The sequence below is a fragment of the Bacteroides timonensis genome, assembly GCF_000513195.1.
GTDB lineage: Bacteria > Bacteroidota > Bacteroidia > Bacteroidales > Bacteroidaceae > Bacteroides > Bacteroides timonensis.
This window is the reverse complement of the sequence record NZ_CBVI010000007.1, coordinates 1-57,671: the sequence shown is the minus strand read 5'-3', so window position 1 is coordinate 57,671 and position 57,671 is coordinate 1. Positions and strand designations below refer to the sequence as shown.

The following is a 57,671-nucleotide window of genomic DNA, read 5'->3' as shown; positions in this document are numbered from 1 at the left end:
GCCTGACCGGAATGGGCGGTTTGTATTCGACAGGCTGGAATATCCCAGCGGTACTCAGTATATAGTTCAGGCTCTTAGCAAGAAAGGTTCTTCAAAGGTCTTTATTGAACTGGACCCCTATAAATCATTTCCTGCCCCTAAAATCGGATTTATTCCCCGCATTGAAAAACCACATATAGAAGAAAACTATATGGCAAAGATGGACCAAAAATATACTATAGAAAATGGAATGAGAGTCTATAATCTGGCGGAAGTGATAGTGACAGCCAGAAGAGAGAGAGCTGTAAAAACGGAATCTCCCTTTTATTCGGTGGGGACTTCGAAGGTGCTGACGGAAGAAGATGTGAAAAAGGGACATTTTATTTCTACATACGACCTTTTGCGACGTTTGCCGGGCATTACTGTCACAAATAATGAGGTGCGTTATCGATTTGCTCCGGTCATGGTGTTACTGGACAATGTTCCCGAAGAAAATTTCGATTTTGACCTGTTGGACGTGGATGATATCAAAGATGTTTTTTACTCTCCTGCCACTTCTGTCGGTCCTCTTTACGGGTCGGCTGCGGGAAATGGTGCCATAGTAGTCACTACGAAGAACGGGTTTGTGCAGAAAAATAAGATGAACAGCAACATACAGACTATTGCGGGTATTGGCTACCAGCAGACTGTAGAGTTTTACTCACCGGCGTATGACACCAAAGCAAAGAAAGAATCCACCACCCCTGACTTGCGTTCAACGATATACTGGAATCCGAGCGTTCAGGTTGATGAATCGGGAACTGCTCACGTCAGTTTCTATACGGCTGATTCTGCAGCCGATTATGGGATAGTGATAGAAGGTGTCTGCGCTTCAGGCAATCTCATTTATTCAGGTGAGAAAATTGTATCGCGGCATAATGCTTCTTATTAGTTTTCTCAGAATAATTTAAAAATATTGCTTATGAAAAACATTACAAACGTATTTTACGAATTTCTTATAGCTTTATGCTGTTTGATGTCTTCCTCCACGCTTTGGGCATGGGAAGATATGCCAATGCCCAGATTGCATGTCGAAGGCCGTTATTTGGTAGACCCGCATGGGAATAAGGTTAATTTACATGGATTTGCACAAACCTATAGTCCGTGGTTCAATGAGATGGGACAGAAGTGGGACAATTATGACGTGGCAAAATGCTTGAAATACAATCAAGGACTGATTGACGACATTATGGATGCCGGTTGGAAAATGAATTTTCTTCGATTACACATGGACCCGTATTGGTCAAATTCTCCGGGAATTCATGTAGAAGGAGAGAATGATATTTCAGCATTCGATTTCAACCGGTTTAAAACTTATCTTGATAGAGTCTTTATTCCGATGACGGAATATGCCGTCTCAAAAGGGCTTTATGTAGTGATGCGTCCTCCCGGAGTCTGTCCGGAAAAGATAGCCGTAGGAGATGAGTATAATCAGTATCTTATTAAAGTATGGACACATGTAGCCCAGCATCCGAAATTAAAGAATCATCCCAATATTATGTTTGAACTGGCCAACGAGCCGATTAATATACTTGGGCCTGATGGTACTTATGGAGCCGGTTCGCAGGGACACTTCGATAAACTGAAAGAGTATTTCCAGTCGGTGGTAGATGCGATGCGTGCACAGGGCTGTGATAATATTCTCTGGATACCCGGTTTGGGTTATCAGGGATTGTATAAAGGATTTGCTGTGAATCCGATTGAGGGAGAAAATATTGGCTATGCTGTTCACCTTTACCCGGGCTGGATGGGAAGTGACGGGGAAAATGGAGACGGTGGTTCCAGTACAGGAGGATATGAACCTTTCCAGCAGGGATGGGATGATTCCGTAGCTCCGGTAGCGGCATTCGCACCTATCATGATAACAGAAATGGATTGGGCGCCGTCAAAATATAATGCTTCATGGGGGAAAGCCCATACCGGTACATTTGGCGGTCCGGGTTTTGGAGCGAATATGAAACATATTGTAGATAATTCGGGCAATGTGAGCTGGCTTATTTTTACGGGTGCCGATTTGCTGGCGAAGTTTAAAGATACTCCACCTGCCGAAGGAGAGGCATACACCTTCCTGACTGATCCGGAAGCTTGTCCGTGGCCTACCTATCACTGGTATCAGGAATATGCAAAGGAGAATTATCCACGTCCTGATTTTACTTATCAGTCACATAGTGATAATGGGGATGGCACATACACTAATCCTGTTATATTCGGTGACTTCCCTGATCCGGATGTAATCCGTGTGGATGATGTGTACTACATGGTATCCACTACTATGTTCATTTTTCCCGGAGCTACCATTCTGAAATCTTATGATTTGGTGAACTGGGAGTATTGCTGTAATCCGTTGGAGCGGATAGAGGCATCCGATGGTTATAATCTTGAAAATGGTCAGAATCGTTACAGTCGCGGCCAGTGGGCAACAGCGCTTCAATATCATGACGGCAAGTTCTATCTTCTGTTTACTACACTGGATGAAGGTGGATACCTATTGACCACTACCGACATTGAAGGTGAATGGGAAAAGAAGAAGCTGAATGACGGTTTTTATGATTGTGGATTGCTTTTTGATAATGATAAAATATACGTAGTTTACGGTATCAACCAGCTTCGCATAGCCGAATTGGATGCAGATTTCAATAAAATTCCCGGCAGAGATAAGGATGTGGTTAAATGGTCTTTCCGCGAAGGACTTGAAGGGAGCCGTTTGTATAAGATAGGTGAGTATTATTACATCTACTCTACGTATGGAGGATGGCCTGCTTTTCAAACTGTTTTCCGCTCCAAGGATATCTATGGACCTTATGAGGAAAAGAAGCTGATAGACGATGACAACATTCATCAGGGAGCTTTGGTAGAAACGCAGACCGGAGAGTGGTGGACTATGCTTTTCTACGATAAAGGTGCTTATGGACGGTTCCCTAACCTGCAACCCGTAAAATGGGTGGATGGTTGGCCTGAAATTGGTGAGAACGGAAAAGGAGTCACTACCTATCGTAAGCCCGATGTTGGTAGGGAATACCCCATAAAGTCATTACCTACCAATGATAATTTCAGGCATTATAAATTAGGACTGCAATGGGGATGGAATCATAATGCGGACAGATCAAAATGGTCGTTGACTGAACATGCCGGTTATTTGCGGTTGTATACGGCAAATGTTACCGACAGCCTACATAAAGCCAAGAACACATTGACTCAGAGAATTCTGGGGTATCCTCAGGACTTGGAACATTCTTATGGCACGGTCAGGATGGAGATAGGCGAGATGCAGGAAGGCGATGTGGCAGGATTGGCAGTATTTCAGGACCCTTATGCGTTTATTGGTATTAAAGTCATAGACGGACAGAAGCGGTTGGTTTATACCACTGCCCCTGTAGTATCGTCGGCTGCAAAATCGGAGCAGATAGGAGAGGTAGTCACTGAATCGGTAATTTATCTGCGGGTTATTGCCAATTACAGCACGAGTAAGGCAAGCTTCTATTACAGCTTGGACAACAAAACCTATACAAAATTTGGAGATGACTTGAACATGAAGTACGATCTGACGGTATTCACAGGCAATAAGTTCGCTATCTTTAATTATGCAACTGTCCAGACAGGTGGCTATGTAGATGTAGACTGGTTCTCTACCGAACCGGAGTTTGATGAAGAGTTCTATTTTGACGATTCTTTTGAGGGTTATAGTGAAGAATCACTGACCTTAACCGAATTGACCATCAATGGAGATGAAGAGCTAACTTTGCTTACCGGAAGTTCTTCTACAATTACAGTGAAGGGAATATATGCCGATGGCCATACGGAAGATATCACTATGGCGGCTGATTATGAAAATCAAAATCCGGATGTAGTACGTGTAACTAATGGGCATATAATGGCTTTGCAGGATGGAGAAAGTGATATAGTTATCAGCTACAAAGGTCCATTGGGTGACCGCCAGTCTTTGACGATTCATGTCACTTCTTCTACCTTTCCACTAACCGCAGAATTATTTAACCCCAATATTTGGGAGACCGGTTCTTTTGATGAGAATACACATACATTGGTGACCGGACAGTATGGTTTCGGTGGCTGGTGGTACGATAACGGTATCGATTTATCAGAATATAAATACGTTGTGGCAAAAATGGGCAATGATAACTCGGACAACGGTGCTTCATTCCGTTTGTTTGATGAGAATAACTATTGGTCGGGAGCTGTCGAATATGAAATCAAGAGTAGTAAGCAAGTGGTTGTTGATTTGAATAATATGTATAAGGGTAATCCCAAAGTGAAACTTGATCCGAGCCATATTTATATTGTAGGTTTTTGGTCGTTAGGAGGAAAGCCCATTGTCATAGAGAAAGTCTATCTGACTAATTCCGATGATTACGAAGATCCTACTGGTATCGAGGATGTGACCATGGAGAAAGATCCTCTGGTAGATGTCTATACCATTACGGGAATCAAGCTCCGCACTCAGGTGCGTAGAAGTGAGGTGATCCGGGATTTGCCTGCAGGAATTTATATTGTGGGAAGAGAGAAGATTGCCATATTGAAGTAATCAGATGATAGAATCTGATTAGTTTACATAAGTGGGCAATCTATTTCTTTGAAAACGTATTTATAAGGATACTGTAATCCGGCTTACAGGTACTTGTATCCATGCTTTGAAAGAGCTACACCTTTTTGTCCGGATGGCTACACCCTTTTAGTCTCATGGCTACACCTTTTCATATAAAGGGTGTAGCCCTTCCGAAAGGATGCTTTACTCTTAGAGTATCAGTTTTCGAAAAATATTTATTCAAAATAAAAGTTCTTCTTTTTTTATACTATCTTTATCCTCAAAACTAAAAAATAATGGAAAGGTATCTATCTCTTGGAAAATCATTCTTAATGGCATGGGCTTTTGTTGGTACAACAACTCTGAATGCGCAAGTATCCATAAAGGGCGGTTGGATAGATTTTGGCATTCAAAATTCCGACACAATTATTAGTATGGATTGTAAGGAGCTTGTTACCAGCAATCGTACGAGACTTTTCTATGTGGATTATCGTGAAAGTTTTGATATATCTATGTCAATGCGTTTCAATACTTTGCTAACAGAACAGGCTTTTCTTTGCAAAGAAGGTGTGAATGGAGAGATGTTTGCCGACCTTAACATTGGCTTCGATCCGGGAACGGAACAAGTCTTTGCTGAAATAAAAGGCGAAAAAGGTAAGCTTCATCGTATAGTAGCTGGTGACAGGGTGAAAAAAGGTGTGTGGAATGAGGTGAAAGTTGGTGCCGTTCACCATAAAAAGCGACACGAATCTACGCTGACTCTTACAGTGAAGAATGAATTGACAGGCAAAACGGAATCTGCATCGGTTACATATCCCGGCTATGCTTTACGTTATAACGTCTCTCGATGGATTGTGGGGCGTGGGTTCCCTGGTGGATTTCCTAATTCTTTGCAGGTTCGCCGTGGCGACATCAAAGGAATCGCCTTCAGTGGTGTGGGAAAAGAAAGGGTGGTAGGTCAGTATCCGATATTCACGGAACCTTCCATCGTTACCGACGATATGACCCCAGATTCCCATCGTTCGAATGCTGATATAGACCCAACAGTCTTTATTGACGATGATGGACAAGCATACATTGCATGGGGAAATGGCGACTGCTATATGGGGTGACTGTAGGCGTCAGGTATGTGTGGAAGAATTACGATTCAACCCGGATGGCACCATCAAACCCATCACCCTGACGGAGAAGGGAATGAGCCGATAAATGCAAAAAATGAGTACCAATACGATAGACCAAACTATATAATGAAAAGATTAGCAGTTATAACAATGATGCTGTGTGTTGCGATGATGACAACAGCGCAAGTTGAGACATCTGCCTCCTACGGACCGGTTCCCAGTGAGAACCAATTGAGGTGGCAGGATATGGAGATGTATGTGTTTATCCATTACTCGCTGAATACTTACACTGACCAAGAGTGGGGTTTTGGCAATGAAGCCTTAGAGCTATTCAACCCCTCTGCCCTCGATTGTCGGCAGTGGGTACGTGTGTGCAAACAAGCAGGTATGCGGGGTATCATCTTCACTGCCAAACATCACTGCGGCTTTTGCATGTGGCCCTCGGCTTACACGGAGTACTCGGTGAAGAACACACCGTGGAAGAACGGAAAAGGGGATGTTGTACGCGAGCTGGCCGACGCTTGTCGCGAGGAGGGACTGAAGTTTGCCGTTTATCTTTCACCTTGGGACCGTAACCATTCCGAGTACGGTCGTCCAGCGTATGTCGAATACTTCCGCAACCAGTTGCGCGAGTTGTTGACTAACTATGGCGACATCTTTGAAGTGTGGTTCGACGGGGCCAATGGAGGCGACGGTTGGTATGGTGGTGCGAACGAGGCACGACGCATCGACGCGAAGACTTACTACCAGTGGGAAGAGACGTTCCGTATGATTCGCGAACTCCAGCCCAAAGCGGTGATATGGAATGACGGCGGCAATCGTGGAGACTTGCGCTGGGTAGGTACCGAAGCGGGCTATGTGGGCGAAACAAACTGGAGCCTGATGCCGAGCAAGGGAGATACTCCTTTTCATATGCTGCACTTCGGGGTGGAGAACGGCGACGTATGGTGTCCTGGCGAAACGAACACGAGTATCCGTCCAGGCTGGTTCTACCACGATACGGAAAACGAGCACGTAAAAAGTCTGTCGAAGCTGATGGATACTTATTACAAATCGGTGGGTCGCAACTCTACGTTGCTACTTAACTTTCCCATTGCCCCCAACGGTCGTATTCATCCTAACGACAGCTTGCGTGGTATCGCATTTGCAAAGATGATTGACCAAGTGTTCAAGGACAATCTGGTCGAAAAGGCCACTATCACTCGTAATAGTACGGGTGATGGCAAAACCATTACCACTATCCTTGATTTCACCCAGCCCACCATCTTTAACCGTTTTCTCGCAGAGGAAGACATCACCCTGGGGCAACGCGTAAAAAAGTTCACACTCGAAGCCCATGTCGATGGTCAGTGGTTGCCTCTCAAAGATGAGCTTGTAGAACATGGCGACGGTCTAACCACCATTGGTTACCGCCGTATCATCTGCTTCCCGACCATCACTACTACGAAGCTCCGCTTTACCATCATCGACGCGAAGGCACAACCCGTCATCAAGAAACTCGGTGTTTATCTTGCCCCTGAGTTGACCGCCGGCATTCCTGACAGCGGCGAGAAGAAGTCTTCTGCTCTCCACATATTTTTTAGCAATCCCCGTCAGCTACTTATCGACTGGGACTCTGAGCAGACTTTTACCGGTTTCCGCTATTTGCCTCCGCAGGATGGCAGCGATGGCACTGTTACCCACTACACCCTATGGACTTCATCCGATTGGGTTCATTGGACAAAGCTTGCTTCGGGCGAATTCTCGAACATCGTCAATAACCCCACTTGGCAAACCATCCGTTTCCCTGCTACCAAGGGGCGCATTATCAAGTTCGATGCCGACCGACTGCATAGTGGCGAACGTATGGGGTATGGTGACATGGAATTTTTTTAAATGAGTAATCCGAATAACATAAATATGAAAGAGCTGATGATTATTACAAGATTGTAGTATCATTTAATCGTTTCTGATTGATTTTTCCGAAGATGTTACTTATATTTGTCAGAGTAATCAATCTTTGAACCTTAGTAGGAATTAATTATATACAACTATACCATGAGAAAACTTATTTTCCTTCTCCTGCTTTGCATTACTGGTATGCTTCAGGCACAAAATGTGATCGACAATCCTAAGTTTAAATTCCGTTCGGGCAGTATCTATAATATTACTCGTATTGAACGTACTCCGGATGCAACGAGGTTGCATATCCATGTTATTTTCCGTCCACATTGGTGGGTAAAAACAGGCAAAGATACTCATTTGGAAGATGCGATTACTGGTAAGAAGTATTATATAACCGGTAGTGAAAACTTTGAATTAGAAAAAGAGGTGTATACACCAGATTCCGGTACGTTGGATTTTGTGCTTATCTTTCCTCCACTTCCTAAGGAGACAAAAGAAATCCACTTGCTTGAGTCTGATCATGACGAACTCAATACGTACTATATATCTTTGGAAAAGAAAGATGCCAAAGCCTCACTTTTCGATAAAGTTTCCGGCAACTGGATGGGAATGGATGACTGTTATGAATGGGCTTTCGGCATATACGATTCTCTTGCTGTCATGGACAACCGTTTCTATCAGTACGAAGCAATCCGCCAGAAAGGCAAAAGCATGCTGTTGACTTTGAAAGATGACCGGGGCGATAAAGTGGAACTGGAACTTACCCCGCAAAAGAATGGCCTGTGCCGGATAAAGAAAGATAAAGAACCCGCCCGGCTTTATTCGCGGGACGCGGGAAGCATGAAGGCGATGCAGGTTGAAGAGAATGAGAGTCCGGTATTCCGTCGTGATAGTGTTTGCCTGCAAGGATACATTGCCGGTTATGATCAGAAATTAGGCTTTACCAACGGTCTGATTTATGTTTCCAATGATCTGACAAGAGAAGACTATCCGATGGTAGTGACTCTGCAACCCAATGGAAGGTTTGAGTGTAAGTTCGAGGTCAACTACCCTATGGTAAGTTCGGTTTTGTTCAATAATAACTGGTTGCCCTTTTATATAGAGCCGGGGCAAACTGTAACAATGTATGTAGATTGGGAAGCTGTAATGGCACGTAGTCGTGCCCGTGATTATTATTATCCTCTTCATAATGTCCAATACATGGGACCTACTGCATATATAGGAAGGGCATTGAAATATGTGGATGATTTATTCGTATTCCGTTATGAAGATTTCTCGAAGATGCAGAAAGAGCTGACTCCTGCGCTATTTGCAGAGCGTTGCGAACCCATGTTTCGTCGTTGGTTAGAGCAGACTGACTCACTTATAGCTGTCAATCGGTATGTGGGAAAGGCGGCACGCCTGGTGAGAAATATGGCAAAGATTTCCCAAGGTTGTAAGATGCTGGACTTTGTAATGGACAGAGCTTATCTGGCACGAGAGAATAAAGATAACGAGGTTCTGAAGGTTAAGGAAGATTCAACTTATTACCACTTCTTACGACAGATGCCGCTTAACGACAGTCTTATCGTAGCGGACAGGAATTTTAGTACGTTTATCAACCGCCTTGAGTATATGGATTTTGGCAGGGCTATGGGTGACACTACGACTGTTGAAATGGGAAAGATTACCTATAAATATCCTGAAAAATCTGTTCTTACTTATTTGAAGAAGAATGGTGTAGTATTGACTCCCGAGCAGGAAAAAATGCGAAAAGATAGCGAAGAAAGAGCAGGTAAGACTGTGACAAGAGAGATGAGCGAACTCGTTGAGGAGGCGAAGATATGGAAAGAACTTACGGAGAAATACAAAGATTTATTCGAAGCTTATCGGAAAGAAAACGAGTCAAAGAATTGTATTTCTGTATCTATTGATGAAAATCAGAGAGCAGAAGATGAAAAAAGAATGAGAATAAATCAATTCTTTGAAAATCAAAGAGAAAAATCTGGACGATTGGATACCATAGTCGGATATATTCCGTTGGTTTCGCAGATCATTACTTTGCGTAGTCTTCCTTTTGATTTAAAACAATTGGATAGGGAAGGTGCCCGTAGCCTGTTGGAGAAAGAAAAACAGTTAATCAGCCATCCGTTCATGTTTGCTGAGGCGGAACGTTTGTATGCCAAAGCGTTTCCGCAACAAAACGATAGTACTTACACTCTGCCTGAAGGGCCCGCTACGGACATCTTCCGTAATATTATTAAAGCCCATGCGGGCAAAGCTCTATTTGTAGATTTCTGGGCAACGTTCTGTGGTCCCTGTCGTGGAGGTATTGAACATACTGCCGGTTTGCGCCAACAGTATAAAGATCATCCGGAATTCCAGTTCATATACATCACCAGTGATCGTGAAAGTCCCGAAAAGACTTATAATGAGTATGTGGAAAAGAATTTGAAAGGTGAGGCTTGTTATCGTATCCCCCAGGCAGATTACAACTATCTCCGCCAATTATTTCACTTTAATGGTATCCCTCATTATGAGTGGATAGAAAAAGATGGTACTGTATTGCGAAATTCTCCGGGAACTTATAATCTGGAGAAATATCTGGAGCAACGTTTTGGAAGTAAAAAATGACTCATATTATGAAGCAAATAAATAGCTGTCTGTTGTTTGTGCTGTTCTCATTTTTCAGCTTGTTGGCGAAAGCGCAGTTTGATGTGGAAAAGTATGATAAGGAGTGCTTTTTGGTGGGAACTCTGGATGAATATATGGGGTATGATCGCACTTTCGAAGTTAAAGGTGAGGATGCCTTTTATCAAAGAGTTGAAAAATATCGGCTGAATAAGTTGCCTACAGTATTATTTCTGTCTTCTCTTTTTGATTCTGATTATCAGGATATATCTATTGTAAAAACCGAGAATATTGTTCCGGAGATAGCGATATATTCACCGGGATTGTCTGCCGAGGTGGATAAGTATTATAATTATGAGCCGAAAGTGGCTTGTACGGCGCAGGGCAACAGGGTTTATTCTAGAAAAGTAAGCGGAGAGAAAATAGAAACGGAGAAACAGAAATTGTCCTTTTTGCTTGGGGCTTATTTATGCTATGGGAAGGCTTGTGATAATGAAATCGGGAAGTACCGTTTTTTTATGACCAATGCCCAAAACAAGTCGAAGTTGATAGCAGACTTACTATTAAAATTAGGGTGTAGACATATAGAATATCTGGTGAGATCCGATTATATTCCTAATGGGCATTATGTGACGTTCACCCCTTCTGCCAAAATGCAGACTGTGATTGACGAAGCGGAGTGTTTGAGGGAATATATATCAAAGATTGATACGGGAAATGTGGAGTTTACTGCCGATGGCAAGAAGTTTATTCTGAAAGAGTTTCCCAAATTGGATGATGAAGAGTTAAACAAAAGGATGTGGAAAATGCTTGGCAAATAGTCAGCTTACGTATCATATTAATGTCGGGAATGCTATTCATCACTTGATAGTAGCATTTCCCGTTCTTTCTTTGTCAGGCTTTTGACAACAATGTCATAAGACTTCCTTACGAGTTCTTTAATTTTCTCGTCAGGCACATCCTGATTGAAGTAAACACTGATCCAGTACTTCTTATTCATGTGCCATCCGGGTTTTATTCCTATATATGTGGTTTGTAATTCTCCTGATTCTTCCGGCTTGCATTTGATGCAGCAAAAGTCAAAGACTTCGATATTTACAAAGCAGAACCATTTATCTGCTACATAAAAACATAGAACATCACGACTGTATTTATCAGGAATATTCGAGAACGGCATTTTCTCATGAACTCCTTTTAATGACAGACAGTATTCTCTAAATTCTTCAATGTTCATTTCTGATAGATTTTTAAACAGTATACGAAGGCAAATATAACACTTTTGGAGGTAATTTCTGATTAAATACCTAATATCTAAAATCAAATATCTGTAATCTAATAAGGCTACTTTATTAGTAGCCTAACTTTGTGTTCATATAGAAAGTTAATCTAATATGTATGAATGCTATGTATAACCGACAAACTATATGGGTATTAGTCATGATAATTGTTGTGGTAGCCGGATGCCGGATACCCGATGCGAAGAATCCTGTATTCCGCACTATAAGCAATCCCCTTAATTTGAATTACCGTTTCTGTCTCGATGATGTTTCCCGCAGAGATGCTGCAAATCCCTGTATTGTTCAGTTTGAGGGCGGTTACTATCTTTTTTTGTTTGGTTCGGGGGGCTATTATTATTCTTCTGACTTGATAGAGTGGAAATTAATTGATGACACAAATCTTCCTACAGAAAGCTTTGCTCCTACAGTTGTGGAAATGCAGGGTGAATTGTATTACACTGCTTCTTATGCCACGGATACCATTTATAAAACTGATAACCCGAAATCCGGAGTCTGGGAAGCGGTAGCTTGCAATTTTCCTCCGGGAATGTTGGAGCCAATGCTTTTTTATGATGAAGGAAGATTATACTTGTACGCGGGAGCGGGTAATTCTGTTTCTTTAACCGGAGTAGAAGTCGATCCGCGTACATTTCAATTGTTGGGTGAGCCTTCTCCATTAATTAGAGGTTGCCAACGGGACAATGGATAGGAGACACCCGGTGATCGTCACGACTGGATGGATGCGACTCCTTGGTTAGAAGGCATGTGGATGAATAAGCGTGGTGGAAAATACTATTAACAGTATGCTTCTCCCGGTATACAGTTTAAAACTTCCAATGATGGGGTATATGTCTCCGACACTCCGTTAGGACCTTTTACTTTGGCGAAGCACAATCCGCTTGTTTACAATCCGGAAGGATTTACTACCGGTGCCGGAAATGGTGGAACTTTCCAGGATAAATATGGCAATTACTGGCATGTGGGTACTGTTGCTGTCACCGCCCGGCATTATTTTGAAAGAAGGTTGTCTCTATATCCGGTTTTCTTTGATGAAGATAGTGTAATGTACGCTTATACAGAACCGGGAGATTACCCGATGATTGTCCCTGACCATAAAATAACTTCTCCTGAGGAGCTGTTTCCCGGTTGGATGCTATTGTCCCATAATAAAAGTGTCAGATCTTCTTCTGAACTCAGAAAATATCCGGCATGTTGTGCTGTTGATGAAGATATACGAACCTGGTGGAGTGCCGAAACGGCCGATAAAGGAGAATACCTGTCGGTGGATTTGGGTGAAGAGTGCGAAGTAAACGCCGTGCAGATAAACTTTGCCGACCATGATGCCCATTTGTTCGGGCGGTCAGATAGTACTTTTATCAATACTATCTGGAGGAGTCTACAGACGGGAAAAAGTGGAATATTTTGGTAGACAAGTCGGTGAATACAGAGGATGCTCCTCATGATTATATCCAACTTAAAGAAACCGTGAAGACACGGTATGTACGGCTTACAAATATTTATTGTCCTTCCGGTAAATTCTCTGTTTCCGGTTTACGTGTATTTGGACGGTCGGATAAACCTTCTCCGGCCCAAACGAAATTTTATCGCATTAGTCGGAATAAAGAGGACAGAAGAAGCATCATTTTGAAATGGAGGGAAGTAGAAGGTGCAACCGGGTATAGCATTCGTTTTGGAATCCATCCGGAGAAGTTGTACAATAGCTATATGGTGTATAATGATACTGAGATTGAATTGAGGTGTTTGCAGGTTGGACAAACCTACTATTTTGCAGTTGACAGTTTCAATGAAGGAGGCATTACCCGTGGTGATGTAATGAAAGAAGATGAATAATCCTTATGCATGTATGAAGATGAAAAAGTATATCTTGTATTTTCTTTTAGGAGCTTTGGTAAGCGGGTGTGTGGAGAATGATCCTTCGCATGTTTTAGAAGATGTCATCAAGGAAAATCCTCAGTTGAGAGAGGTGCTGAAAAGGTATGAGGCTGATACGCTGAAATTGCGGGCGGCCGAGTTTCTGATAGAGAATCTTCCGTATTATTGTTCGTACGAAGGCGAGCAGGTGGAGCATTATCAGAAACAGTTCGAACTTTACGGTACCGGACTGTATACTCCCGGTGAAGTGCAGGATTCCATCCGGAAAATGTATGGACGCATTAATCTTAGAAAATCAACGGTTAAGCCTGATTTAGAGCTTCCAGCTGATTTCCTGATAGACAATATTGAATGGGCGTTTAAAGTCTGGAACGAACAGCCGTGGGGTAAGAATGTATCTTTCGCTGATTTTTGTGAATACATTTTGCCTTACAGGATAGAAGACGAGCCTTTAAAACCTTGGCGTGAAAAGGTATACAATGCTTTCAATCCTATATTGGACTCCGTCAGGGCACTTCCTGAGGCGCAAGACCCTTTGTTTGTTTCGCGGGTATTGATAGACTCCATTTCCCGGATAAAGTTTCATTTTACAGGGCAGTTCGGAGAGGGTCCGCATATCGGTCCCGACCTTGTGGATTGGCATTCCGGCAATTGCCGTGAGACGGCGGATATGCTGATTTATATTTTCAGGGCTTTGGGCATTCCTTGTGGTTGCGACTATATGCCTTTGCGCGGTGATGGAAATGTGGCTCACTTCTGGAATTTTATATTGGATAAGAACGGTGAGTCATATTATATGTATGAAACCGGTACGTTGGAACCTGTCCGTAAATATTGGGGAATAAAATCCAAGATTTATCGGCAAACATTCAGCCGGAATGAAGCTGTAGTAAAGGATATGCGGAAAGATGCGGAAGCAGTTTATCCTTCATTTCGGTTTCCCCACTTTATAGATGTGACGCGGCTGTATAGCGGTAAGCATGTCCGGAAGCTGAATATACCTCGTGAGAAACTTTTTCATAAAGTTCCGGAGGATGAAGTAGTGTATTTGTGCAGCCCTGCATGGATGGATTGGGAGCCTATAGCATGGGCGCATCCCGGAGAAAACGATGTTTCCTTTGATGATGTGGAAGGAGGGGTTGTACTCCAACTGTCTGTTTATAAGCATGGGCGGCTCATTCCGGTATCAGATCCGTTTGTCCTTGATGGAAGCACCGGAGGCATCCATTATTTTGAGGGTTCGGATGAGGTGGAAGAAATAAAACTTCTGAATAAGTATCATCAGTTTATTGAGCCTTTTGCACAACGTATGGTTGGCGGGGTGTTTGAGGGTAGCAACCGTGCAGATTTTCTTCAGAAAGATACTTTGTACGTAGTGAAGGAGGCTCCGGTGCGTTTGTATAGTGTTGTGAGGTTAAGTAATACAAAACCCTATCGATACGTACGATACGTGGGGCCCGAAAATGGTTACTGCAATGTTTCGGAAGTTGCTTTTTATGAGGATCCAGCGGACACTTGTACTTTGCAGGGTAAGGTTATCGGTACTCCTAATGAACAAAACGGAGATGGAAAACATGATTACCGGAATGTTTACGATGGCGACCCTTATACCTCTTTCGATTATTATCAGCCGACCGGTGGATGGGCAGGGCTCGATTTAGGGCGTCCTTGTTTAATCCGGAAAATAATATTTACTCCCCGAAACCGGGATAATTATGTGCGCGAGGGGGATACGTATGAACCGTTCTATTCTTCAAAAGGAGAGTGGATCTCTATCGGTGAACAGGTACCTTCCTCTGATTCTTTGCTTTATATGGTTCCTAAAGGGGCTTTGCTCTATTTGAAGAATCATACTCGTGGGAGTGATGAGCGGATTTTTGAATATGAGGAGGGGAAACAGAGGTACTGGTGAGAGGGCTTATTTGATGATATAAAATTTAGAAAGTTAAAGTAGATCGACAAAGTTAAATAAATAGCGAATAATTATTATGGAAAAAAGTATACTTATATTAGAAAAAGAGCTCTTGGATAAGTTATCATCCATGAATTATCTAAATGAAACGGATTGGGAAGAATTGGAGGGTTTGGTAAACCTATTACAAAGTAATTTCATTTGTGAAGTTCGTCAAAACTTTCCGATGCTCTCCAGAGATGATATTCATATTCTACTTTTGATACGCGTTGGTATGAAAAATATCGAGATCGCAAGATTATTGCATATCCTACCAAGATCTTTCCGCGTGAGACGTTGCCGCTTAAAAAAGAAATTGGGAATAGATTGTGAATCGTTACCAGAGTTTATTAAAGGGTTGTTTTGCTCAGAAAAATGATTCAAAGCGTATACAAATTTTATATTGGCAGTTTTGTATACGCTTTGAATTAGGATTTCTGACATAAAAGGGGGATCTTTACATTACTTTTTAGATATATGATTTTTTCAATCAATTAAAAAATCGCTCACAGGGTTGAATCTCTTGAAAGCTATTGTAAAGTGATATTGGCATATTTATTTTAATAATTTAATTAAAAATATTATGAAAAAATGGTTCTGTTTAATTATTGTAGTATATGGTTTGATATTTGTGTTTTTGAAGTCAGATCATGTAAAAAAAGACTTCAATATGCTTTTACTGGTAGATGTGGAATCTTTAGCACGAATTGAAAGTGATGGTTATGAGAATTGCATAACAAAATCGTCGCCAGGAAAACAAGAGTTTCAGACTTGCAATAATCACGGTATTACATATCATGTACTTGTGCGTGAAACTCTTACATATTCATGCGATAGTAAAGGTATGGGTACATGCTTAAAAGGAGATATATATACTTATTATAATTGTGAATCTGTTATGATAGGTCAGAGCAATCTTACTCAACCTGTCTTCTGTACTCCTTGATAATAAGTATGAATGGTAATCATCAGTAGAAAATATTTGTGAATATTTAATTGAAAAAGTTATGAATAAAAAAGTATATATAGTAATGGTGATAGTTTTGGCGGGAGGTCTCTTTGTCTTCACGAAAGAAAGAGAAAAACGAATAAAAATAGACTCTCTTTTGTTCGTAAATATAGAGTCATTAGCAGGTGGAGAGTCTGGAGGTACTGAAACAAAAGCGTGTGGAGCAGATTATTTTGGTAAAATGGAATACCAAAATTGTAATAGGAATGGTTCGTTAGTTTCATCTCCAATGCGTCAAGTAAACACGTACAAATGCGATGGACAAGGGAGAGGTTCTTGCAGGGAGGGGGTAGAGTACTTATACTATAGTTGTGATGGATATATTGGGTCATCAGACTATACTACTGAAAAGTATTGTTTTTGATTGTATTTATTATTTAGAGATTTCTATTATGAAAGAAAATTTATGTGTTAATAATATTCTTTTATGCATATGTGCAATGATATTGTTTTCATGTGCTGCGGAGAAGGCTAGTTATTCTTGTAATACAAAGGTTTATGCTGTTAATTTTGACACGATAAAAATGAAACATGATTTTTGTTATTCTAACCTGTTCGATTCTGTTACAATAATAAGATTGGATAATGCTCAAGTAATGATTGGCAGTATTGATAAAATGGATTTATATAAGGATAAGTTGATTATTTTAGATGAAAGGATGGCAAAGGGCGTTTTTGTTTTTGACAAAAGAGGAAACTTTATAAGAAAAATTGGTAGTGTCGGGTTTGGTCCGGAAGAATATGCTGCATGTACTGACTTTGCGGTTGATAGTCAAAATAGCATTATATATATTTATGATTGGGTAGGTAAGAAGATTTACTTATATAATATTGATACTGGCAATTATTTGAGAACTATAAGATTAGAAAATGGTACTGAGATTCATAGGATATGGTGTAATAGTGGTATGCTATATGCTGTAAATACATTTTTTAATTCTTGGAATGCTGATGATAAAAATTATATATTAAGGCAGTTGGATGTAGATAGTGGTCGCGAAATAGCTCAGTGGATGGATGTAGAACAATATAATAAGGGATGGAGAGATATGTTTTCATACTCATCTTTGTTTTATCACATCAAGGAGGGAAAAGATTTGTTTGCATTTGGGCTTTCTGATACTGTGATGTGCATAAATAATGGGGAAATAACTCCATATATGGCATTCGGCGGTGATAAGGTAATCAAACCAGAAGACATATCGGAGGAAGAAAAAAGAGGAATGTTGGACTCAAAGATAAGAGCAGAAATGCGTCTTCGTTTAGGCCATAAAATGGATAAGATAACAGGGGTTTTGAGCATGTTTGAATGTGATAATTATATGTATTTTAGTTATACAACTTGGCCTTTGTATTTAGGAGTATGTAATATGGGTACAGGCGAGGTGTCTACATATTCTAGTTTTAAAGATGATATATTGTATACACCACAATTTGTACATTATACATTACCTTCTTTTCTAACATCTGATGCTGGTGGAGTGTATTATTGTGTAGGAACTGACTGTTTACCAGAGCTGAAACATCATCAGAAAGAAGGGTTTATATCTAATGAGGTTATAAATAAAGAGATATTGGAAGATTTAAATGAAGATTCAAATCCTATATTATTATATTATGAATATAGTAAAAAACAATAATTGTTTTCTTGGAGTAATAATATTTCTTATTCTATTATCAGGTATAATTGTACAAAATGATAAAATTGTAGAATTAGAAAATCGAATGATAGTTTTGAACGCTGCAATCAATAATAGTTTTAATGAGTTCGTTGGTTATTTGGAAAGATCTGCAAGGGTTTCTTTTAATGGAATTGTTGATTATCGTTTTCCTGTGAAAAATGTTTTAATATATCGTTATTCTGATGATATGTGTGATGAGTGTATTAGGCAGGATTTGCAAGAATTATATAAATTTCAAATGTTTGCTGGTAAACAGAATCTCATGATTCTTCCTTCCTATGAGGATAGGGAGTTGCGTAGTTTTGCACAATCTGGATTTCTGAAAGATTTTAATTATAAGAATATTTCTGATTCAATTTTGCTTTTTCCAAATAATGTAGAAAGTGGTACTTTTAAGCGATATATTGCATATGTTGATTCATGTGGAAAAATAGAATCTATATTTTTTCCAGAGAAGTTTAAACAAAGCATGACTCAATATTATCTACAAGGTATTTTAGATAAATTTCAAAAGAGCAAATGAAGATTCTGGCATTATTTGCAATAACAATTTTGCATGAAAGTATAAGGATTACTTGAGAGTCAAGAAGAGAAAGATTTGCTATGGAAATGCATGTGGGCGGTTCACTATTATATAAACAATAAAAGCACTGACAGGTCAATCACCTATTTACTTTATTAAATCCATTCGTTTAAAGTTCGTCAAATTTTTCCGATGCTTTCGAGGGATGACATGCATATTATACTTTTGATGTGGTGCACATTGGTATGGAGAATGTTGAGATAGCACGATTATTACATATTTTGCCAAGGTCTTTCCGTATGAGACGGTGTCGTTTAAAAAGGAAGATAGGGGTAGATTGTGATTCATTGCCAAAGTTTATCAAAAAGCTGTTTAGATAAGAAAGATAGCTCAAAGCGTATACAAATTTCGTATTAGAAGTTTTGTATACGCTTTGAATTTGGTTTAGTTATATGAAATGGCTATCTATGCTATTAATTTTAAATCAACCATAAATTTTATCGTTATGAAGTACTTATTGGGTTTATTAATAGTAGTCTGTGTGGGTTGGCAAAGCTGTGCCAATGATGACATAGATGTGGTTGCTGTAGAAGCTGTTTTACCGAAATGTGAAATGTCTCTGCAGGAGAAAAAAGATAGGATTCGGGAGCTTGAGGAAAAATATTGTCGTGGAGGATTTTATCTAGAAGTTGTTAGCTATGATTCAGTAACTGAAGAGTCTTTGAAAAAAGTGGAAGATTTTTTTATTAGAACCTATGGTGGACCGATTGATTAATGATGAATGGGTGTAGTAATAGATGGGGAATTTAGTGTAATATGACTGTAGATATGTAACGTAAAACGAATTTTATGAAACATTTAATTTGTCTTTTATTATTTGTATTCTGTTTGTTTGGACAAGGATGCACCAATGATGATAATATCATTGAGGACTGTTCTTCTCAGAAGTGTGGAATGACTCCTGAGGAGGTGGAAGTGAGGGTTGAAGAGATTCGAAAAAAATACCCTGATATTAAGAATTGGTATTATGAAGTCAAAGACTATGATTCGATATCAAACAAAGATCTTGATTTATTAGAAGAAAAAATCAAGAAATTGTCTGAATGGGTAGACGAAAATGAAGTTAAGGATCAGTAAATGATAAAAGAGTGATTCTACTAAAATAATAACTAATGATCAATAATATGAAGTATTCATTTGTTTTGAAATACATTATAGGAGGTGCAGTAGTTGCTTTTCTATTGCAGTATCTTTTCAATGAAAAAGATATAACATTTTGGATGATCGTATGTCTTACGATAGCTGTTATGGTTGCTATTCATATGTTAGTTCGTTTTTTTTTCTATTATCAAAGAAAAATAGGTAAAACAAACATTAGCTGTGAGTTTCCATTTCATAGAAGGAAATATATAGCACTTTGAACAGATAGAATTAAAAAAAGGAGCGAAAGGCTTGAAGTTTTAAATGTGTCTGCAATATGTAATAAATCAATGATAAGAGAAATTATTAAATATGCGTTAGGTCTTTTAATGGCACTAATATCGGGGTATATAATACGGATATATATGTGTCAATGGTTTGGGATTGAAGAACCTACAGTTATTCATTCACTTTTTACCGGTGCATTGGGATTTTGTGTGGGTATATGGGTGGTTATGATTAAAAATTATTAAATTAAAAAAAGTGATAGAATTTTGTATAATAAGTGATTATGATAGGCTTTGAAATAAGTATAAATGGTCGAGAACCTATAGTTGCCGCTTCAGATTATTTTGTATTTGCGGATTTGGCATTCGGATGTTCTTCCGGCAGAATCAAAATAAAAGGAAGTGATATTCTGCATTATCTCACTTGGCTCACAGAGAAGTTGGAAGAAGGTGACAGAGTCTTGATAAAAATGGTCGATACGGATAAGGTATCGCCTGTCTTGATAATTGAAGATTGTGATCGCAATGAGATGAAAAGGAGATACGAACAATTAAAAATGGAATTACAAGGGAAGGGACTTATATAGCATGAAAGGAATTATTGTAAAATGGAGGGATACTGTTTGGAAAGCGGGTATTCCAAATGGTGGAGTCAGTCTTATGATAATGCAACATGGATATGATGGAGGTTATTGGAATATCGGAGGTTTGAAAATGCCCGAAGAAATACATGTTACATGGAATGGAGGAGAGTTTAAAATAGGGGATGAAATAGAAGTGGAATTTGCGGAATTGGATGAAGTTACCTCTCCTGTTGCAGAAGAAAGTCATGAAAGCATCTTGAAGAAAGCATGTTTATTGAGTGATGATAACGATGACGTTTGGAATCGTAAACTTGATACTTATTATCGGTTGAAGAAGAAATTGGAGGAAGAAGGGGTTATTGAAAGAGAGTAGTTTTTTACTGAACCGTTGATAATAATATTAAAATGGATAAGAAAATAGTACTATTAATAATCTTGCTTCTCGTAGGAGGAAGAACCTTCTCTCAAGTACATTACAGTATTGAGGGAAGTGCAGATCACGAATATGAAGGCCGAAAAGTTGCTCTGGTTATGTTGGAAGAGGATAATCGACAGGCTGATAGTACGAATGTCGTGAATGGAAAATTCATTTTTAAAGGAGAGCTGTTGCAGTCTTGCTGGGCGGCTGTATGCATTGATGGTATGGATGGGATTTTCACCGTACTTGAGAATGGGAATATTCGTATTTGTACAGATGCTAAGGAGGGTTGGTGCGAAGGCACTCCGGTTAATGATGTATTTCAAAAGAGTTGGAGAGAGTATCAAGTGCTGAATCGAGCTGCCATAGATGCTTATAAGAAATTGGACAGTCTGAATGTTGTAGCTGAAAGGAAAAAGGAACTATATGCAATTACCCGTGAAAAGGTGATAAAACAAACAAAGGAATTTATAAAAAGAACTGTTTATGAGAATCTTGATAATATAATTCCTGCATTTTGGATTCGCATTTTTCAGGAACAGATTACCGTTGACGAATTAAACGCTATACTTGCCGGTGCCTCTTCTGTGTTGAAAAACAATCGGTTTATAACAAAGCTGCTTAGTGTGCGAGAAGGCAGTAATTTTGTTGATTCTAAAGTGGAATTACCGGACGGCATAAAAGTATATTTGTCGGATTATATAGGGAACGGGCACTATGTGTTAGTGAATATCTGGGCTTCGTGGTGTGGGGTTTGCATTGCAGAGTTACCGGAAATCAGAAATGCGGGCGAAAAATATGCTTCCAAAAATCTGAAGTTATTATCTATCTCAATAGATCGTGATAGGAAAAACTGGGAAAAAGCACTTAAGCGGTTAGGGCTTCCTTGGACACAAGTACTGGCGGATTATTCGTTTGTGAATTCGTATGGAATAAATAAAATACCGGTATTGATGCTGATATCACCCGACGGAATAATTCTTAAAAGAAATTTCAATATAGAAGATTTGAATCGTCTCTTCCAAAACTGAAAAGCGTAAGGTGGATATGTATTCTATAAATGAAATAGCAATAACGGAGATTACTTGTTCGCTAATGGTCATATAATGTAAATATAGATAATATGAGACATTTGATTATTGTATTCAGTGAAATCTTATTAGTATCTTTAAACTTTTATATTATTCTAATGAACCCTTTAGAAAAAGAGTATAAGACGCCTGTAACATTACTTATTTGGGTGTTTGTTATGATAACAGTAGACTGTTTTTTGAGGAAGAAAAAATATTATAAAGAAATGCGATATATTATAAGTCAATTATTATATGCTATAATTTATTCGATACAACCATAATCAGATGATAAAGTTGCAAGTGAATGTGTTAATACTTGCTTTATAAACTATCTATGCAATAAATATCACAGATTATTTAAAAACTATATTATGAGAAACAAAATTATTTTTCAAGTCGCAATGTGTGTAGTCGCATTGTTGAGCTTTATCTTACCGGTTTCCGCACAGCAATCAGATGAAACGAGTGAATACGAAGTAGCTTTGAAGAAGCTAATGAAAGTTACCGGTGCTTTGAATTCTATTGATGAGATTCTGCCGCACACTTTGGCCGTGGCAAGGATGAATAAACCGGAAAAAGATGCTGATTATTGGGATACATTTGCCAAGTCGTGGAGAGAGAAGATGGAACGGATGGTTATGGAAATATACCTGCCTGTTTACAAGAAAAATTTAGCTTTGGAGGATCTGCAAGAAACCATTGCGTTTTATGAATCCCCTTTGGGAAAGCGATATAGAGAGTCGGCAATAAGTATTATGCGTGAAGCTATGCCGTTATTGGTCAGTCGGTTACAAGTGGATATGAGGAAAGAACTGTATCCGGAATCTGACAGGAGCATGGATGCAATGGAGCAAACGAGAAATCGGGACCAGGAACTATATGATGCAGCTTATGCGCTTCCGAAAGATAGTATTGAGGTGGCTAAGAGACCTTATAACAGAGCAGAGGGAACAAAACCTTCATTATACTCCATTGAGAGAAGAGCCAAAGATACGAAAGTAACTTTCCTGCAACCTATCTATTTTAATTGGCAATGGCTGTACTATAGTCCGGGGTTTGTGATAATTGACAAAAAAACGGGTGATGAATACCACGTGAGAGGATATGACGGAGGAGCTCCCCAAGACAGATTATTGACTGTAGAGGGTTTTAACTCCAAGTATATCTATGTCAGCCTCCTTTTCCCTAAACTGAAAAAAAGTGTAGAAGTGATTGATATTCTTGAGTTGCCTCATGAAAAAGGCAGGTTACCTTCCAATGATGATGGGATTTTCAAGACATATTGTGATGTGAAAGTAAAGGATTACTTACGGTCTTCTAAGAAGAGAGCCAAGGAAATATATTAGTCCCATCAAGAGGAATAGCGGTTCCCATGAAGAGAAACGACAATTCCCATTAAAGGAAACTCGCGTTTCTATTAGAGGAAACTGTCGTTCCTATTAGGGGAAACTGTCGTTTCCTGCACTCGGAAACTTGTGTTTTGACTTATATTAAATCCGGTTGTGACTTTTAGCGACTAGTTGCTAAATAAGTTGTTAGATTTCTTATCAGGATATTGGAATTCCCACAGATGTTACCGAAAAAAACATCACCCGATCAAAACTGAGATTATACAACATCAACCCGATCCGACTTATCGATAAAAAAGAACTATTTGAGCATAAATGCGGGAAAACTGCACAAAATTACGAATAGATATTGGAAAATCAGAAAGCTATATGGTGAAATCGGCAAAGAAAGAGTGGAAAAGTGCTGAGATGGATTTATGCGAATATGATGGATAACAAAAAGATAATCAGAAATATATGTCTTGTCAAGGGCGGTGTAGGTAAATTTGCCTACACTCGGTTTTTATTTGCTTACACCACCCTGTATTGCCGATAAATAAGGCGATACAGAGCGTGAGTGCAAGCGTGTAGGTAAAAGTGTACATAAACTCTGTGTATAGCGAGTGAATACGGATTTAGTAGCAGAAAAGGCTGGATTTATCTATTTTCAATAATAAAATGTCTGAAATTGAAAGCCATGGAGGGCAGAGCGCTCTTATATTTGTGAGCAATATAAGTGTGGAACTATGATAAGTATGGCAGGACAATCTGATTAAAAAAATATTTTAAATAATAATGATATGAAGAAAAAGCTATTCAGTTTATTTGCTTTGGCTATTGGATTTCAGACAATTGCCTTATCACAAAATAATGAGTGGAGAGATCCGGAGGTAAATGCTGTAAATCGTGCTCCGATGCATGCCAACTATTTTGCTTATGAATCGCCTGATGCTGCCCGTGCAGGTGTGAAGGAAGAATCTGATAATTTTCTGTCACTGAATGGGATGTGGAAATTTAATTGGGTAAGGAATGCCGACCAGCGCCCGGACGACTTTTATCGGTTGGGTTATAACGATAGTGCGTGGGATGAGCTGAAAGTACCTGCTGTATGGGAGTTAAATGGCTATGGAGATCCTATTTATGTCAATGTTGGGTATCCGTGGAAGAACCAGTTCAGAACAGATCCTCCGAAAATACCTGTAAAGAACAATCATGTGGGATCCTATCGTAAGGAGATTGTTATACCGGCGGAGTGGAAGGATAAGCAAATCTTTGCGCATTTTGGTTCAGTCACTTCTAATATCTATTTGTGGGTGAATGGTAAATACGTTGGGTATAGTGAAGACAGTAAACTGGAAGCGGAGTTTGATTTGTCGGGTTATCTCAAACCGGGTAAAAATCTGATTGCATTTCAGGTGTTCCGCTGGTGCGACGGGTCATATCTTGAAGACCAGGATTTCTTCCGTTTTTCGGGTGTGGGGCGTGATTGCTACTTGTATACCCGCAACAAGAACCATATTCAGGACATCAGAGTTACTCCCGACTTGGACCAACAGTATGCCAACGGATCGTTGGATATTGCCCTCCAAATGAAAGGACGGGGTACTGTAGAATTGGAACTATCGGATTCGAAAGGCAATATCGTTGCAAACACCCGGGTGAATGGCTCGGGCAATCTTTCGGCTGCTATGGAGGTTAAGAATCCCCTTAAATGGAGTGCGGAAATGCCCAATCTTTATTGTCTGACGGCTACTTTGAAGAATGGCAATGATATTTTAGAAGTTATTCCGGTAAAAGTAGGTTTCCGTAAAGTCGAGATTAAAGATGCGCAACTACTTGTGAACGGGCAGCCTGTACTGATTAAGGGAGCCAACCGCCATGAGATGGACCCGGATTATGGATATGTTGTTTCGCGGGAGCGTATGTTGCAGGACATTCGGATTATGAAGCAGTTCAATATCAATGCCGTGCGTACATGCCATTATCCTGATGATAATCTTTGGTATGAACTGTGCGATGAGTATGGTTTGTATGTCGTGGCTGAGGCTAATGTAGAGGCACATGGAATGTTATATACTAATAATCAGCTTTCTAAACACCCGTCTTTTGCCAAAGCACATCTGGAGCGCAACCAGCGTAATGTGCAGCGTAGTTACAATCATCCTTCGGTCATTATCTGGTCGTTGGGTAACGAAACCGGTCCCGGTCCTAATTTTGAAGCTTGCTATCGTTGGATAAAAGCGGAAGATGCAACGCGTCCCGTGCAATATGAACAGGCCGGTCATGATTATTATACCGATATTTTCTGCCCGATGTATCTGTGGTACAGCGCTTGCGAGGACTATGCCAAGAGTAATGCCACTAAACCGCTTATACAGTGTGAATATGCGCATGCTATGGGTAATTCTATGGGTGGATTCAAAGAATATTGGGACCTGGTACGCAAGTATCCGAAATTTCAAGGTGGGTTCATCTGGGACTTTGTTGACCAGTCTGTACGTTGGAAAAATAAAGACGGAATAGAGATATATGCGTATGGCGGAGATTTTAATAAGTATGATGGTTCTGACAATAATTTCTGTGATAATGGTCTGATAAGCCCTGACAGGGTACCGAATCCGCATATGTACGAAGTGGGTTACTTTTATCAGTCCATTTGGACACGTCCCGTCAACCTGCAAAATGGAGAAATAGAAATCTTCAATGAGAATTTCTTCCGTGATCTTTCCGCTTATTATCTGGATTGGCAGTTATTGGCAGATGGTGAATTGGTAGAAGCCGGCACTGTTGGCAATCTTGATGTAGCTCCTCAACAATCGGCAAGACTGAAACTGGACATCTCCGATATAAACTCGTATAAAGACAAGGAACTATTGCTGAATGTATCTTATAAACTTAAAAAGGCTGAAACCTTATTATCTCCCGGATTTACTGTTGCAAAAGCTCAAATGTCCGTCACTCCCTATAAGGCACCCGATATGGCATTAGTGAATGTAAAGAAAGCGAATATAGAATCCGTTGCTCCCTCCGTGAATAATAATGATGGTAATTATCTGATCATTGAAGGTGAGGATTTCATTATCGAGTTTGCGAAGAACAATGGTTTCCTGAGCAGATATAAGGTTGCAGGCAAGGAATTGATGAATGATGGTGGACAACTCGTGCCTAATTTCTGGCGTGCGCCTACTGACAATGATTATGGTGCCAGATTGCAGCACAAATACAGGGTATGGCTGAATCCCAAACTTAAAAGGACTTCATTTACCAACAAGCAGGAGAATGGGACGGTTGTAGTTGAAGCCGGATATGAAATGCCGGATGTCTCTGCTAAACTATATCTGACTTATGTGATAAATAATGCAGGTGAGATAAAAGTTACTCAGAAAATGGCTGCCGGTGAAGCAGAGAAAGTGCCCGATATGTTCCGCTTCGGCATGCAGATGCAGATGCCTGATGAATTCTATAGAATCAATTATTATGGCAGAGGTCCTGTGGAAAACTATTCGGACCGCAATCATGCAACGGATTTAGGAATTTACCGTCAGACGGTGGCTGAACAATTCTACCCATATATCCGTCCGCAGGAAACGGGTACTAAGACTGATATACGTTGGTGGAGACAACTGAACGAAGCGGGTTCCGGGTTGCAATTTGTTGCGGAAGCCCCGTTCTCGGCATCAGCTCTGAACTATACGATTGAATCTTTGGACGACGGATTGAATAAAGATCAGCGTCATTCACCGGAAGTAATTCCGGTGGATTATACGAATATTTGCATAGACAAGGCTCAATTGGGTCTGGCTTGTGAAAATAGTTGGGGAGCTATCGCTTATCCGCAATACCGCTTGCCGTATGGTAATTATGAATTCAGCTTTATAATGAAGCCGGTATTTAATAAAGTTTATTGATGTGATAAAATCGGATTATGATAAAATTGTGTTTGTTGTTCTTATTGATAGGAACATATTGTTATGCCGGTGAAAAAAGATGTACGGTTGATTCGCCTGACGGAAAGATACAGTTAGCGATTATTCAAACGGATGCCGGTGAGCTGACTTATCAACTATCTGTGAAGCGTAAACAAGTGATTGAGGCTTCTGCATTGGGATTTAAAACAGAGGATGGGGTGTCTTTTCCTTCCCAAGGATGGAAAATGGGAAAGGTTATCCGTAACAAAGTGAATTCTGTTTGGAAGCCTCTGTGGGGAAAGCGTGCCGTAGTGCCCGATAAATACAATGAGATGAAGTTGTCTTTTGTGAATGAAGCGGAATCATCGGATGCTTTGGAGATAGTGGCGCGGGCTTATAATGAAGGTGTGGCTTTTCGCTATGTGTTGCCTCAAGGGGCGGGTTCTGCACTGGAACTTACCACTTTTAATTTTGCAGGCGACTATACCGCGTGGTATTATAATGGAGAAAGGCATAATATCGGTCCGGAACGATTGACCGAAACAGATGGCGAGCGCTTGCCCGTGATGACGGTGAAGGCTGCGGAAGATTTATACCTGGCTGTACATGAGGCTTGTCTGGATGAGGGTGAACCCTTGAAACTGAAATCGGAAAAGGGGCGATGCTTGTTTTCTGTTTCTGCGAAACCGCATTTGCTTCGTGCGGGATATCAATCGGCATGGCGTGTGGTGCTTTGTGGTAACAGACCGGGCGATCTGGTGGATTCTCATCTCGTGGAATTATTGAATCCGGAACCTTCCGGAGAATATGATTTTTCGTGGGTGAAGCCGGGAGTTGCGTTATGGGACTGGCGTATGAATGGTGCTCAGTGGGAAGAGTTTAATTATACGATGTCCTATCCTTCCTGGGAAAGAGCGGTTGATTTTGCCGCAGAGCAGGGTTTTGCCTATCTGGTTCTTGATGCCAATTGGTATGGACCTGAGTTTGAGCAGGGTTCGGACCCCGTTAAGGGAGATAAGGCCAGGGATGTGCGAAAGTTGATTCAATATGGAAAGCAGAAAGGAGTGGGTATCTGGCTGTATCTGAATGATGTGGGAGGACGTAATTATCCGTTGGAAGAAACTTTGAAACAATATGGGGAGTGGGGAGCTGCCGGAGTGAAGTATGGTTTTATGGCCGGAAACCCTGAAGAGAAGAATACCAGAACAAAGAGTATAACGGAAATGTGTGCACGGTATAAATTATTGGTAGATTTTCATGATTATCCGGTGCATCCCTATGGGCAGATGCGGACATGGCCCAATGCTGTGACACGTGAATACTGCAAAGCTCAATTGGACGGACACGAGATCTTCTATCCCAAGACCTTTGTTACTTCAGTGTTTGTAAATATGGTAGCCGGCCCGATTGATATGAATAACGGTATGTTTGACCTTCGGCAAGGAAGAACGACACGTTCGGATAATAATCAGGAAGTGCCTTCGACAGTGGTATCGGAAGCTGCACGGACATTGATTACTTTCTCCGGCGCGACGATTATTCCGGATATTCCCGAATATTATCGTAAATATCCAGCTTTACTCCGCTTTTTGTCTGCACAGAAAATGCCTTGGCTGGAAAGTAAAACTTTAGATGGCGAAATAGGAGAATATATCGTAATGATGCGTCAAGCGGAAGATGGAGTATTCTTGGTAGGAGCTGCAACTAACGAAGAAAGTAGAACTTTACGTGTGCCGCTGTCTTTCTTAGGTAAAGGAGACTATGAAGCGGAAATTGTAGAAGATGGAGAGAATGCCCATTATTTGAGTAACAGAGAAACGATTAAGGTTTCGAAAAAGAAAGTAACGCGGAATGAAGTTTTGAATATAAAGTTAGCGCCGGGTGGCGGAGCTTGTATCCGTATTGGAAAAGAAATAAAACAGTAGCTATCCAGCTACTGTTTTATTAATCTTACCTCATATATTTCACCTATTTGCTTGTTTGGTTTTGCCACAAACTTGACGCGTACTTGTCTCTTATCCTGCAAAAGAGTAGCCGGAATGTCATAGGTTTCTGCCTTGAACTCTGATATGCGATATTTGCCGGTGTTGTTGATGGAACGGAGAAGCACATCATCAATATAGATATCGAATTCATGGCTTTTCCATTCGCCCACTCCCCAATACTTGAGTCGTAGCTTGAGGTTAGTCAGACCATCGGTTTGCATGAGGTAGCTAAAATAATGTCCGTTGCGGGCATCGCGATAGAAGACATTATTTGTGTTACCGGTGTATGATTCGTCGGTCTCCATCTGGTGGTCGGTCTCCGGTTGCTGTTCGCCTGGCTGCACTTTGTCGACAGTGCTTGCTTCGAGTGCCTGACGCTCCTGTTCCTGTTTGGCAATGTTATCGATATATTGCTTGTAGCTACCTTCGGTGAGAGCAAGCCAATATATCATGTAACGAGAGTCATGAATTTCAAAGAATGGCTGCAATTCTCCTTCAATCTTGTTCTCCATGCGGGTGCTGAGTGTGAAGTGCAGCGGTTTACCAGGCACAGGAGTGAGCTGTGACGGGATACTGGCAATGTCATTGTTGATGAGGATTGGAGCTTTATCAATAGGCTGCTTTGGACCACCTGCATACTGCCCGAAGCGGCTATCATCCGCTATAAGTGAAGCCATCGACTCTGTACCGGTTTTCATTCCGAGAAGGATAGGCCCATGCATGAGAGCAACGTACTGCGGTTCGTTGGGTAGATAGCGCAGGGATGAGTGCATTGGGAAATTGATATTCACCACATCGCCTTTTTTCCATTTGCGATTGATGCTGACGTAGGAGGACGGGCCTGTAATGATGTCGACGGGCTTTCCGTTTACACTGACCTGGAATTTGCCCGGATGTACCCATCCCGGATAGCGCACCATGAGGTTGAATGTGCCTTTGCCTTCCGCAATAGTAATAGTACTGTTTTCAGAATAAGGGAAAGCCGTCTCCTGACGCAGCGTAATGCCGCGTTCTTTCCAGTCGAGCTGTGAAGCCGTATATAGATTCACAAAAAGGGCATCGCCTGCATGGGTGTAGATGAACTGTCCGTACTTGCCATGGTTTTCCATGCCGGTGCCGACACAACACCACATTGCTTCATTAGGGGCAGAGTAGTTGCGATAGTGGCGGGGACGGGCAGGCGTGAAATAAACGTAGCCTCCATGTTCCGGATGCTGGGTGGAGAGTATGTGGTTGAATGTGGCAAGCTCGTAGTAGTCGGCATACCGTGCTTCAGGGTTACGACGGTGGAGGTCTTCTGTAAGTTTCAACATATTGTTGGTGTTGCAGCTCTCAGGACCGTCAATGTCATTGATGAAATCCATACAAGCATCCTTGGCAGGGAAATGCTCACGACGGCTGTTTCCGCCAAATGCAAGGCTGCGCTCGCCGGTTACGATATCCCAGAAGAATGAACTTGCCACATGATAATCCTCATTTCCCGACAGCTCTGATATACGCTCAAAGCCGATAACTTTGGGTACTTGCGTATTGGCGTGCATATTGTCGAGGCAGTCTTGTCGCTGCGACATAGGAGTAAATAACCGTTTGTGAGAGAAACGCTTTGCGCAGTCAAGGTACTTCTGTTCATGAGTAATGGCATACGCATCAGCAAGCACTTCGTTCATGCCGCCATGCTCGTTGCCAAGCATCCGTTCCATCTGTTCGTCCGACAATCCTGATGTGATGTGGATTGCCCAATTGCAAAACTGCAGAAAAAGAGTCTTTGCCTGTTCGTTGCCGCAATATAGCCATGCGTCGCGTAAGCCGGCATACATCTTATGCAAATTGTAGAACGGTGCCCACGAGCCACTGTATACGCGGAAGTCTCCGTCTTTAAAGCCATTCCAAATGTTCTGACTGTTAGGCATTCCGCCCATGTAGCCAACACCCCATTGGGGATGATTCTTGCAATTGGCTTCGGCACATTCGGCAATTTCACTGATAATGTACTCCATACGCTTGCGACATTCTTCATTGCCGGTGGCTGCATTGATGGACATAGCTGTGAGGTAATGTCCTCCGACGTGTCCGTCTAATCCGTCCCAGTTGGTATAACATTTTGCTTTGGGTGTCAGCCCTGCCTCTTTCCGATAGGGAGCCATCAAACGGTCACAGTCGTACTTGAGCAATATCTCGATATTCAGGTCACGGGCATGTTTCAACGGTCCTTCGAGGAGTGTTATTTGTGAGAGCGGAAACTCGTTGGGATACAATTTATCTTGTGCATTTATCCCTGTGGCTGCACATATAAATAATAGAATAGTAAATGTTTTTTTCATGGTTACATTCTTTATTATATAGCTATATAGTCAAATAGAAATGTATTGCGAATTTCATATTCACAAATCAGTTCTATTTGACTATAATATTCTGATTGCTGTTTATATTCCTATGCAAGAGGGCTAAACACAATCTTATATGTTTTAACTACCCCTTTATAATCGAATTTCACAATAGCAGTTCCGGAAACCGATGTTGCCTGGATAATCTCTACTTTCACATTCTTATCAGTCGCTGATGCCGATACAGTAGGGGTTCCGGTAGTTCCGGCCGGAAGTTTGTAAACAGTTTCATAGATGTCATAGCCGGTAATACCATTGCTTTCAGTAGAACGTACAGGAGTTGCCGGCACTTCGATTGCTTTTCCATTGACCTCTATATTTGCTTTGGGGACAATAGGGCGAGTGATCTTCTTCTTGTTTGAGCTGAATCCCAAGCCGGCTAAATCGAAAAGATTGCCCGTTTCTTCGCTTTCAGCAACGAGGTAAATTGCATGTTTCTTGTCCAGATGGTCAACAAACTTCGATACGTCAATTGTAAACTGTTCCGTTTTCTGCACCGAGTTGGCAGGAACAACAATTTCGCCTATCTTCGTTCCTTTCCAGGTTTCGTTATCCCACGGACCGTCTAACCAAACATTCACTTTAAACGTCTTTGATGTTTTCGGTGTAAGGAAGAGGTTGAAGGCGGTTTTGTTTCCCTTTTTGGTTCCTTCGAAAGCTTTCAAACCCAGTTTATCTTTATTCAATCCGCCGAAGCCGAAGTATTTATATCCTATTATATTGCCGTTTTTCACGTTTGTGATGGGGGCATGATTATCCCAGATGTCCCATGAATCCTGCTGGATACGTCCGTCGGAGAGATAACATGCAAATCCCGCGGAATAATACTGATAAGGATCAAGACCGAATATATGGAATCCTTCCGAGGTTACTTCTGCTCCTTTGTATTCATTTCCTTGGCTGTCTTTGGCTGTCCAGATATTATTTTTTGCGTACGGGTCGTAGGCTCTGATGGAAACTTTACCGCCTTCCGATACCGGTTTCTTATCCCATTCCACATGGATTGGGGCTACCATTGACTGGCGTGCGTTGCCGAATCCCCGTGGCGGACGGTGATAGAATACGTACCATTGTCCGTTGATGAGTTCTATACTTCCGTGTGTATTGTGTCCTGCATTAGTTGTTTGCAGGCGTGAACCATCCTGATTTAACACCGGGGCACGCGAATCGACCAGAACGCCGCCGCTTTTCCATGGACCCAGTGGAGAATCACCATAAGCGTAACGTAAAGTGGAGTTGGAACTGCCCAATCCATAGTCGGGACCTGAATGTCCGCTATAGATGGTTACGTATTTGTTTCCAATCTTACGTATGGATGAAGCCTCAAAGAAGTTGAATGCTTCGAGGTCCTCTCCGGGAAAGATATGCGGATATGAGATATTCTTCGGACCGCGGTTATTACCTCTGCGAACGCCTGCCGGCATGAAATAAGGAATAACCTCTGTTCCTGGGCGTACGGAATACATGGTGTTCTGGTCCAGTTGAGCGGCTAATGAACGTTGGAATCCCCAGTATCCATAGGCTCTGAATCCGATTTCATAATCCGGATCGTTCGGATCCGTAATATATTCGATATATACCGACGGGTCGAATCCCAGAATACTTCCGGGCAGAGTTTTTGTACCATCAGCAGTCAGGTTGATGGGGGTAAAAGGCCCGTCGGGGCGGCTTCCTTTGGCAACCATCGCCTCTCTGTCTCTACCGCGGCTATGCGGGTACAGATAATATTCTTTTGTGCCGTCCTTCCTTTTCACTTCAACAAGGTCGGGAGCGTACATCACATCCCATTGTCCTTCTACTTGATAAGTAAAGATAGCTCCTTCGTCACGCCAGCTTGATAAATCTTCTACGGGTGCCGACCACATTCTGATGTCCGGTCCGCAATAACTGCCGAAGCGGACATCGTGCGAACCGATGATGTAAGCGCGAAATTTTCCCGGATTGTCGGGATCTTCGAAAACACGGGGTTCTCCGTCCGGCAAATGTTCCCATAACGGTAGATACGGATTACCGGCTCCATGATAAACAAACTTGGACGTTTTGGGCTGATTATTATTACCGGCTATTGCTTTTGTTATTGCAAACATAGGGACAATAGCAAACAATAATAAAACGACTTGAATTCTTTTCATAACCAATCTAATCTTTTTTATACGTAAATATTTATGTTATTATTAATTCAATAAGACACCATGCGACAAAAGTAAGCTATCGAAGAATGAGTGGCTTTTGATATTAGATATTTGAATTTCAAAATCAGATATATTTGTGATAATCCTTGTAAGTATTGAGTAAGAAGATAGATTGTTCTCTAATGTGTCTTTTATTATTTGTTGAATAACAATTGTGCAAAATTATACAGATTATTCCTCCATACCGGCCAGGTGTGTCCACCCGGATATTCGGAATATGTATACTTCAGTTTTAGCGTATCAAACTCTTTAAGCATATTCTGACAGTTCTGATAGGCTATATCTTCTTTACCTCCCATGGCAATCCAGAGTAATCTGAGTTGAGAGTCTATTGCCGTTTTATTCTTGTTGATAAACTCGTATTGGTCATCTGCGATTTTCTGGTAGAAAGGTAGCCATCCGGAACTGAATACACCGAGATGAGCGAACATATCTGTATGGTATAGGCCGGCATAAAGTGTCTGTATACCTCCCATAGAGAGGCCTGCAAGTGCGCGACTATCCGATTCTTTTCTGACACGATAGTTAGCTTCTACAAATGGAATGACAGCCTGCATCAGCTCGGCTTCGAATGCTTTCAAGGCACCAGCATTGAATCCGGCAGAAGACATATTGCCGTCTAGCATTACTATCAACATCGGTTTAGCCTTTCCCTCAGCGATCAGGTTGTCCATTATCAGGTCGGTTTTACCTTGCGTAGCCCAGCCGCGTTCATCTTCTCCACCACCATGCAGCAGATATAAAACAGGATATTTTTCAGTCGTGTGGGTGTCATATCCGGCAGGCGTATATACAAAGAAGCGTCTCCACGAACGGCTTACTTCCGAGTAGTAGCGTTTCATGCGGATATCACCGTGCGGCACATCCTTCAGTGCATAATATTCTCCACCTTTGAAAGGAACTTCAATGCCGCTTGCCATGCGTCCCATGCCATAGAAAGTTTCACTTCCGGGATCGGCTACCGCTACTCCGTCAATCAATAGTGAATAGTAATGGAAACCTTCACCCAAAGAATCGGTTACCGTTTCCCAGATGCCCCCTTCCTGTCTGACCATATCATATTTCCGTCCCAGGTCTATCTGTACTTTCTGTGCATCCGGGGCTTTTATGCGAAAAATAGCGCGGTGGTCTGCCGTCAGTTGCGGATATTTGGAATTTCGTACGTTGGATTCCGCGCGTGCTCCGTGAAGGCCGTATTTATCGAAGCTTGATGTATCTACAGGCTTGAATAGCAATTGAGAGAACAGGTAGAGGTCGTTTTTCCATACATTGAAGTCGTGGCCTCCGGGCTTCACATAGAAGATGTGGGGAATCCGATGCTGTTGCAGGTAGAGGTGAGTACGCTCGCTAAAGGACATTAGGTTGTCATTGTCTCCGCAGGATATCCACAACAGTTTCAGTTGCTGTTTGGTAGCTTCCGGATTCGGAATAAGCGCTTCGGGTGCTTTGGTGTTGGGAGCGGATGAAAATCCTCCTACCCAAGCAAATTTATCCAGATTTCCCAGACCAAAGTTTAGGGATTGCCCGCCACCCATTGACAGGCCTGCGATGGCCCTGCTCTCTTGATTCTTGATTACAGGATATGTCTTTTCAATAAAGGGAATCAGGTCGTTCAACAGATCTTTTTCAAAAATGGCGAAGCCTTCCACTTTATCCGGAGCCATGATATTGCCCGTAGCGCGGTCATCTTTTATGGCTCTTCCGTTGGGGAGTACTACGATCATCGGCGTTAGTTTGCCTTCGGCATACAGGTTATCGAGAATGACTTGCGGTTTGCCATTATTGAACCACTCCAGTTCATCGCCACCGATACCATGTAGTAGATAAAGTACGGGGTATTTCTTACTTTTGCTGAAGCCGGGAGGGGTATAAACCAATGCTTTCCGCTTCGTTCCGACAGTTTTAGAGTTATAAGTCGCCGTTTCTATTTTCCCTTGGGCTATTCCTGTCTTTTCTACGTCGAAACCGGCCTGGGAGTGGGGGATACTACTTTGTGCCTGTACCCCGAAGCAATACGCCAATGCGCATAATAAGATGATTGCAATATTTTTCATGGTTCTGAATTTTATGTCGCAAACATACGGCATTCTGTTTTCTCAGCCCAATAATGATGTTACACGTTTCTTTCATGATGTTACATCATTGCTTAAATGTTGTTTAGGATGTTACATTATCCGTATTTGGAACGCTTCAAGCCCGTACCTGCTCCGTACCTTCTTCGCATAAGGGTACCTCTAACCGAATTTGCTACGGAGCAGGTACCATTCGGGTAGGGTGCGAGTACCTTAATTTTCTTAGTCAGTAGAAGTTCAGGCAGTGTGCGCATGTCATGAGTTCTTTTTGTTATTGACTAAAAAGGTGTGATTATGTAATATGAGTGAAAGTTCCTGTTACATGATTATTCGATTTTTAGCCTCCGATTCCTTTTCTTTGCAGTATCTTGAAGCAAAGGAAGGGTTGACCTATAATTATGAAAGGTATGAAAGCACTGCTGTTTTTATTAGGCAATTTTTTTATCCCGGAGGTTCAGGCACAGTCATCGGGTTCATTCTGGAAAATATGATGTAAACATTATCTGAAATTGCAAATGGATTATCTAAAATTGCACCCCCCCTTGGAGGATATCCGCTTATCTTTGCTCGACTGATTATAAAAAAGAGAGAACATTATGAATTTACTAAGAAAAACATGGGTGATGCTGGTTGCCGTTATGATTAGCTCGTGTCATATGGAAACACTCGACATTGTTTCTCCTGACGGGAACTTGAAAGTCACAATGGAGCCTGCAGAAGAAAATGCTTATGGTGAAGCTGTCTTTTCAGTGGAATATAAGGGAGGGCGTATCCTCTCTCAATCAAAATTAGGGTTGGAAACAGATGCACGGAAGTTAGCAGGAAACCTGAAATTGAAATCCGTTTCCGCTGTGAAGCGTGTGACCGATGACTACAGGATGATAACAGGAAAACGCAGCCATTGTGTGAACGAAGCTTCCGAGAGAAGCTATTCCTTTGAAAATGAAGCGGGACAGACACTGGAGGTTACATTCAGGGTTTATGATGACGGTGTTGCCTTTAAATATGGAATAAATGATGTTGCCGATGAAGAACACGTCACCCATGAATATACCACATATACCGTTCCGAAAGGCGCCAAAAGATGGATGCAGCAGTATGACCCGAGTTACGAAAAGTTCTTTCCGCTATCCACAGATGGGAAACTCACCAACCGTCCGGAGGTTGATCTTTGGGGATATCCCGCACTCGTAGAACCGAAGGATTCGGTATTCGTGCTGATAACGGAAGCAAATATCAAGCGTGGGCATTGCGGCTCTCTTCTGTATAATGGAGACCACCGTGATAATTACCAGGTGCGCCTGGCCGATAAACAGTTGATTAGTGATGACTCTTGGGAATCTCCTTGGCGGTTACTTATCATAGGCGACTTGTCCGATGTGGTGGAATCTACCTTGGTGACGGATGTTTCCGACCCTTCCAAAGTGGAGAATGCGGAATGGATAAACCCCGGTATGGTATCGTGGATATACTGGGCGTATAATCACGGTTCCAAGGATTATCAGATAGTGAAAGAGTATATAGATTTGGCGGTCCGCATGAAGTGGCCTTATGATTTGATTGACTGGGAATGGGATGAAATGGGAAATGGAGGTAATCTTCAGGACGTAGTGAAGTATGCTCTGGAACGGGGTATTAAACCATTGATATGGTATAACTCGAGTACAAACTGGCTTGGCCCCGGCCCCTTGTACCGACTGAATAAGAAAGAAGACCGGGAGAAGGAATATAAATGGTTGAGTGACATGGGAGTTGCCGGTATTAAGGTAGACTTCTTTACAGGCGATAGTGTTGCCACCATGAACTATTACATGGATTTGCTTGAAGATGCGGTGAAGTATAAGCTGATGCTTAATTTCCATGGTGCCACTATCCCTCGCGGATGGCAACGCACATATCCTCACATGATGTCGGTAGAAGGAGTGTATGGTGCCGAGTGGTATAATAATAATCCGGTACTGACCAACCGGGCTGCCGAACATAATGCCACGTTGCCTTTTACGAGAAACGTTGTAGGGCCGATGGATTATACTCCGGGTACTTTTTCCGATTCGCAGCATCCGCATATCACATCGCACGGGCATGAACTTGCGTTACCTGTGATTTTTGAATCGGCTTTGCAGCACATGCCCGATAGGCCTTCAGTCTATGATAACTTGCCGGAAGCGGTAAAGACCCTGCTCTCTGAACTGCCCACTGCCTGGGATGATACGAAACTCTTGGGTGGTTATCCCAGAGTTGAGGTTGTTATGGCACGACGCAAAGGGGATGTATGGTATATTGCAGGGATTAATGGAACCAATGAACCGAGAACCCTTTGTTTTTCGCTGAAAGACCTTTCTGTTGCCGGTAAGAAGATAACTTTATTTGAGGACGGTACAGATGACAGAAGCTTTGCTATTGAAGAAAATCTTCCTTTGTCAGAAGATGAAACGAATTTGGAAATAAAATGTTTGCCGCGTGGAGGATTTGTGGCTGTTATAAAATGATGAGTATGAGAATTTATATATTTCTGTTAACTGTTTGCTTTACCTTTCAGATGCGTGCACAGCAAGTGCCTGACTGGGAAAATCCTCGCGTAGTAGGTATCAATAAAGAAGAGTATCACAGTACATTGACGTTGCCGTCCAGGAAATCCTCGTGTGAAGAGATTGTGTCTTTGAACGGGAGGTGGAAGTTTTACTGGTCTCCCGATCCGCAAAGTCGGCCGTCGGACTTTTATAAAAATAATTTTGATGTGAGTGGCTGGGATAATATTTCTGTACCGGGGACATGGCAGTTACAAGGCTATGGAAAACCTATTTATACCAATTGGACATATCCTTTTAAGAAAGACCAGCCGAAAGTGACAGGAGAGCCTCCCAAGCATTTTTTTAGTTATGAGAATCGCAATCCGGTGGGGTCTTATGTGACAACTTTTGATGTTTCGGAGGATATGAAAGATAAGCAATTGTATCTGCACTTTGAAGGAGTTAAGTCGGCTATGTATGTATGGATTAACGGGAAAAAAGTAGGATATAGCCAGAATTCCATGGCTCCGGCGGAATTTGATATTACCGAATATGTAAATGAGGGGCAAAACCGTCTGGCGGTAGAGGTATACCGTTGGTTGGATGGCAGCTATCTGGAAGATCAGGATATGTGGCGTTTTAGTGGAATTTATCGCCCGGTAGAGTTGTGGGTACGCCCTAAAATCCATATAAAAGACTATTCGCTGACTACCGATCTGGCAGATGATTTTTCGTCTGCCGGTTTTAAGGCAAAAGTCTGGTTAAGAAACTTGTCGGACAGTAAATCGGGTAAACTGAGTCTTGAGGTTCTATTAAAAGGGAAGAATCGGAATGAGGAGAGATTTGTGAAACGGTTAATCACTCCTGTAAAGAATTTGCCGGCAACATCCGTAGGATGCTATACTTTGTCATCTGTTGTGGAAAATCCGAAACTATGGTCGGCGGAAAAGCCAAACTTGTATGATGTTGAAATAAGGCTTTACGATGGTAAGAAGGTGATTGAGGAGTTTCAATCACATATAGGAATGTGGAAATGCGAGATTGATGGAAATGTATTTAAGTTTAATGGACAGCCTGTTAAATTGAAGGGAGTGAATCGCCATGAACATCATCCACGCACTGGCCGATTAGTGGACAGGGAGACTATGGAAAAGGATTTGAGACTGATGAAACAAGCCAATATTAATATGATCCGTACTGCACACTATCCTAATTCCCCGCTGTTTTATGAATTGTGTGACAGATATGGTTTCTATGTGATGGATGAGGCTAATCAGGAAAGTCATGATTATGGTTTAGGTAATAAAATACTTGGTGACAACCCGGAATGGACGTTAGCGCATGTAGACAGGGCACTTGCATTGGTACAACGCGATAAGAATCACCCTTGTGTGGTCTTTTGGTCTTTGGGTAATGAAGGAGGTGCCGGACGAAATATGCAGGCCATGGCAGATACAATACAGACCATAGATGCTTCACGTATTATTTTTAGTGATACCGATCTTTCTGTATCGGCTTTTAATGATCCTTCTTATTATACTCCCGGAAGGTTTAAGGAATATACCCGGGAAAAACGTGATAAACCTATCTTTATGCGTGAGTATGCTCATGCCATGGGAAATTCTGTCGGTAATTTGCAGGAGTATTGGGATGTCATTGAGGCTAATGATCACGTTTCAGGTGCGGCTATTTGGGATTGGGTCGATCAGGGAATTGCAAAAAAGATAAATCCGGGATATAAGAAGGGAGTGGAGAACTCAGGTTCTTTGCTATTGAAGGAAGGTGAATTCTGGGCTTATGGAGGAGATTTCGGGGATTTTCCTAATAATGGGGATTTCTGTTTTAATGGTTTAATTGGGGCTGACCGTGTTCCTCACCCACACTACTATCAGGTTCAGAAAGTGTATCAGAATATTGGTTTTTCACTTGAAGGTCCGAATAAGGTACGTCTTACCAATAAGTATGAATTTACGGCTTTGGATGAGTTCGATTATGAGTATGAATGGTTGCAGAATGGTGAACTCGTAAAGTCGGGAGAAGTACCGCTTGTGGCTGGAGATCATTTGGATATTCCTTCTTTCACGGGATCGGGTGAGCTTTTCCTGAATGTATTTGCCAAGCTGAAACAGGGTACATGCTGGGCTGAAAAAGGCTTTATTATTAGTAAGGAGCAATTTTTGGTGAATATGGCTAAACCGGAGTCTATTGTTTCGGAAGGGGGAAGTGTTGAAGTGAATGCATCACCGGCTACTATTGAGATTATGGCTGGATTGAATTGCTTCATTGTAGATGTGAAATCCGGTGCTTTGACAAGTTGGAAAAATGATGGAACGGAAATTCTATATGCTCCTTTGGAACCTTATTTCTGGAAACCGGCGAACAGTAATCAGATGAATAATGGTTATAATAACCGTTTAGGAATATGGAGAAACGCTGCTGGTGAACGTGTAGTCGAAGGTGTGGATTATTCTGTGAAGAATGGGCTGGCTGTAGTGGAGGTTAGTATGTCGTTGCCTGTGGTAGGTGCTGCTTATCAATTGCGCTATACTGTAAATGGGAGCGGAAAGATACAAGTTGAAGCTTTCTATAAACCGGAAAAAGAAAAGATCCCATTAATGCCTAAGTTTGGAATGAAGATGCGTTTACCTTCTTCCATGGATTATGTCAAATGGTATGGTCGTGGTGAATTTGAGAACTATCCGGATAGGAAAACGGCTGCTTTAGTCGGTTGTTATGCAACGGATCTCAATAGTTTTGTCACGGATTATGCTTTTCCACAGGATAATGCAAACAGATGTGATGTCCGTTGGTTTTCACTGAATGATAAGGAGGACCGAACGATAAAAGTGACAGGTTTGCAACCGCTCTGCTTTCGTGTGTGGCCGTATGGTGAGGAAGATTTGGAAAAGAACAGGCATGCTTATGAACTACCCGGACGCGATTATGTGAATGTGAATATTGATTTGAATATTCATGGCGTAGGAGGTGCTGATTCTTGGGGGGCAAGAACATTGGATGAATATACAATTGATGGCAATCAAGCTTATTATTATGGTTATTTGATGGAATATTCTGATTGATAGCCATTTATTTATCTAATATTGAAAGTCAAATATCTAATATTGAAAAAGGTGTAAAAGATATGCAGCTATTTTTGTATCGCGTAAAGTTATGGAATGCGAGTTTTAATCATTAAATGTAATAAGTACCATGAAACCAATTAAAAGTGTATTTATATTAATGGCGCTGTGTTGTTGTATCCCGCTTACAGGGCAAGATTATCAGCAAATTCCTGAGGGAATTAAGGCGACCATTAATTCTGTAGATGTAGAATTACAATTCTATACTCCGTCAATTGTAAGAATACTAAAATCTCCTAATGGGTGGAAGTATACAAAGGAGAGTCTTTCTGTAATAGAAACTCCTCAGAAGGTGAAGACTGCCGTTACTCAGGAAGGCAATATTGTAAGCCTGAAAAGTAGTGAAATGGGGGTTGCTCTTAATTTGGAATCTGGTGTTGTGTCTTTCTTTGATGCTAAAGGAGAACCATTGCTCAGTGAAAAAGGAAAGCCTGAGTTCACTGATTTTGATGATGCAGGAACCAAAACGTTTGCAATCAAGCAATCGTTTATTTTAGATAAAGATGAACCTCTTTATGGATTAGGGATTCTCCAGAATGGAAAAATGTCACAGCGTAATCAAACTAAACACCTTGTACAGGGCAATGTGGAGGACGTGGTTCCATTCGTGCAGTCTGTGAAAGGATATGGTCTTTTCTGGGATAATTATTCGCCAACTAACTTTGCTGATAGAGCGGAAGGGACGTCTTTTCAATCTGAAGTAGGAGATTGTATAGACTATTACTTCATGTATGGCAGAAATGCTGATGGTGTAGTTGCACAAATGCGTGCATTGACCGGACAGGTACCCATGTTTCCTTTGTGGACTTACGGTTATTTCCAAAGCAAGGAACGCTATAAAAGTCAGGAAGAAACGGTAGGGGTGGTACGAAAATATCGTGAATTGGGTGTTCCTCTTGACGGAATTATTCAGGATTGGCAATACTGGGGACACAATTATTTGTGGAATGCTATGGATTTCAAAAATCCGTTGTTCAACGAACCTCAAAAAATGATTAATGATGTGCATGGAATGAATGCGCACATGCTGATTTCGATTTGGTCTTCGTTTGGACCGATGACTAAACCTTATAGAGAACTGGATAAGAAAGGTATGCTGTTTAACTTCTCTACATGGCCTCAGTCGGGACTTGAAACTTGGCCGCCCGATATGGAATATCCTTCCGGAGTACGCGTATACGATGCCTATAATCCGAAAGCCCGTGATATCTACTGGAAATATCTGAATGAAGGCATTTTCAAATTGGGCATGGATGGATGGTGGATGGATTCTACAGAACCCGACCATTTCGATTGGAAACCGGAAGACTTTGATACAAAGACCTATCTGGGTTCATTCCGCAAAGTACGCAATGCTTATCCGCTGCTGACAGTGGGTGGAGTATATGATAACCAGCGTGCAGTAACTTCCGATAAACGTGTGTTTATTCTTACACGTTCCGTATTTGCCGGGCAACAGCGTTACGGAGCCAATGTATGGTCGGGAGATATCGGATCTTCCTGGGAATCACTGCGTAATCAGATTCCGGCAGGCTTGAATTTTACTCTTACCGGAAATCCTAATTTCAATACTGATATAGGTGGTTTCTTTGCCGGACATTATAACAAGAGTTGGAATGACGGGAGTGCACCTAAGAATCCAATGTTTCAGGAATTGTATGTACGCTGGCTACAATTCGGGACATTTACTCCAATGATGCGTTCGCATGGAGCTGATACGCCGAGAGAAATTTATCAATTTGGGAAAAAAGGCAAACCTGTATATGATGCTATTGAAAAGATGATTAATCTGCGTTATTCATTGTTGCCTTATATCTATTCCACTTCATGGGAAGTGACTGAACGCCAATCGAGCTTTATGCGTGCTTTGGTAATGGATTTTGCCGGTGATAAGAATGTATGGGATATAAAAGACCAGTATATGTTTGGTAAATCCATTCTTGTAGCGCCGGTGGTCGATGCACAGTACACTCAGGAAAAGGTGGTGAAGGTAAATGAGAATGATGGCTGGAATAGAAATAACGCTCAGAAGTTTGGGGATAAGGCTCCGGTAGACTTTATGCAGGCTAAGTCCGCAAAGGTATATTTGCCGGCGGGTGCTACCTGGTATGATTTCTGGACGAATGAGAAGTATGACGGCGGACAAGAAATAGAAAAGGAAACGACTATTGATGTCATTCCTTTGTATGTCAAGGCGGGTAGTATTATTCCAATGGGACCTAAAGTGCAGTATGCGACGGAGAAACCGTGGGATAATCTTGAATTGAGAGTATATGCCGGTGCCAATGGTTCCTTTGTTCTTTATGAGGATGAATTTGATAATTATAATTATGAGCAGGGAGCATATACAGAGATTCCTGTCGTATGGAATGATGCATCACGCCAGTTGACCATAGGGGCTCGAAAAGGTGCATACAAGGGAATGTTGAATAATAGAAAGTTCACAATCGTACTTCAAGACGGAACTCGGAAAGTTGTTGACTATAAAGGGAAAAGAGTTAGTGTGAAATTTTAGTGTCATTTGGAAATATAGATTTTAAAGACTAAGAGTATCATGAAAAAGATGATGTTAGCATGGCTGACTGTTGCTTCATTACTGATGGGGTGTTCCGGTTCGGAAACGTCGGTGAAGGGGACGTATCGTAATCCTGTAATTTATGCTGATGTACCGGATATGTCCGTTACGCGTGCAGGAGAGTACTATTATATGATAAGTACCACTATGCATTTAATGCCCGGTGGACCTGTTATGAGATCAAAAGACTTGGTGAATTGGGAAACAGTGAGCTATATCTTCGATAAGCTGACTGATAACTCAAAGTATGATTTGATTGGTGGAACTGTTTATGGACGCGGCCAATGGGCATCTTCCATACGCTATCATAATGGGAAATTCTATGTATTGTTCTCGCCAAACGATGTGCCCTATCGGTCGTATATATTCACGGCGGAAGATCCGGCAGGGAAGTGGGAACTATTATCAAGAACACAGCATTTTCATGATGCCTCTTTGTTTTTTGATGATGACGGCCGAGTATATGTATTCTATGGAACTGGTGAGCTGAAGGAGTTGAAGAGTGACTTGTCGGATGTGAAACCCGATGGAGTCAGTATGAAGATTTTTGAACGGGATGCTGATGAACAGGGTTTACTGGAAGGAAGTCAGGTTGTGAAACATAACGGAAAGTATTATTTGCTGATGATTTCCATGGATTGGAGTATCCCCGGTCGGGTACGCAGGGAAGTATGTTATCGTGCAGACAAGATAACAGGGCCTTATGAGAAGAAGGTTATCCTGGAGCATGATTTTGATGGTTATGGAGGAGTAGGTCAAGGTTGTATTATTGACTCGGAAGAAGGAGACTGGTATGGGGTTATTTTTCAAGACCGCGGAGGGATAGGCCGTGTACCTACTCTTATGCCCTGCCGTTGGGTAGACGGATGGCCGATGCTGGGAGATGAAAATGGACATGTGCCTTTGACGATGGAAAAAGAGATATATCCGACTGAAAATACCAAAGGAATACTTGGAAGTGATGATTTCAACGGAGAGAAACTTTCACTCTATTGGCAATGGAATCACAATCCGGCGGATGATAAGTGGTCGCTCACAGAACGGCCGGGATATTTACGTTTAGAAACCAGCCGGGTGGTTGATAATCTGTATCTTGCTCCGAATACAATTACACAGCGTATGGAAGGACCGAAATGTAAGGCTACTGTCTCGCTTGATATTTCGAATATGAAAGATGGTGATGTGGCAGGTTTCAGTGCATTCAATGGACATTCCGGGCTTTTGTCTGTGGTGAAGGAGGGAGATGCGAAACGACTTGTAATGTCTACCAATGTAGTCAACTTTGATAATACTCCTAATAAAGCTATCGCAAGTGTGGATGTAGAGGAAAAGGAACAGGTAGAACTTAATCAGAATATCATTTATTTGCGTATAGAAGGTGATTTTACTCCGAAGCGGGATATTGCTACTTTCTATTACAGCCTGGACAATAAGGAATGGAAGAAGATCGGAACGGATTTCAAAATGCGTTTTGATTATACAAAACTGTTTATGGGAAGTAAGTTTGCCATCTTTAACTATGCAACAAAATCGTTGGGAGGTTATGTCGACGTTGATTACTTTGACTACGAGAGGGCAAATGATAGGGTGACTATTAATAAATAATATCTTGATATTCATGAAATATTTTTTAGTTATAACGGCATTATTGATTTGCTTCACAATAAAAGCGGAGGAAAAACAGATAGCAAGTCCGGATGGGAAAATAGTAGTAACCATCTCTGATAAGAATGGACAACCTTCATATCGCATCAGTTATAAGGATACTCCTTTTATCAATTCTTCTTCTTTGGGACTTATTACGAATATAGGTGATTTTTCCCGGGAAATGTCTTTGGGACACGATGTTCAGTCAAATAGAATTGACGAGACCTATATGTTGCCCAATATAAAGCAGAGTAATGTGCACTATGTAGCTACAGAGGGGGTGTACCGGTTTAGTCAGCAAGGTAAGACGATTTATGATGTTATATTTCGTGTAAGCGACCGGGATGTTGCTTTCAAGTATAAAATGTATCCTCAAAAGAATACTTTATCCTGCGTTGTGAAAGAGGAAGCGACAAGTTTTGTACTTCCTGACGGGAGTACGACTTTTTTGTGTCCGCAAAGCAAACCTATGGGAGGATTTGCCCGTACTTCTCCCAGTTATGAGACACCGTATAAAGCAGATGATACCATGGGCAAAAATGGATGGGGTGAAGGTTATACTTTCCCTTGTCTGTTCCGTAATGGTGATAAAGGATGGATACTTATTTCGGAAACGGGTGTAGATAGCAAATATTGTGGAAGTCGCTTACTGGGACATGAAAATGGCTTGTATACAATCGGTTTTCCTCAAGAGGGTGAAATGAATGGAAATGGTACAACTGCACCCGGACTTGCCCTGCCGGGAGAAACGCCTTGGAGAACGATCACTTTGGGTGAAACTTTAGCTCCGATTGTTGAAACGACAGTTTCCTTTGATGTTGTAAAGCCACTGTATGAAGCATCCGGAAAATATGAATACGGCAGAGGTTCCTGGAGCTGGATTATCGGTATGGATGGAAGTACGAAATATGAAGAGCAATTACGTTATATTGATTTCTCTGCGGCAATGGGATACCAGTCTGTATTGGTAGATGCATTGTGGGATACGCAAATAGGCTATGACAAAGTTGAAAAGCTGGCTAAGTATGGTGCGGAAAAAGGAGTGGGGCTGTATCTGTGGTATAATTCTAATGGATATTGGAATGATGCCCCACAATCACCGCGTGGTATCATGGACAATGCGATAGCCCGACGCAAGGAGATGAAATGGATGCAAAGCATTGGAATACGCGGTATAAAGGTTGACTTCTTTGGTGGTGATAAGCAAGTTACCATGCAGCTGTATGAAGATATTCTTGCTGATGCCAATGAGTATGGGTTACTGGTGATTTTCCACGGGTGTACTTTGCCTCGCGGTTGGGAACGTATGTATCCTAACTTTGCGTCGAGTGAAGCCGTATTGGCCAGTGAGAACCTGCATTTCTCTCAGGGAAGTTGTGACAATGAGGCTTTCAATGCCTGTCTGCATCCATTTATTCGTAATACGGTGGGTAGCATGGACTTTGGTGGTAGTGCACTGAATAAATATTATAATGCGGATAATGCTCCGCGCGGCAGCCGGCGTATGACTTCTGATGTGTTTGCTTTGGCTACTGCGGTATTGTTCCAAAGTCCGGTACAACATTTTGCCTTGGCTCCGAACAATCTGACAGATGCTCCGGAATGGGCGATAGGCTTCATGAAAGAAGTCCCCACTACATGGGATGAAGTACGCTTTATTGATGGCTATCCCGGTAAATATGTAGTTATGGCACGCAGGCATGGAGATAAATGGTATATTGCAGGAGTTAATGCGCAGAAAGAGACCGTAAAGTTTAAGATTGCCTTACCGATGTTTATGCCTGGTGATCAAGTGAGGGTATTTACTGATAATGAAGAATTGCAAGGAAATGTAAAACAAATAAAGGTAAATAAGAAGCAGGAATTACAATTGGCAATGCCTTGCAATGGTGGAATATTAATTGTAGAATAATCAAACTAAAAAAGCAATATGGATAAAATGAAATCTTTATTCTTTTCATCGCTATTGGTGGTGGTGAGTACTTCGGGATTGGCGCAAAATCCAATCATTCAGACAAATTATACGGCTGATCCGGCCCCAATGGTATATAATGATAAAGTATATCTTTATACTACCCATGATGAGGATAATTCTACCTGGTTTACGATGAACGACTGGCGATTGTATACGACCAGTGATATGGTGAACTGGACGGATCATGGCGCGGTGTTATCATATACTGATTTTAGTTGGGCAAAAGGGGATGCATGGGCTCCGCAATGCATTGAGAGAGATGGCAAGTTTTATATGTATGTACCCATGATTTCGAATATAAACAATAGAGGTGCAATTGGTGTGGCGGTAGCTGACAGTCCTTACGGGCCCTTCTATGATCCGCTTGGAAAGCCATTGGTTCAGAGTGAATGGGGAGACATTGATCCGACTGTTTTTATTGATGATGACGGACAGGCTTATTTGTATTGGGGAAACCCTAACCTGTATTATGTGAAGTTGAATGAAGATATGATTTCTTATAGTGGGGATATTGTACGTGTACCTTTGGTAGCAGAATCGTTTGGTAAACGCGAAGGCGATGCCCAGAGAGCTACTCTGTATGAAGAAGGTCCCTGGCTTTATAAGCGGGATAAGAAGTATTATTTATTCTGGCCGGGAGGTCCGCTGCCCGAGCATATCGGATACTCAACCAGCGAGACTCCTACAGGTCCGTGGAAATACGGTGGAGTAGTGATGCCTGCCGGTGGCGGAGCGTTTACCATCCACCCGGGAGTTATTGATTTCAAGGGTAAAACTTACTTTTTCTATCATAACGGACAGTTACCCGGAGGTGGTGGATTCAACCGTTCGGTATGTGTTGAAGAACTTAAATTCAACAAAGACGGTTCTATTCCTCAACTGAAGATGACAGAGGGTATTACAAAAGGGATTACGACACTGAATCCGTATGTAAAAACGGAAGCGGAGACTATCGCTTTTTCCGAAGGGTTCAAGTCTTTCAAAAATGATCAGGTGGGTGTTTTTGTTACGGCAATGAAGAATGGCAGTTATACTTGTGTTCGCGGTGTAGATTTCAAGGCAACCGGTGCAACGAAGTTCAGTGCTAGAATAGGAACTACACATAATGATCCCGTAAATCTGGAAATCCGTCTGGATGGTGTTGACGGGCAACTGATAGGGACAATGAAGGTACCGCGTACAGGAGGAAGTGATCGTTGGGACTTGCGGACTATTGATATTACAAAAGTGACAGGAGTACATGATTTGTATTTTGTAGTAAAGGGGCGGCCTGCTACCAATCTTATGTATTTTGATTATTGGATGTTCTCTAAATAACTTGTACTAAATACTATGAGGAATAAAAGAAAGTATATCAGAACAACAGGAATCATCCTGTTGTTCTGTGTTGCTTTGTTGAATACGGCATGTGCTTCAAAGCAAAAAGAGAAAGTCGTTCTTGAACTGAAACAGGGATTACTTTCGCTGATACCATTAAATCAGAATGCTGTCCGGGTACAGTTTTCCCAACCGGGTTCGGTGCCTATGGAAGAGCTTATCTATACAGAAAAACTTCCTGTTCCTGAATATGAAGTTACAGAAGATAAGCAATCGCTGCTTTTATCTCTGGATGGGATTTCAGTGGAATTCGACAAAGGTACGGAAGTCTTGACTTTTAAAGATGCGAATAAGCGTATCATTCTTCAAGAGAAAGTTAACGGGCGTTTCATGAAGGTTTCTTCTGTACAGAATGAACCTACCTATCAGGTGGAACAGCGTTTTGTTTCTCCGAAAGATGAATACATATATGGTACAGGTCAGTTTCAGGACGGTTATCTAAATATCCGGGGATTGACACGGCGTTTGACGCAGGTGAATACGCAGATTTCTATTCCTTTTATTCTTTCAAGTAAAGGCTATGGACTGCTGTGGAACAACTATGGATTGACGGATTTTAATCCGGCAGATAAATCTGTCGAGTTGACTCCCGCCAATGCAAGTGGAGAGGCTGTTACGGTAAATACCACCGGTACGAGTGGAAATGTAAAGGAAACCAGGCAAATCTATTCGTTTACAGCTTCGGTGGAAGTACCTCGCTCCGGTAGTTATTCTTTGTTGCTGGATGTGGGACAGCGAATGGCACGGAAGTATTATCTGGTTATTGACGGACAAAAGATTGTGGATGTCAATAATTTATGGTTGCCTCCCACTACTTCTGCCATTGTGGAACTGACAGCCGGTAAGCACGATATAGAAGTGCAAGGTGAACGTAATGATAAGCCTGTGTTATATTGGCGTCCTGTTTCAGAAGAGACTGTATTCCGTTCTCCGGTTGCCCAAATGTTAGATTATACGGTTTTCGCCGGTAACGGAGATGAAGTGATTGCGAGTTATCGGGAACTAACGGGACCTGCCCCCATGATGCCTTTGTGGAGTCTGGGATATATACATTGCCGGGAGCGTTATAATACTCAGGCGGAATTGCTGGAGAATGCCCGTGAATTCCGGGAACGGAAATTGCCTATCGATATGATTGTACAGGACTGGCAATATTGGGGAAAATATGGCTGGAATGCCATGAAGTTTGATGAAGACAGATATCCTGATCCGGGAAGTATGATGAAGGAACTTCATGAGATGGATATGCGTCTGATGATCTCTGTATGGTCTAAAATTGATGCTCAGTCCGAAGTGGGGAAACAAGCCAAGGAAAAGGGATATTACATACCGGGCAGTGACTGGATTGACTTTTTCAATCCGGATGCGGCGGCCTTCTATTGGCAGAATTTCCGTACCGGATTATTGAAATATGGTATTGATGCCTGGTGGCAGGATGCCACTGAACCGGAGAATGATGATTTGCAGAACCGCCGCATCGATCGTGAACAAACTCCGGGAGAGGTGTACCGGAATGTATATCCGATGTATGTCAGCAAGACAATCTATGAAGGTTTACGCCAGGATGATCCTGACAGGCGAGCTATGATTTTTACTCGCAGTGGATTTTCAGGAATGCAACGTTATGCAGCCGCCACGTGGTCGGGAGACGTAGGACATGACTGGGAAACCTTACGCCGGCAAATCGTAGGAGGATTGGGGCAGATGGCGACAGGTCTGCCTTGGTGGACTTATGATGCGGGTGGTTTCTTCCGTCCGGGCGACCAGTATACAAATACCGGATACCATGAACAGTTGATCCGCTGGATACAGGCAGGAACATTTTTCCCATTGATGCGTGTGCATGGCTATATGAGTAATACCGAGCCGTGGCGATATGGAGAAAAGGTGGAACATATCATCGCCCGGTATCTGGATTTACGTTATAGACTTCTTCCTTATATCTATTCACAAAATGCTGCGGTTTCATTCAGTGGTTCTACTTTGATGCGTCCGTTGGTGATGGATTTCCCTGAAGACCGTTTTGCACTGGAACAAAACTATCAGTTCATGTTCGGACCTTCTATACTGGTGGCTCCGGTGGTGGAAAGCGGTGTTAACCGGATGAAGGTTTATCTTCCGGAATGTCCGGCCGGCTGGGTAGATTTCTGGAATGGTACACCTCATAAGGGAGGTATATTCACAGATGTAAATGTGGATCTTATGAAGACTCCTTTATTTGTGAAAGCGGGTTCTATATTGCCGTTGGGACCTCAGAAGCAATATGCATCGGAGGAGACGGAACAACCGTGGGAAATCCGTATTTATCCGGGGGCTGATGGTTCTTATTCTGTTTATGAAGACGAAGGAATCAATTACAATTATGAGAAAGGTCAGTTCAGCACGTTTGATTTGAAGTGGAATAATTCGGATAAGACCCTTACTATCAGTGACAGAAAAGGTTCATTTGCAGGAATGAAGGAAAGAATGGACTTCAATATTGTAATTGTAACGCCGGAGTCAGGCACTGGAATTTATCAGTCAAAAGTGAATAAGAGCATTGTCTATGAGGGAAAATCAATGGTGATATCACTGTAGCCTGCATAATTCGTATGCAGGAGTTAAAGACCAGACAATGCGTGGGAGAGTATAACGGTAGTGGCGATTAGAGTGCGTGAAAGGGTAAGGATGAAGTTCATATACGCCTCGATATTATATTTTATATCGCACGGTATATTAAATTATATCGTCCGGTATAATTAAATATATCGTCCGGTATAATTAAATATACCGTGTGGTATAATTTAATATACCGTTCGGTATAATATAATATATCATCCGGTATATATACTTCATCCTTAGGCTGTGGGAAGGTATCTCATACTCACCTTCTATCGGTCGCATGGCATGGTAGGAGTTATCACTTCTAACTCCTACTATGCATTATGCAGGTTAAGTAGGGTAGTGTTTTCTTAAGACAATGATTTAGAAATATCTTAAAATATGAAGAATAATATGAAACAGTTTTTGGCCCTCATAGGGCTTGTAATAGCATCCATTACTACAGGATGTGGTCAATCCCATACTGTGTGGCTTGATGATTTGGATCTGACAGCTATGGCTCAAGGCCATGGAGTAGCTATGAAAAATAAATCGGTTGACGGTAAAACCCTGACAATCGGAGGGCAAACGTTTGAACGTGGAGTAGGTACCCATTCAGTCAGTGAGATAGCAATTCAATTGGATGGCAAAGCCGTATCATTTACGGCCCAGGTAGGGTTGGATGATGAGATCATCGAGCATAAAACGTCTGCCGAGTTTATTGTAATAGGAGATGGAACCAGACTTTGGTCCAGTGGGATTGTAAAGGCAGGAGATGCGCCTAAATTATGTTCGGTTTCACTGGATGGAGTCAAAAGGCTTGAGCTGATTGTTGCTGATGGTGGTGACGGGCCTTATTATGACCATGCTGACTGGGCGGATGCAAAGATAATATCAAAAGGAAAGAAGAGTTTTCCTACACTTAAATTCATTGCTACGGAACCTTATATACTGACTCCACCCGCTCCTGCAACACCGAGAATTAATGGGGCCTCTGTGTTTGGAGTGCGACCCGGTTCGCCATTCCAATATCAGATAGCAGCTACAGGCGATCGTCCGATGAGGTTTGCAGCGGAGGGATTACCGGTAGGGTTGGAGATTCACCCGGAAACGGGTCTGATTATGGGTAAGCTAACCAAGGCTGGTACATTTGAAGTGGTTTTACAGGCGAAAAATGTGAAAGGAACGGCAGAAAGAAAACTTCGTATTGAGTGTGGTGACAGAATTGCTCTTACTCCGCCGATGGGATGGAACAGTTGGAACTGCTTCGGGCACGAAGTCTCGGCTGAGAAAGTGAAGCAAGCGGCAAGAGCTATGATTGAAAGTGGTTTAGTGAATTATGGCTGGACTTATATCAATATAGATGATTCATGGCAACATCACAGAGATCCCAACGACCGGACCAGAGGTGGACGATTGCGTGACGATCAGGGTAATATCATACCTAATGCCCAATTTCCTGATATGAAAGGGTTAACGGACTACATACATTCGCTTGGACTGAAAGTGGGTATTTATTCTTCACCCGGTCCGTGGACTTGCGGAGGTTGCGTAGGCAGTTATGGTTATGAAAAGCAAGATGCCGATATGTATGGCAAATGGGGGCTTGATTATTTGAAATATGACTGGTGCAGTTACGGGGGAGTTCTTGACCGTGATTTAGATAAGGATCCTTACAGCGTGTCTTCCTTGGCGTTTCAAGGGGGAGGGGATTCAATTGCCGGTAGAAAGCCATTTAAGATTATGGGGGATTATTTGCGTCAGCAGCCCAGGGACATTGTTTATAACCTGTGTCAGTATGGTATGGGGGATGTCTGGAAATGGGGAGATGCCGTTGGAGGCCAGTGCTGGCGTACGACTAACGATATCACCGATACTTGGGAAAGTGTAAAAGGCATCGCTCTTTCTCAGGACCGTGCAGCTGCATGGGCGAAACCCGGTAACTGGAATGATCCGGACATGCTGGTTCTAGGTATTGTAGGTTGGGGAAATCCTCACCAAACCAAGCTTAAACCTGATGAGCAGTATCTCCATTTCAGTCTTTGGAGTTTATTCTCCGCACCGCTTCTGATAGGTTGTGACTTGGAGAAAATGGATGATTTTACCCTGAGTCTGCTGACTAACAATGAGGTGATAGCTGTTAATCAGGATCCTTTGGGTAAACAAGCCACATGTGTATATTCAATAGGAGAATTACGTATTTATGTGAAAGAACTTGAAGATGGCAGTAAGGCGGTTGGTTTCTGTAATTTCGACCGGGAAAAGACTGATATCTCTTTCCGTGATTTTGATAAACTGAATATTACGGGTAAGCAAACTGTGCGTGACCTTTGGAGACAAAAGGATATAAGAACCTTGGATACAGGACGGAAGCCATTGTCTCTCAATATTCCGGCACATGGTGTACTTCTTTATAAATTTACACCGGTTCAATGAAATATAAAAAAATAGAATTACTTACTTAATTGTTTTTATCATGAGAAACACTCTTTTTATTGTTAGTTTATATCTGATCTTATCCGCCTGTGGCGAGAAAAGTAATGAAGTGAAGTTTATTTCGGAAGGTAATCCGATAGTGACGGATAAGTTTACCGCCGACCCGGCACCCATGGTTCATAAAGGTAGATTGTACCTCTACGTGGGTCACGATGAGGCTGAAGAAGGACAGGATTTTAACATAACCGAATGGTTGTGCTATTCCACTGAAGACATGAAGACGTGGACTGATCATGGGTGCGTGCTTAAACCTACGGATTTCTCATGGGGTGTAGGAGAAGCATGGGCGTCTCAGGTCGTGGAGAAAGATGGGAAATTCTATTATTATACAACGGTACAGGCTGGTGCGCCATATAATAGTAAAACGGTGGGAGTTGCCGTGTCGGATAGTCCGACAGGGCCTTTCATCGATGCTCGGGGCACGCCGCTTATTACGGATGATATGACTCCTAATGGTGCGCGCGGATGGTGGAACGACATAGATCCGACGGTTTTTATAGATGATAACGGTACTCCCTGGATGAGTTGGGGCAACGGAACCTGCTTCTTGGTTAAACTTAAACCTAATATGATAGAACTGGATGGAAACATAGAGATTCTTAAAATGCCGAAATTTGTGGAAGGGCCATGGATTCATAAGCGTGAAAATCTTTATTATCTGACATACGCTTCAATGGGCAAAGGGCGTGAAACAATTAGCTATGCCACGGCGCCCAGCATGGAAGGCCCATGGACCTATCGTGGAGTCTTGACAGGAATGGCAGAAAATAGCTTTACCATACACCCGGGAATCATTGAATTCAAGGGACAAAACTATCTGTTCTATCATAATGCAATACTTACCCTGAACGGTAAATCAGGAGCTACAGGCCGTAGAAGTGTTTGTGTAGATTATCTATATTACTTGCCGGACGGACGTATGGCCTATGTTGAACAAACAAAGGAAGGAATCACCGTGAAGCCGAAGACTGCCGCCGAAGTAGCTGAGATTGTAAATCCATACACTGATGAAAAAGAAGTTGTGGTAGAAAAAGAAGTAATAGCGGATTGAATGTAAATTGAGCAAGTAATATTATATATCATGAACAAGAGAATAACTTTATTTCTCATTACCCTTTTAACGGTTTGTGGGGCACAATCGCAGGACAATAATCAAAATCGGAACGCCGATTTCCATAAATGGGCGGAAACACCGCCTATGGGTTGGAATAGTTGGGATTGCTTTGGGGCTAATGTTACTGAGGCGGAAGTGAAAGCCAATGCCGATTATATGGCGGAGCACCTGAAAGACTACGGGTGGGAGTATATTGTTGTGGATATCCGCTGGTTTGTGGAAAATCAGACTACCGGTTACTATAACTTCAAGGATCCTAAATATGTGCTCGATGAATACGGCCGTTATATGCCTGTCGTGAACCGTTTTCCATCAGCTGGCAACGGAAATGGATTTAAGCCTCTTGCTGACTATATCCACAGTAAAGGATTGAAGTTCGGTATCCATTTGATGCGCGGTGTGCCCACACTTGCCGTAGAGAAAAAATTGCCAGTGAAAGATGCCGGTGGAGTAACGGCTGCCGATATTTATTCTACCGACTGGAAATGCCCCTGGTTGGGAGATAACTACACGATTGTAGCCGACAGACCGGGAGCGCAGGAATATTATAATTCAATCTTCAATCTGTATGCTTCATGGGGAGTGGATTTTGTTAAGATTGATGATCTTTCCCGCCCTTATCACCAGGCGGAAATAGAGATGATACGTAAGGCGATTGACCGTACCGGACGGCCGATTGTATTGAGCATGTCACCGGGAGAAACCGATGTGAACAAGGCGGATCACGCTGTAGAACATGCTAATATGTGGCGTACGGTAGATGATTTCTGGGACAATTGGCCGCATCTTTACCATCAGTTTGAAGTATGTCCCAAATGGGCGCCTTATATAGGTCGTGGCGCATGGCCCGATGCCGATATGTTGCCGTTGGGGCATATTGATCTTCGAGGTAATGCCCGTATGAGCAAGTTTACGCGGGATGAACAATATATGGTTATGACGTTGTTTGCTATGTTCAAGTCGCCGCTGATGTTCGGTGGGCACTTGCCTGATAATGATAAATTCACCAATTCGCTGATAACGAATGAAGAAGTGCTCTATGTACATCGGAACTCTGTAAACAACAAGCAATGGTATAATAAAGATGGCATTATAGCCTGGACAGCTGATGATCCCAGAAATGGAGATAAATATCTGGCACTGTTCTATGTAGATCAGAAAGAACCCCGGGAGTCACATCCTGCCAATCGGAAAGTGACTGTAGATCTGAAAGAATTAGGATTTGGCGGAGCTGCCAAAGTACGTGATATCTGGAGGAATCAGGATCTTGGTAACTTCTCGGGAACGGAGTTCTCACCTGTCATCAATTATCACGGTGCAGGGCTGTACAGGATCTCGAAAAAGTTGAAAGTACAGACTAACAATCCGATTATTCAGACTAAATATACAGCTGATCCGGCACCAATGGTGCACAATGATACTGTATTCCTTTATTCAAGCCACGACGATGACAATGCGAAAGGCTTTGTTATGCGCGAATGGTTGCTTTATACTTCGACTGATATGGTGAATTGGACAGATCACGGAGTGATTGCCTCGCTGAAAGACTTCAAATGGGTTCCTTATGACAATGGTGCCTGGGCACCGCAGTGTATTGAACGCAACGGGAAATTCTATATGTATTGTCCGATGCCCGGTGGGATAGGCATCGGTGTGCTGGTTGCCGATAGTCCTTATGGGCCGTTTATAGATCCCATTGGAAAGCCATTAGTGAAAAATAGTTATGCTGATATAGATCCTACGGTGCTGATTGATGATGATGGACAAGCTTATATGTATTGGGGAAATCCGGATTTATACTATGTGAAGTTGAATGAAGACATGATTTCCTGTGACGGTGAAGTAGTGCACGAGCAGATGACACATGAGGCTTTTGGCGAACGGAAGGGGAATCAGAAACGCCCCACTTTGTATGAGGAAGGGCCGTGGGCTTACAAGAGAAAGAATAAGTATTACATGGCGTTCGCATCCACCTGCTGTCCCGAAGGCATGGGATATTCGATGAGTGACTCTCCAACTGGTCCCTGGGTATATAAAGGTATGATTATGGAAGGTGACAGAAGATCAAATGGCAATCATCCGGGCATTATCGACTATAAAGGGAATACGTATGTCTTTGGCTTCAATTATGATATCCATTTTTCCAAGATTTCCCAGCACTATGAGCGACGCTCTATTTGTGTAGAGAAACTGACCTTTAATCCGGATGGCACAATTCAGCAACTTCCGTTCTGGACGGCAAAAGGCGTAGATCCGGTGGGTAAGCTGGATCCTTACCGTCGCGTTGAAGCTGAGACAATAGCTTGGAGCGAGGGCTTGAAGACAGAAAAGAGCGAGGCAGGTATGTATGTTACAGCTATCCACGACGGGGATTATAT

Annotated in this window: 37 protein-coding genes and 1 pseudogene (1 of these 38 running past the window's edge); 34 read left to right on the top strand and 4 right to left on the bottom strand. The window is 42.0% G+C overall.

Annotated elements, in window-relative coordinates; genetic code table 11:
- The 6 genes from BN161_RS02340 to BN161_RS02315 all read left to right on the top strand — a co-directional run.
- Positions 1-910, top strand: partial view of an MG2 domain-containing protein gene (locus BN161_RS02340; RefSeq protein ID WP_244436383.1) — the final stretch only. Its footprint begins 1,766 nt before the window's first position; 910 of the gene's 2,676 nt are visible here — the last part of the coding sequence; its start codon lies off the left edge, out of view; the stop codon is at positions 908-910.
- A gap of 30 nt (positions 911-940) precedes the next feature.
- Complete coding sequence (locus tag BN161_RS02335; RefSeq protein WP_044262701.1) at positions 941-4,558, top strand: family 43 glycosylhydrolase; 3,618 nt, start codon at positions 941-943, stop codon at positions 4,556-4,558.
- 296 nt (positions 4,559-4,854) lie between these two features.
- Positions 4,855-5,670, top strand: a complete 816-nt coding sequence (locus BN161_RS30070) for a hypothetical protein (RefSeq protein ID WP_209441881.1) — start codon at positions 4,855-4,857, stop codon at positions 5,668-5,670.
- A gap of 135 nt (positions 5,671-5,805) precedes the next feature.
- Positions 5,806-7,554, top strand: a complete 1,749-nt coding sequence (locus BN161_RS02325; protein WP_081743611.1) for an alpha-L-fucosidase — start codon at positions 5,806-5,808, stop codon at positions 7,552-7,554.
- Positions 7,555-7,716: 162 nt separating this feature from the next.
- Positions 7,717-10,176, top strand: a complete 2,460-nt coding sequence (locus BN161_RS02320; protein ID WP_044262692.1) for a TlpA family protein disulfide reductase — start codon at positions 7,717-7,719, stop codon at positions 10,174-10,176.
- An 8-nt stretch (positions 10,177-10,184) separates the two neighbouring features.
- Positions 10,185-10,994, top strand: coding sequence for a hypothetical protein (locus BN161_RS02315; protein WP_125910725.1), 810 nt, complete (start codon positions 10,185-10,187; stop codon positions 10,992-10,994).
- 32 nt (positions 10,995-11,026) lie between these two features.
- On the opposite strand, the gene BN161_RS02310 is transcribed toward BN161_RS02315, so the two are convergent.
- Positions 11,027-11,407: an MmcQ/YjbR family DNA-binding protein gene (locus BN161_RS02310; protein WP_044262689.1), complete on the bottom strand. Its 381-nt coding sequence runs from the start codon at positions 11,405-11,407 to the stop codon at positions 11,027-11,029.
- A gap of 161 nt (positions 11,408-11,568) precedes the next feature.
- On the opposite strand from BN161_RS02310, the gene BN161_RS30305 reads away from it, so the two are divergent.
- The 17 genes from BN161_RS30305 to BN161_RS02225 all read left to right on the top strand — a co-directional run bounded on the left by BN161_RS30305 (position 11,569) and on the right by BN161_RS02225 (position 29,171).
- Positions 11,569-12,159, top strand: coding sequence for a glycoside hydrolase family protein (locus BN161_RS30305; protein WP_244436382.1), 591 nt, complete (start codon positions 11,569-11,571; stop codon positions 12,157-12,159).
- A gap of 171 nt (positions 12,160-12,330) precedes the next feature.
- Positions 12,331-12,879, top strand: coding sequence for a hypothetical protein (locus BN161_RS30300; protein WP_244436381.1), 549 nt, complete (start codon positions 12,331-12,333; stop codon positions 12,877-12,879).
- Positions 12,873-13,301, top strand: a complete 429-nt coding sequence (locus BN161_RS30295) for a hypothetical protein (RefSeq protein WP_244436380.1) — start codon at positions 12,873-12,875, stop codon at positions 13,299-13,301. Before BN161_RS30300 ends, BN161_RS30295 begins: the two co-directional genes overlap by 7 nt.
- 13 nt (positions 13,302-13,314) lie before the next feature.
- A complete protein-coding gene (locus BN161_RS02300) occupies positions 13,315-15,255 on the top strand; it encodes a hypothetical protein (RefSeq protein WP_044262786.1) in 1,941 nt (646 codons plus the stop codon).
- A gap of 76 nt (positions 15,256-15,331) precedes the next feature.
- On the top strand, positions 15,332-15,673 hold the full coding sequence (locus tag BN161_RS02295) for a helix-turn-helix transcriptional regulator (RefSeq protein WP_044262687.1): 342 nt from the start codon (positions 15,332-15,334) through the stop codon (positions 15,671-15,673).
- A 204-nt stretch (positions 15,674-15,877) separates the two neighbouring features.
- Positions 15,878-16,240: a hypothetical protein gene (locus BN161_RS02290; protein ID WP_044262685.1), complete on the top strand. Its 363-nt coding sequence runs from the start codon at positions 15,878-15,880 to the stop codon at positions 16,238-16,240.
- Positions 16,241-16,301: 61 nt separating this feature from the next.
- A complete protein-coding gene (locus BN161_RS02285; protein ID WP_044262683.1) occupies positions 16,302-16,667 on the top strand; it encodes an NVEALA domain-containing protein in 366 nt (121 codons plus the stop codon).
- Positions 16,668-16,695: 28 nt separating this feature from the next.
- On the top strand, positions 16,696-17,943 hold the full coding sequence (locus BN161_RS02280; RefSeq protein ID WP_167332482.1) for a 6-bladed beta-propeller: 1,248 nt from the start codon (positions 16,696-16,698) through the stop codon (positions 17,941-17,943).
- A complete protein-coding gene (locus BN161_RS02275; RefSeq protein ID WP_125910723.1) occupies positions 17,921-18,508 on the top strand; it encodes a hypothetical protein in 588 nt (195 codons plus the stop codon). The genes BN161_RS02280 and BN161_RS02275 overlap by 23 nt, the downstream gene beginning before the upstream one ends.
- A 457-nt stretch (positions 18,509-18,965) precedes the next feature.
- Positions 18,966-19,283: a hypothetical protein gene (locus BN161_RS02270; protein ID WP_044262678.1), complete on the top strand. Its 318-nt coding sequence runs from the start codon at positions 18,966-18,968 to the stop codon at positions 19,281-19,283.
- Between the two features lie 74 nt (positions 19,284-19,357).
- On the top strand, positions 19,358-19,645 hold the full coding sequence (locus tag BN161_RS02265) for a hypothetical protein (protein WP_125910722.1): 288 nt from the start codon (positions 19,358-19,360) through the stop codon (positions 19,643-19,645).
- Between the two features lie 574 nt (positions 19,646-20,219).
- Positions 20,220-20,522 carry a hypothetical protein gene (locus BN161_RS02250; protein WP_044262669.1) on the top strand — a complete coding sequence of 101 codons (303 nt, stop codon included), beginning with the start codon at positions 20,220-20,222 and terminating at the stop codon, positions 20,520-20,522.
- 1 nt (position 20,523) lies between these two features.
- A complete protein-coding gene (locus BN161_RS02245; RefSeq protein WP_044262667.1) occupies positions 20,524-20,892 on the top strand; it encodes a hypothetical protein in 369 nt (122 codons plus the stop codon).
- A 32-nt stretch (positions 20,893-20,924) separates the two neighbouring features.
- Positions 20,925-21,968: a TlpA disulfide reductase family protein gene (locus tag BN161_RS02240; protein WP_044262665.1), complete on the top strand. Its 1,044-nt coding sequence runs from the start codon at positions 20,925-20,927 to the stop codon at positions 21,966-21,968.
- 413 nt (positions 21,969-22,381) lie between these two features.
- Positions 22,382-23,356, top strand: a complete 975-nt coding sequence (locus tag BN161_RS02235) for a DUF2059 domain-containing protein (RefSeq protein ID WP_044262663.1) — start codon at positions 22,382-22,384, stop codon at positions 23,354-23,356.
- A 782-nt stretch (positions 23,357-24,138) separates the two neighbouring features.
- The gene (locus BN161_RS02230) at positions 24,139-27,246 is read left to right on the top strand and encodes a glycoside hydrolase family 2 TIM barrel-domain containing protein (protein WP_044262662.1); all 3,108 of its coding nucleotides are present in this window, start codon (positions 24,139-24,141) and stop codon (positions 27,244-27,246) included.
- A gap of 17 nt (positions 27,247-27,263) precedes the next feature.
- The gene (locus tag BN161_RS02225; RefSeq protein ID WP_044262660.1) at positions 27,264-29,171 is read left to right on the top strand and encodes a glycoside hydrolase family 97 protein; all 1,908 of its coding nucleotides are present in this window, start codon (positions 27,264-27,266) and stop codon (positions 29,169-29,171) included.
- A gap of 8 nt (positions 29,172-29,179) precedes the next feature.
- Here the strand turns inward: BN161_RS02225 and BN161_RS02220 are convergent, their stop codons facing one another.
- The 3 genes from BN161_RS02220 to BN161_RS02210 form a co-directional block, all read right to left on the bottom strand.
- On the bottom strand, positions 29,180-31,552 hold the full coding sequence (locus BN161_RS02220; RefSeq protein WP_044262658.1) for a glycoside hydrolase family 127 protein: 2,373 nt from the start codon (positions 31,550-31,552) through the stop codon (positions 29,180-29,182).
- Positions 31,553-31,662: 110 nt separating this feature from the next.
- Positions 31,663-33,747: a hypothetical protein gene (locus BN161_RS02215; protein WP_044262657.1), complete on the bottom strand. Its 2,085-nt coding sequence runs from the start codon at positions 33,745-33,747 to the stop codon at positions 31,663-31,665.
- A 194-nt stretch (positions 33,748-33,941) separates the two neighbouring features.
- Positions 33,942-35,861: an alpha/beta hydrolase-fold protein gene (locus BN161_RS02210; RefSeq protein ID WP_044262784.1), complete on the bottom strand. Its 1,920-nt coding sequence runs from the start codon at positions 35,859-35,861 to the stop codon at positions 33,942-33,944.
- Positions 35,862-36,475: 614 nt separating this feature from the next.
- Between BN161_RS02210 and BN161_RS02200 the strand changes: the two genes are divergently transcribed.
- The 11 genes and pseudogenes from BN161_RS02200 to BN161_RS30285 all read left to right on the top strand — a co-directional run.
- Positions 36,476-38,368, top strand: a complete 1,893-nt coding sequence (locus tag BN161_RS02200; RefSeq protein WP_044262653.1) for a glycoside hydrolase family 97 protein — start codon at positions 36,476-36,478, stop codon at positions 38,366-38,368.
- A 5-nt stretch (positions 38,369-38,373) separates the two neighbouring features.
- Complete coding sequence (locus BN161_RS02195; protein ID WP_044262781.1) at positions 38,374-41,469, top strand: glycoside hydrolase family 2 TIM barrel-domain containing protein; 3,096 nt, start codon at positions 38,374-38,376, stop codon at positions 41,467-41,469.
- A 130-nt stretch (positions 41,470-41,599) separates the two neighbouring features.
- A complete protein-coding gene (locus BN161_RS02190) occupies positions 41,600-44,044 on the top strand; it encodes a glycoside hydrolase family 31 protein (protein ID WP_044262652.1) in 2,445 nt (814 codons plus the stop codon).
- 39 nt (positions 44,045-44,083) lie between these two features.
- Complete coding sequence (locus BN161_RS02185; protein ID WP_044262649.1) at positions 44,084-45,709, top strand: glycoside hydrolase family 43 protein; 1,626 nt, start codon at positions 44,084-44,086, stop codon at positions 45,707-45,709.
- 13 nt (positions 45,710-45,722) lie between these two features.
- Positions 45,723-47,663 (top strand): glycoside hydrolase family 97 protein, encoded by a 1,941-nt coding sequence (locus BN161_RS02180; RefSeq protein ID WP_044262646.1) that lies wholly within the window; start codon positions 45,723-45,725, stop codon positions 47,661-47,663.
- A gap of 18 nt (positions 47,664-47,681) precedes the next feature.
- The gene (locus BN161_RS02175; protein WP_081743607.1) at positions 47,682-49,043 is read left to right on the top strand and encodes a glycoside hydrolase family 43 protein; all 1,362 of its coding nucleotides are present in this window, start codon (positions 47,682-47,684) and stop codon (positions 49,041-49,043) included.
- A 15-nt stretch (positions 49,044-49,058) separates the two neighbouring features.
- Positions 49,059-51,680: a glycoside hydrolase family 31 protein gene (locus BN161_RS02170; RefSeq protein WP_044262644.1), complete on the top strand. Its 2,622-nt coding sequence runs from the start codon at positions 49,059-49,061 to the stop codon at positions 51,678-51,680.
- A gap of 405 nt (positions 51,681-52,085) precedes the next feature.
- Entirely contained in the window at positions 52,086-54,119 is a 2,034-nt protein-coding gene (locus BN161_RS02165; RefSeq protein WP_044262642.1) for an NPCBM/NEW2 domain-containing protein, read from the top strand.
- Positions 54,120-54,159: 40 nt separating this feature from the next.
- Positions 54,160-55,230, top strand: a complete 1,071-nt coding sequence (locus tag BN161_RS02160) for a glycoside hydrolase family 43 protein (RefSeq protein WP_044262640.1) — start codon at positions 54,160-54,162, stop codon at positions 55,228-55,230.
- 30 nt (positions 55,231-55,260) lie between these two features.
- Positions 55,261-56,568: pseudogene (locus BN161_RS30290) on the top strand (glycoside hydrolase family 27 protein); the annotation flags it as partial.
- A gap of 27 nt (positions 56,569-56,595) precedes the next feature.
- Positions 56,596-57,671, top strand: a 1,076-nt coding sequence (locus BN161_RS30285; RefSeq protein ID WP_394332281.1) for a glycoside hydrolase family 43 protein, incomplete at its 3' end; no start/stop codon positions are given.

Excerpts from the sequence above, each read along its gene's own strand:
- BN161_RS02335 (WP_044262701.1), top strand. The coding sequence starts at position 941 with ATGAAAAACATTACAAACGTATTTTACGAATTTCTTATAGCTTTATGC.
- BN161_RS30070 (WP_209441881.1), top strand. The coding sequence starts at position 4,855 with ATGGAAAGGTATCTATCTCTTGGAAAATCATTCTTAATGGCATGGGCT.
- BN161_RS02325 (WP_081743611.1), top strand. The coding sequence starts at position 5,806 with ATGAAAAGATTAGCAGTTATAACAATGATGCTGTGTGTTGCGATGATG.
- BN161_RS02320 (WP_044262692.1), top strand. The coding sequence starts at position 7,717 with ATGAGAAAACTTATTTTCCTTCTCCTGCTTTGCATTACTGGTATGCTT.
- BN161_RS02315 (WP_125910725.1), top strand. The coding sequence starts at position 10,185 with ATGAAGCAAATAAATAGCTGTCTGTTGTTTGTGCTGTTCTCATTTTTC.
- BN161_RS02310 (WP_044262689.1), bottom strand. The coding sequence starts at position 11,407 with ATGAACATTGAAGAATTTAGAGAATACTGTCTGTCATTAAAAGGAGTT.
- BN161_RS30305 (WP_244436382.1), top strand. The coding sequence starts at position 11,569 with ATGAATGCTATGTATAACCGACAAACTATATGGGTATTAGTCATGATA.
- BN161_RS02300 (WP_044262786.1), top strand. The coding sequence starts at position 13,315 with ATGAAGATGAAAAAGTATATCTTGTATTTTCTTTTAGGAGCTTTGGTA.
- BN161_RS02295 (WP_044262687.1), top strand. The coding sequence starts at position 15,332 with ATGGAAAAAAGTATACTTATATTAGAAAAAGAGCTCTTGGATAAGTTA.
- BN161_RS02290 (WP_044262685.1), top strand. The coding sequence starts at position 15,878 with ATGAAAAAATGGTTCTGTTTAATTATTGTAGTATATGGTTTGATATTT.
- BN161_RS02285 (WP_044262683.1), top strand. The coding sequence starts at position 16,302 with ATGAATAAAAAAGTATATATAGTAATGGTGATAGTTTTGGCGGGAGGT.
- BN161_RS02280 (WP_167332482.1), top strand. The coding sequence starts at position 16,696 with ATGAAAGAAAATTTATGTGTTAATAATATTCTTTTATGCATATGTGCA.
- BN161_RS02275 (WP_125910723.1), top strand. The coding sequence starts at position 17,921 with ATGAATATAGTAAAAAACAATAATTGTTTTCTTGGAGTAATAATATTT.
- BN161_RS02270 (WP_044262678.1), top strand. The coding sequence starts at position 18,966 with ATGGCTATCTATGCTATTAATTTTAAATCAACCATAAATTTTATCGTT.
- BN161_RS02265 (WP_125910722.1), top strand. The coding sequence starts at position 19,358 with ATGAAACATTTAATTTGTCTTTTATTATTTGTATTCTGTTTGTTTGGA.
- BN161_RS02250 (WP_044262669.1), top strand. The coding sequence starts at position 20,220 with ATGATAGGCTTTGAAATAAGTATAAATGGTCGAGAACCTATAGTTGCC.
- BN161_RS02245 (WP_044262667.1), top strand. The coding sequence starts at position 20,524 with ATGAAAGGAATTATTGTAAAATGGAGGGATACTGTTTGGAAAGCGGGT.
- BN161_RS02240 (WP_044262665.1), top strand. The coding sequence starts at position 20,925 with ATGGATAAGAAAATAGTACTATTAATAATCTTGCTTCTCGTAGGAGGA.
- BN161_RS02235 (WP_044262663.1), top strand. The coding sequence starts at position 22,382 with ATGAGAAACAAAATTATTTTTCAAGTCGCAATGTGTGTAGTCGCATTG.
- BN161_RS02230 (WP_044262662.1), top strand. The coding sequence starts at position 24,139 with ATGAAGAAAAAGCTATTCAGTTTATTTGCTTTGGCTATTGGATTTCAG.
- BN161_RS02225 (WP_044262660.1), top strand. The coding sequence starts at position 27,264 with ATGATAAAATTGTGTTTGTTGTTCTTATTGATAGGAACATATTGTTAT.
- BN161_RS02220 (WP_044262658.1), bottom strand. The coding sequence starts at position 31,552 with ATGAAAAAAACATTTACTATTCTATTATTTATATGTGCAGCCACAGGG.
- BN161_RS02215 (WP_044262657.1), bottom strand. The coding sequence starts at position 33,747 with ATGAAAAGAATTCAAGTCGTTTTATTATTGTTTGCTATTGTCCCTATG.
- BN161_RS02210 (WP_044262784.1), bottom strand. The coding sequence starts at position 35,861 with ATGAAAAATATTGCAATCATCTTATTATGCGCATTGGCGTATTGCTTC.
- BN161_RS02200 (WP_044262653.1), top strand. The coding sequence starts at position 36,476 with ATGAATTTACTAAGAAAAACATGGGTGATGCTGGTTGCCGTTATGATT.
- BN161_RS02195 (WP_044262781.1), top strand. The coding sequence starts at position 38,374 with ATGAGAATTTATATATTTCTGTTAACTGTTTGCTTTACCTTTCAGATG.
- BN161_RS02190 (WP_044262652.1), top strand. The coding sequence starts at position 41,600 with ATGAAACCAATTAAAAGTGTATTTATATTAATGGCGCTGTGTTGTTGT.
- BN161_RS02185 (WP_044262649.1), top strand. The coding sequence starts at position 44,084 with ATGAAAAAGATGATGTTAGCATGGCTGACTGTTGCTTCATTACTGATG.
- BN161_RS02180 (WP_044262646.1), top strand. The coding sequence starts at position 45,723 with ATGAAATATTTTTTAGTTATAACGGCATTATTGATTTGCTTCACAATA.
- BN161_RS02175 (WP_081743607.1), top strand. The coding sequence starts at position 47,682 with ATGGATAAAATGAAATCTTTATTCTTTTCATCGCTATTGGTGGTGGTG.
- BN161_RS02170 (WP_044262644.1), top strand. The coding sequence starts at position 49,059 with ATGAGGAATAAAAGAAAGTATATCAGAACAACAGGAATCATCCTGTTG.
- BN161_RS02165 (WP_044262642.1), top strand. The coding sequence starts at position 52,086 with ATGAAGAATAATATGAAACAGTTTTTGGCCCTCATAGGGCTTGTAATA.
- BN161_RS02160 (WP_044262640.1), top strand. The coding sequence starts at position 54,160 with ATGAGAAACACTCTTTTTATTGTTAGTTTATATCTGATCTTATCCGCC.